The 56,843-nt window shown below is 64.0% G+C and carries 50 protein-coding genes and 2 tRNA genes (2 of these 52 only partly in view); 23 read left to right on the plus strand and 29 right to left on the minus strand.

The features are described 5' to 3' along the window. Positions 1-101: the start of a B12-binding domain-containing protein gene (locus A9K71_RS19945; RefSeq protein ID WP_066999684.1), read on the minus strand. It extends 598 nt beyond the left edge of the window; 101 of the gene's 699 nt are visible here — the first part of the coding sequence; its start codon is at positions 99-101; the stop codon falls past the left edge of the window. A 281-nt stretch (positions 102-382) separates the two neighbouring features. Between A9K71_RS19945 and A9K71_RS19950 the strand changes: the two genes are divergently transcribed. The 6 genes from A9K71_RS19950 (at position 383) to A9K71_RS19975 (ending at position 6,796) form a co-directional block, all read left to right on the plus strand. Further along, positions 383-1,957 carry a trimethylamine methyltransferase family protein gene (locus tag A9K71_RS19950; protein WP_066999687.1) on the plus strand — a complete coding sequence of 525 codons (1,575 nt, stop codon included), beginning with the start codon at positions 383-385 and terminating at the stop codon, positions 1,955-1,957. 89 nt (positions 1,958-2,046) lie between these two features. Then, positions 2,047-2,736 (plus strand): hypothetical protein, encoded by a 690-nt coding sequence (locus A9K71_RS19955; RefSeq protein WP_066999689.1) that lies wholly within the window; start codon positions 2,047-2,049, stop codon positions 2,734-2,736. A 104-nt stretch (positions 2,737-2,840) separates the two neighbouring features. Then, positions 2,841-3,572 carry a dienelactone hydrolase family protein gene (locus A9K71_RS19960; protein WP_066999696.1) on the plus strand — a complete coding sequence of 244 codons (732 nt, stop codon included), beginning with the start codon at positions 2,841-2,843 and terminating at the stop codon, positions 3,570-3,572. Positions 3,573-3,645: 73 nt separating this feature from the next. Beyond that, on the plus strand, positions 3,646-4,209 hold the full coding sequence (locus A9K71_RS19965) for an RNA polymerase sigma factor (protein WP_066999699.1): 564 nt from the start codon (positions 3,646-3,648) through the stop codon (positions 4,207-4,209). A 2-nt stretch (positions 4,210-4,211) separates the two neighbouring features. Then, positions 4,212-6,380, plus strand: coding sequence for a VWA domain-containing protein (locus A9K71_RS19970; RefSeq protein ID WP_066999702.1), 2,169 nt, complete (start codon positions 4,212-4,214; stop codon positions 6,378-6,380). Between the two features lie 14 nt (positions 6,381-6,394). Further along, the gene (locus A9K71_RS19975) at positions 6,395-6,796 is read left to right on the plus strand and encodes a hypothetical protein (RefSeq protein WP_245299688.1); all 402 of its coding nucleotides are present in this window, start codon (positions 6,395-6,397) and stop codon (positions 6,794-6,796) included. A 12-nt stretch (positions 6,797-6,808) separates the two neighbouring features. Here the strand turns inward: A9K71_RS19975 and bmt are convergent, their stop codons facing one another. Next, entirely contained in the window at positions 6,809-7,825 is a 1,017-nt protein-coding gene (gene bmt / locus A9K71_RS19980) for a betaine--homocysteine S-methyltransferase (RefSeq protein WP_066999705.1), read from the minus strand. A gap of 155 nt (positions 7,826-7,980) precedes the next feature. After that, positions 7,981-8,838 carry a helix-turn-helix transcriptional regulator gene (locus tag A9K71_RS19985; RefSeq protein ID WP_066999708.1) on the minus strand — a complete coding sequence of 286 codons (858 nt, stop codon included), beginning with the start codon at positions 8,836-8,838 and terminating at the stop codon, positions 7,981-7,983. A gap of 228 nt (positions 8,839-9,066) precedes the next feature. On the opposite strand from A9K71_RS19985, the gene A9K71_RS19990 reads away from it, so the two are divergent. Then, positions 9,067-10,077 (plus strand): fatty acid desaturase, encoded by a 1,011-nt coding sequence (locus A9K71_RS19990; protein WP_066999712.1) that lies wholly within the window; start codon positions 9,067-9,069, stop codon positions 10,075-10,077. Positions 10,078-10,152: 75 nt separating this feature from the next. Beyond that, the gene (locus A9K71_RS19995; RefSeq protein ID WP_066999715.1) at positions 10,153-10,998 is read left to right on the plus strand and encodes a PhnD/SsuA/transferrin family substrate-binding protein; all 846 of its coding nucleotides are present in this window, start codon (positions 10,153-10,155) and stop codon (positions 10,996-10,998) included. Here A9K71_RS19995 and A9K71_RS20000 read toward each other — a convergent pair. The 4 genes from A9K71_RS20000 to A9K71_RS20015 form a co-directional block, all read right to left on the minus strand. Beyond that, positions 10,960-12,306, minus strand: coding sequence for a Xaa-Pro peptidase family protein (locus A9K71_RS20000; RefSeq protein WP_066999717.1), 1,347 nt, complete (start codon positions 12,304-12,306; stop codon positions 10,960-10,962). The genes A9K71_RS19995 and A9K71_RS20000 overlap by 39 nt on opposite strands. 17 nt (positions 12,307-12,323) lie before the next feature. Next, a complete protein-coding gene (locus A9K71_RS20005; RefSeq protein WP_197504257.1) occupies positions 12,324-13,829 on the minus strand; it encodes a glycosyltransferase family 39 protein in 1,506 nt (501 codons plus the stop codon). 92 nt (positions 13,830-13,921) lie between these two features. Beyond that, the gene (locus A9K71_RS20010; RefSeq protein ID WP_066999723.1) at positions 13,922-16,492 is read right to left on the minus strand and encodes an FAD-dependent oxidoreductase; all 2,571 of its coding nucleotides are present in this window, start codon (positions 16,490-16,492) and stop codon (positions 13,922-13,924) included. Positions 16,493-16,545: 53 nt separating this feature from the next. Further along, positions 16,546-18,123: a trimethylamine methyltransferase family protein gene (locus tag A9K71_RS20015; RefSeq protein WP_066999726.1), complete on the minus strand. Its 1,578-nt coding sequence runs from the start codon at positions 18,121-18,123 to the stop codon at positions 16,546-16,548. 255 nt (positions 18,124-18,378) lie between these two features. On the opposite strand from A9K71_RS20015, the gene A9K71_RS20020 reads away from it, so the two are divergent. The 4 genes from A9K71_RS20020 to A9K71_RS20035 all read left to right on the plus strand — a co-directional run bounded on the left by A9K71_RS20020 (position 18,379) and on the right by A9K71_RS20035 (position 23,283). Continuing rightward, positions 18,379-19,539, plus strand: coding sequence for an MFS transporter (locus A9K71_RS20020; protein ID WP_067000857.1), 1,161 nt, complete (start codon positions 18,379-18,381; stop codon positions 19,537-19,539). Between the two features lie 89 nt (positions 19,540-19,628). Next, the gene (locus tag A9K71_RS20025; protein ID WP_066999728.1) at positions 19,629-21,698 is read left to right on the plus strand and encodes a prolyl oligopeptidase family protein; all 2,070 of its coding nucleotides are present in this window, start codon (positions 19,629-19,631) and stop codon (positions 21,696-21,698) included. 32 nt (positions 21,699-21,730) lie between these two features. Beyond that, on the plus strand, positions 21,731-21,853 hold the full coding sequence (locus A9K71_RS20030; protein ID WP_066999731.1) for a capsid protein: 123 nt from the start codon (positions 21,731-21,733) through the stop codon (positions 21,851-21,853). 50 nt (positions 21,854-21,903) lie between these two features. Further along, positions 21,904-23,283 carry an aspartate aminotransferase family protein gene (locus A9K71_RS20035; protein ID WP_066999742.1) on the plus strand — a complete coding sequence of 460 codons (1,380 nt, stop codon included), beginning with the start codon at positions 21,904-21,906 and terminating at the stop codon, positions 23,281-23,283. Positions 23,284-23,604: 321 nt separating this feature from the next. On the opposite strand, the gene mmsB is transcribed toward A9K71_RS20035, so the two are convergent. Continuing rightward, a complete protein-coding gene (mmsB, locus tag A9K71_RS20040; RefSeq protein ID WP_066999745.1) occupies positions 23,605-24,489 on the minus strand; it encodes a 3-hydroxyisobutyrate dehydrogenase in 885 nt (294 codons plus the stop codon). A 24-nt stretch (positions 24,490-24,513) separates the two neighbouring features. Further along, positions 24,514-25,680, minus strand: a complete 1,167-nt coding sequence (locus tag A9K71_RS20045; RefSeq protein ID WP_066999748.1) for an isobutyryl-CoA dehydrogenase — start codon at positions 25,678-25,680, stop codon at positions 24,514-24,516. A gap of 138 nt (positions 25,681-25,818) precedes the next feature. Here A9K71_RS20045 and A9K71_RS20050 point away from each other — a divergent pair, with 138 nt between their 5' ends. Both A9K71_RS20050 and A9K71_RS20055 read left to right on the plus strand, forming a co-directional pair. Next, positions 25,819-26,424 (plus strand): dimethylsulfonioproprionate lyase family protein, encoded by a 606-nt coding sequence (locus A9K71_RS20050; RefSeq protein WP_066999751.1) that lies wholly within the window; start codon positions 25,819-25,821, stop codon positions 26,422-26,424. Continuing rightward, complete coding sequence (locus tag A9K71_RS20055; RefSeq protein WP_066999755.1) at positions 26,424-27,899, plus strand: cobyric acid synthase; 1,476 nt, start codon at positions 26,424-26,426, stop codon at positions 27,897-27,899. Before A9K71_RS20050 ends, A9K71_RS20055 begins: the two co-directional genes overlap by 1 nt. Before the next feature lie 152 nt (positions 27,900-28,051). On the opposite strand, the gene A9K71_RS20060 is transcribed toward A9K71_RS20055, so the two are convergent. The 4 genes from A9K71_RS20060 to A9K71_RS20070 all read right to left on the minus strand — a co-directional run bounded on the left by A9K71_RS20060 (position 28,052) and on the right by A9K71_RS20070 (position 30,538). Next, entirely contained in the window at positions 28,052-28,471 is a 420-nt protein-coding gene (locus A9K71_RS20060) for a VOC family protein (protein ID WP_066999758.1), read from the minus strand. A gap of 86 nt (positions 28,472-28,557) precedes the next feature. Next, entirely contained in the window at positions 28,558-29,391 is an 834-nt protein-coding gene (locus A9K71_RS20065; protein ID WP_066999761.1) for a helix-turn-helix domain-containing protein, read from the minus strand. Between the two features lie 138 nt (positions 29,392-29,529). Continuing rightward, positions 29,530-29,700 carry a hypothetical protein gene (locus tag A9K71_RS30680; protein WP_082980616.1) on the minus strand — a complete coding sequence of 57 codons (171 nt, stop codon included), beginning with the start codon at positions 29,698-29,700 and terminating at the stop codon, positions 29,530-29,532. Positions 29,701-29,752: 52 nt separating this feature from the next. Beyond that, positions 29,753-30,538 carry a TSUP family transporter gene (locus A9K71_RS20070; protein WP_066999763.1) on the minus strand — a complete coding sequence of 262 codons (786 nt, stop codon included), beginning with the start codon at positions 30,536-30,538 and terminating at the stop codon, positions 29,753-29,755. A 112-nt stretch (positions 30,539-30,650) separates the two neighbouring features. Between A9K71_RS20070 and A9K71_RS20075 the strand changes: the two genes are divergently transcribed. Next, positions 30,651-31,076 (plus strand): TerB family tellurite resistance protein, encoded by a 426-nt coding sequence (locus A9K71_RS20075; protein WP_066999766.1) that lies wholly within the window; start codon positions 30,651-30,653, stop codon positions 31,074-31,076. A gap of 15 nt (positions 31,077-31,091) precedes the next feature. Here A9K71_RS20075 and A9K71_RS20080 read toward each other — a convergent pair whose 3' ends face one another. From A9K71_RS20080 to A9K71_RS20100, 5 genes are all read right to left on the minus strand, one after another. After that, the gene (locus A9K71_RS20080) at positions 31,092-32,714 is read right to left on the minus strand and encodes a dipeptide ABC transporter ATP-binding protein (RefSeq protein ID WP_066999769.1); all 1,623 of its coding nucleotides are present in this window, start codon (positions 32,712-32,714) and stop codon (positions 31,092-31,094) included. Further along, positions 32,711-33,580: an ABC transporter permease gene (locus A9K71_RS20085; protein ID WP_066999772.1), complete on the minus strand. Its 870-nt coding sequence runs from the start codon at positions 33,578-33,580 to the stop codon at positions 32,711-32,713. The genes A9K71_RS20080 and A9K71_RS20085 overlap by 4 nt, the downstream gene beginning before the upstream one ends. Then, positions 33,577-34,524, minus strand: coding sequence for an ABC transporter permease (locus tag A9K71_RS20090; RefSeq protein WP_066999775.1), 948 nt, complete (start codon positions 34,522-34,524; stop codon positions 33,577-33,579). Before A9K71_RS20090 ends, A9K71_RS20085 begins: the two co-directional genes overlap by 4 nt. A 29-nt stretch (positions 34,525-34,553) precedes the next feature. Next, positions 34,554-36,032 (minus strand): ABC transporter substrate-binding protein, encoded by a 1,479-nt coding sequence (locus A9K71_RS20095; RefSeq protein WP_066999778.1) that lies wholly within the window; start codon positions 36,030-36,032, stop codon positions 34,554-34,556. A 115-nt stretch (positions 36,033-36,147) separates the two neighbouring features. Then, the gene (locus A9K71_RS20100; RefSeq protein WP_066999780.1) at positions 36,148-37,425 is read right to left on the minus strand and encodes an acetylornithine deacetylase/succinyl-diaminopimelate desuccinylase family protein; all 1,278 of its coding nucleotides are present in this window, start codon (positions 37,423-37,425) and stop codon (positions 36,148-36,150) included. Positions 37,426-37,680: 255 nt separating this feature from the next. On the opposite strand from A9K71_RS20100, the gene A9K71_RS20105 reads away from it, so the two are divergent. Both A9K71_RS20105 and A9K71_RS20110 read left to right on the plus strand, forming a co-directional pair. Continuing rightward, complete coding sequence (locus A9K71_RS20105) at positions 37,681-38,112, plus strand: L,D-transpeptidase (protein ID WP_066999783.1); 432 nt, start codon at positions 37,681-37,683, stop codon at positions 38,110-38,112. A 193-nt stretch (positions 38,113-38,305) separates the two neighbouring features. Continuing rightward, positions 38,306-39,151, plus strand: coding sequence for a hypothetical protein (locus tag A9K71_RS20110; protein ID WP_156752725.1), 846 nt, complete (start codon positions 38,306-38,308; stop codon positions 39,149-39,151). A gap of 141 nt (positions 39,152-39,292) precedes the next feature. Here the strand turns inward: A9K71_RS20110 and A9K71_RS20115 are convergent, their stop codons facing one another. From A9K71_RS20115 to A9K71_RS20155, 9 genes are all read right to left on the minus strand, one after another. Continuing rightward, positions 39,293-40,279 carry a lipid A biosynthesis lauroyl acyltransferase gene (locus A9K71_RS20115; protein ID WP_066999789.1) on the minus strand — a complete coding sequence of 329 codons (987 nt, stop codon included), beginning with the start codon at positions 40,277-40,279 and terminating at the stop codon, positions 39,293-39,295. Between the two features lie 6 nt (positions 40,280-40,285). Further along, positions 40,286-41,314 carry a zinc-binding dehydrogenase gene (locus A9K71_RS20120; RefSeq protein WP_066999792.1) on the minus strand — a complete coding sequence of 343 codons (1,029 nt, stop codon included), beginning with the start codon at positions 41,312-41,314 and terminating at the stop codon, positions 40,286-40,288. Positions 41,315-41,352: 38 nt separating this feature from the next. Beyond that, complete coding sequence (locus tag A9K71_RS20125; RefSeq protein ID WP_066999795.1) at positions 41,353-42,624, minus strand: beta-ketoacyl-ACP synthase; 1,272 nt, start codon at positions 42,622-42,624, stop codon at positions 41,353-41,355. Positions 42,625-42,641: 17 nt separating this feature from the next. Next, positions 42,642-43,832: a beta-ketoacyl-ACP synthase gene (locus A9K71_RS20130; protein ID WP_066999798.1), complete on the minus strand. Its 1,191-nt coding sequence runs from the start codon at positions 43,830-43,832 to the stop codon at positions 42,642-42,644. Positions 43,833-43,878: 46 nt separating this feature from the next. Further along, positions 43,879-44,160: an acyl carrier protein gene (locus tag A9K71_RS20135; RefSeq protein ID WP_066999801.1), complete on the minus strand. Its 282-nt coding sequence runs from the start codon at positions 44,158-44,160 to the stop codon at positions 43,879-43,881. A gap of 175 nt (positions 44,161-44,335) precedes the next feature. Next, entirely contained in the window at positions 44,336-45,481 is a 1,146-nt protein-coding gene (locus A9K71_RS20140) for a slipin family protein (RefSeq protein ID WP_066999804.1), read from the minus strand. Between the two features lie 352 nt (positions 45,482-45,833). Beyond that, positions 45,834-45,902: transfer RNA gene (locus A9K71_RS20145), tRNA-Met, on the minus strand. Further along, a tRNA-OTHER gene (locus tag A9K71_RS20150) sits at positions 45,903-45,976 on the minus strand. It lies immediately after the preceding tRNA gene. Between the two features lie 221 nt (positions 45,977-46,197). Then, complete coding sequence (locus tag A9K71_RS20155) at positions 46,198-46,746, minus strand: histidine phosphatase family protein (protein ID WP_066999807.1); 549 nt, start codon at positions 46,744-46,746, stop codon at positions 46,198-46,200. Positions 46,747-46,910: 164 nt separating this feature from the next. Here A9K71_RS20155 and A9K71_RS20160 point away from each other — a divergent pair, with 164 nt between their 5' ends. The 3 genes from A9K71_RS20160 to A9K71_RS20170 all read left to right on the plus strand — a co-directional run bounded on the left by A9K71_RS20160 (position 46,911) and on the right by A9K71_RS20170 (position 50,590). Further along, positions 46,911-47,861, plus strand: coding sequence for an AEC family transporter (locus tag A9K71_RS20160; protein ID WP_066999816.1), 951 nt, complete (start codon positions 46,911-46,913; stop codon positions 47,859-47,861). A gap of 152 nt (positions 47,862-48,013) precedes the next feature. Further along, positions 48,014-49,471: an NAD-dependent succinate-semialdehyde dehydrogenase gene (locus A9K71_RS20165; RefSeq protein ID WP_066999819.1), complete on the plus strand. Its 1,458-nt coding sequence runs from the start codon at positions 48,014-48,016 to the stop codon at positions 49,469-49,471. 96 nt (positions 49,472-49,567) lie between these two features. Continuing rightward, positions 49,568-50,590, plus strand: a complete 1,023-nt coding sequence (locus tag A9K71_RS20170; RefSeq protein ID WP_066999822.1) for an aldose epimerase family protein — start codon at positions 49,568-49,570, stop codon at positions 50,588-50,590. Here the strand turns inward: A9K71_RS20170 and A9K71_RS20175 are convergent. Then, entirely contained in the window at positions 50,587-51,507 is a 921-nt protein-coding gene (locus tag A9K71_RS20175; protein ID WP_066999825.1) for a sugar kinase, read from the minus strand. The genes A9K71_RS20170 and A9K71_RS20175 overlap by 4 nt on opposite strands. 154 nt (positions 51,508-51,661) lie before the next feature. On the opposite strand from A9K71_RS20175, the gene A9K71_RS20180 reads away from it, so the two are divergent. Both A9K71_RS20180 and A9K71_RS20185 read left to right on the plus strand, forming a co-directional pair. Next, on the plus strand, positions 51,662-52,105 hold the full coding sequence (locus A9K71_RS20180) for a FixH family protein (RefSeq protein ID WP_066999827.1): 444 nt from the start codon (positions 51,662-51,664) through the stop codon (positions 52,103-52,105). 7 nt (positions 52,106-52,112) lie between these two features. After that, entirely contained in the window at positions 52,113-53,321 is a 1,209-nt protein-coding gene (locus tag A9K71_RS20185; RefSeq protein ID WP_066999830.1) for a cytochrome c peroxidase, read from the plus strand. 59 nt (positions 53,322-53,380) lie between these two features. On the opposite strand, the gene A9K71_RS20190 is transcribed toward A9K71_RS20185, so the two are convergent. Then, positions 53,381-53,833, minus strand: coding sequence for an Lrp/AsnC ligand binding domain-containing protein (locus tag A9K71_RS20190; RefSeq protein ID WP_066999833.1), 453 nt, complete (start codon positions 53,831-53,833; stop codon positions 53,381-53,383). Between the two features lie 164 nt (positions 53,834-53,997). Between A9K71_RS20190 and putA the strand changes: the two genes are divergently transcribed. Further along, positions 53,998-56,843, plus strand: the 5' portion of a protein-coding gene (gene putA, locus A9K71_RS20195) for a bifunctional proline dehydrogenase/L-glutamate gamma-semialdehyde dehydrogenase PutA (protein WP_066999836.1). The gene runs 763 nt beyond the window's last position; only the first 2,846 of its 3,609 coding nucleotides appear in the window; the start codon lies at positions 53,998-54,000; its stop codon lies off the right edge, out of view.

A 56,843-nucleotide genomic window follows, 5' to 3' on the forward strand; every position in this document is an offset into this window, starting at 1 on the left:
TCCTCGATCTCTTCCTTCAGCCCGTCATAAAGGTCGTCATGCATCTGCTGCACGAGTTCCTCGTCGGAAAGCTCGGAAAGGATGATCTCGTCGTCGGACATTTTTTCCTCGGGCTCCTTGCTGCTCGGAATGCTTGCTGCAGCTCAAAAATCGATGCGCCAATACCTAACCCGCGAGGGCAAGGTAGCCATAGCTGATTTGCGACTTCCCGCAAAAGGAAAGCGACTGAAAAGTTGGCGGTTTTCTTGTCGATTTTGCGACAGGCGTTGGCGCTGGCGGGCCGTTTCCAATAGGGTGCATGGCTACGATCCGGAAAGAAGCGGCGGCGAACCGGCCGCGAGCCAATTCAGGCCCAAATCTAAAATCTATAGGAAGAACGATCATGAGCGATAACGCGGCAGTCGAGCAGGAAGCGTCGGGCGGACGACGCGGACGCGGCGCCAGCGGCGGCGCGGCGGCCAGGCGTGCGGCGCGCGCAGGCGGCGGTCCGGGCACCCAGCTCACCTATATCAAGCGCAAGATCAACGTCTACGAGGTCCTCGACGAGGAAGGCCTGGCGTTGATCGAGAAAAACACAGACACGGTGCTGGAAGAGATCGGCATCATCTTCCGCGACGACGCCGAGGCGCTCGCGCTGTGGAAAGAGGCCGGCGCCGATGTGAAAGGCGAGCGCGTGCATTTTCCCAAGGGGCTTTGCCGCTCGCTGCTCAAGACCGCGCCTTCGATCTACACCCAGCATGCGCGCAATCCGGAGCGTTCGGTGCAGATCGGGGGCAAGGGAACGGTGTTCGCGCCGGTCTACGGCCCGCCCTTCGTGCGCGACCTCGACGGCAACCGCCGCTACGCAACGCTTGAGGATTTCCAGAATTTCGTGAAGCTCGCCTATATGGCGCCGTCGATCCACCATTCGGGCGGCACGGTATGCGAGCCGGTCGACGTGCCGGTCAATAAGCGCCATCTGGACATGGTCTATTCGCATATCCGCTATTCGGACAAACCGTTCATGGGCTCGGTGACGGCGCCGGAGCGGGCCGAGGATACGGTGGCGATGGCCAAGATCGTGTTCGGCGAGGATTTCGTCGAGAACAACACGGTGCTGACCAGCCTGATCAACGCCAACTCGCCGATGGTGTTCGACGAGACCATGCTCGGCGCGCTGAAAGTCTATTCGCGCCACAACCAGGCCTGCATTGTCACGCCGTTCATCCTGGCCGGCGCGATGAGCCCGGTGACGGTTGCCGGAACGCTGACGCAGATCCTGGCCGAGGTGCTTGCCGGCGCCTCTTTCACGCAGCTGATCAGGCCCGGCGCGCCGGTGCTGTTCGGCACTTTCGCCTCGTCGATCTCGATGCAGTCGGGCGCGCCGACTTTCGGCACGCCGGAACCGTCGCTGGTTTCCTATGGCGCAGCGCAGCTCGCGCGCCGGCTAGGCCTGCCGTTCCGCACCGGCGGCTCGCTCTGCGCCTCGAAGGTCCCGGATGCGCAGGCGGCCTATGAGAGCGCCAACACGCTGAACTCGACCATCCTTGCCGGCACCAACTTCGTGCTGCATTCGGCCGGCTGGCTCGAGGGCGGTCTCGCCTCCTGCTACGAGAAATTCATGATGGACATCGACCAGCTCGGCATGACGCAGAAATTCGCCGAGGGCGTCGACCTGTCGGAGAACGGCCAGGCGATGGACGCCATCCGCCAGGTCGGTCCGGGCAGCCACTATCTCGGCTGCGACCACACGCAGGCGAATTTCCAGACCGCCTTCTACCGCTCCAACATCGCCGACAACAATTCCTATGAGCAGTGGCTGGCCGAAGGCGAAAAGACAGCGCCGCAGCGCGCCAACGAGCTCGCTCGTCGCTGGCTGGAAAGCTACGAGGCACCGCATCTCGATCCGGCGATCGACGAGGCACTGAAGGATTTCATCGACAGGAAGAAGGCCTCGATGGCCGACGCCTTCACTTGAAAGGAGCCCGAGTCAGGCCGGGCTAAAGTCGCCAACATCATCCATAAGGAAGTCTGGCGGAGCGCGTTCTCCGACCCGGACAAGAAGGGATGACTTTTTCGCGCGGCACGATCGAAGGGACCGCGGCCGCGCTTGCCGCCGACGGCCTGATCCTTCGGGGCGGCTTTCGCTTCGCTAGTGATGAAGTGGCGCCTGCGGGGCTTTCAGGCGCGCCTGCGAAGTCCGCCCTCCTGGTCGGGCAGGCCGGCGCCGCACCCTGGCCGTACTTCCAGCGCTGGCTTGGGAAGCGGGCCAGCGGGATCATCAACCCGCTCGACACTTGGTCGCGGGAGGTGATCGGTGCGGTGGCGAAAGCGTTCGGCGCTCGCGCCGTGTCGCCCTCCGACAGGCCCTATCTGCCGTTCCAGCAATGGGCGATGCGGGCGGAAGGGTTGAAGCCGTCGCCGCTCGGCATCCTCATGCATCCGCAATATGGGTTGTGGCATGCCTATCGCGGCGCGCTGCTGTTCGAGGAAGAGATTTTCCTGCCCGAGCCTCGAGAAGCGATTCATCTCTGCGACACTTGCGTCGAAAAACCCTGCATGAAATCCTGTCCGGTCGATGCCTATTCCGAGCAGGGTTTTGCCCATGAAGCCTGTCTTGGGCATGTGCGCGGCCCCGGAGGTGGCTTGTGCCGCACGAGCGGCTGCGTCGACCGCAATGCATGTCCCTACGGGGCGGACTATCGCTATCCGCCAGAGGTGCAGGCCTTTCATATGGCGGCCTTTGCTCGGCTGTAAAATGAAGGCCAACCGCACGAAATCTTGAACGCCAGGCTCCGGGATTGTCTTGCCGGGCCGCTCCAGCCGGATATCTATCGCGCGGACAGACGACGGAGAGCAGCATGGCCAAGCAAGAGATCGAGATTGAAACCCGGGACGGGAAGGCCAAGGCCGGGCTGTTCCGACCGGCGGCGGCGGCCAGGGCCGGCGTCATCCTCTACATGGACATTTTCGGCCCGCGGCCGACGCTCGACCAGATGGCCGAACGCCTCGCAGGGCATGGCTATGCCGTGCTGGTGCCCGATCTGTTCTATCGCAGCGTGCCCTATGGACCGTTCGACCCTAAGACTGCGTTTGCTGAGAATAAGACCAGGGCTCAACTGACGGCGCTGAGCGGTGGCACCACGCAAGAGATGACCATCCGCGACAGCGTGGCCTTCCTCGATGCGCTCACTGCCGAAGGCCTAGACGGGCCGGTCGGCGTCGTCGGCTATTGCATGGGCGGCGCACGGGCTCTTAATGCCGCCGCGGCCTATCCCGACCGCATTGCTGCCGCCGCCAGCTTCCACGGCGGCAATCTGGCAAGCGACGCGCCCGACAGCCCGCACCGGAAGGCGGCGTCGATCAAGGCACGCATCTACGTCGGGGTCGCCGGCGTGGACCGTAGCTTTCCGCCGGAGCAATCGGCCCGGCTGGCAGAGGCGCTCAGGGTCGCCGAAGTCGACCACACGATCGAGAACTATGTCGGCGTCGGTCATGGCTGGTGCGTCAAGGACCACAGCGTCTATGACGAAGCGGGCGCCGAGCGCCACTGGAAGCGGCTCATCACGCTGTTCGCCGAAACCTTGGGGTAGGGTGCGGAGGCTGCCGCAAAAAAATCTTTCCATCGCCCCAAGGAATCGCCATTAGCCTTCGTCCAACAGGCAAATGACGGCGATGATGCTGGACGACAGCGAAGCCTCCGATGCCGAATTGATCGGGCGGGCGAGGGGCGGAGACCGGGGGGCTTTCGGCAAACTGCTCGAAAGGCACTATGGCTTCGTCTATCGCGCCGCCTATCGCTGGTGCGGCCGCAAGGCCGATGCCGAAGATATCGCCCAGGATGTCTGCGTGCGGCTCGGCCGGGCAATCCGCGACTATCAGGGCAATGGCGCGTTCACGACCTGGCTCTACGCCATGACACTGAACGCTTCGCGCGACATGATTCGCAAGCGCGCCCGCGACAGCGCCAAGACCGAGGCCTTCGGCACGTATGCGCTGATCGCGGGGGAGGGCTCGGCGGGAGCCCAGGACCCGGCCGAGGCGCTGTGGGCGGCGGTGCGCATGCTGCCGGACAAGCAGCGCGACGCGGTGCTGCTCGTCTATGGCGAAGGGTTGAGCCACGCGGCTGCGGCCGAGGTGATGGCGATCTCGGAGGCGACGGTTTCCTGGCACATCCATGAAGCGAAGAAACGGCTGAAGCTGCTCATGCGCTCAGCCGGGGAAGTGTGACCATGGTCGACGACAACGAACTCGAAAGGCTGCGCAATCTGGCAGTTCCGGCGCCGGACAGCGAAGCGCAAACGCGTGCGTTGGCCGCCGCGATGCAGGCCTTCGACTTGAACGAAAAAATTTCGACCGCCCCCCAAGGATCGCCGGCAGGTCTTCGTCTCACGGAGCGAGCACAAAGGCTCTGGAGAGAGATCATGCAACGGAAACTCATTGCCACCCCGGCCCTGACCGCGCTGGTCGCGCTGCCTATCGCCGGCTATGCCGCTTTTGAGATGCTGAGGGAGCAGCCGCCCGTTATTTCAAACGGGAAGGTCACCGAAACGGTGGCCGACAAGCCGGTTGCGCAGAAGCCGATACCGAACCAGCCCGCGATCAGCGAGCCGCTGGCGGCCGCGCCTGCCAAGGAGAAGAAGACCGGCGCCGACAGCGAGAGGCGTGTCGAAGACGAGGCGCAGGTCGCACCGGCATCGCCGCCGAAAACTGAATTGAGCCGATCCGATGATCGGACCAGGCAGGAATACGGGGCGTTGAAGGACTTTGCCAAGCAAGCACCACAGGCGCTGCCTGTGCCGCCGCCTGCACCTGCGGAGGTTGACCAGCTGGCCGCCGGCGGACGCGCGGATGCCCAGGCGCCGGCAACCGCCATGCAACCTGCAGAGATGCCGGCTGGCGCCGTCGCTGGTTCCAGGCCGATGGTTCAGCCGGCGCCCATGCCGGCCGATCAAATGCAGCCGCAAGAGCAAAACCGCGACCGCATCGAGACCTTCAAGACCAATCCGGTGCACCAAGCTGCCCAGGATCCGGTGTCGACCTTCTCGATCGATGTCGACACGGCGTCCTATTCCTTCGTCCGCCGCTCGCTGAAGGAAGGTATTCTGCCCGACCCGGGTACGGTGCGGGTCGAAGAGATGATCAACTACTTCCCTTATGACTGGAAGGGGCCAGACTCGGCCGCGACGCCGTTCAATTCGACCGTCACCGTCATGCCGACGCCCTGGAACGAGCGCACCAAGCTGATGCATGTTGCGATCAAGGGTTTTGACGTGAAGCCGGTCGAGGCGCCGAAGGCAAACCTGGTGTTCCTGATCGATGTTTCGGGTTCGATGGACGAGCCGGACAAGCTGCCGCTCTTGAAGTCGGCGTTCCGGTTGCTGGTCAGCAAGCTCAAGGCCGACGACACCGTCTCCATCGTCACCTATGCCGGCAATGCCGGCACGGTGCTGATGCCGACAAAGGCCGCGGAAAGGCAGAAGATTCTTGCAGCGATAGACAATCTGGAGCCGGGCGGTTCGACCGCCGGCGAGGCAGGCATCAAGGAAGCCTACAAACTTGCGCAGCAGTCTTTCGTCAAGGACGGCATCAACCGCGTGATGCTTGCCACCGACGGCGATTTCAACGTCGGCCAGACCGATGACGACGACCTCAAACGGTTGATCGAGAAGGAGCGCAAGACCGGCGTGTTTCTCTCGGTGTTCGGCTTCGGCCGCGGCAATCTCAACGACCAGATGATGCAGACCATCGCCCAGAACGGCAATGGCACGGCCGCCTATATCGACACGCTTGCCGAGGCCGAGAAGGTGCTGGTCGAGGACGCGTCCTCGACGCTGTTCACGATTGCCAAGGATGTGAAAATCCAAGTCGAGTTCAACCCGGCCAAGGTCTCGGAATACCGGCTGGTCGGCTATGAGACGCGGGCGCTCAAGCGCGAGGATTTCAATAATGACCGCGTCGACGCCGGCGATATCGGTTCCGGCCATTCGGTGACGGCGATCTACGAGGTCACGCCCAAGGGAAGCGGCGCCGAACAGGTCGATCCGCTGCGCTATGGCGAGGCGAAGGTCGACAATGGCGGCGTTGCCAATGCGGGCGAATATGCCTTCGTAAAAATCCGCTACAAGCTGCCGAACGAGAATGTCTCGAAACTGATCACGACACCGGTGACCGCGGCCAACGAGGTGCCGTCCTTCGATGAAGCCGGCGTCGACCAGCGCTTTTCGGTCGCGGTCGCGGCTTTCGGGCAGAAGCTGCGCGACGCGGATCAGACGGCGAATTTCGGCTACGACCGGATCCTGGAGATCGCCAACCCCGCGCGCGGCGCTGATCCGTTCGGCTACAGGGCGGAATTCCTGTCGCTGGTGCGGCTAGCCTCGTCGCTGGGCACCAACAGATAGGGCGGGTGCCGTCCATGGAACAAAAAGCCGGCGGAGGACCTGCCGGCTTTTGCCGATCGTTAAATTGCGCGGCTTTTCCGGAACTTGATCGCAATGCCCTCCTGTTAGTCAAAGCTGATAGAAGTGAGGGGCTGGAATTGCATATCACCGGGAACGTGACGCCGACTGCGGGCAATCTTCAGACGCGAGCACCGTCCGCTCCGTCGGCGGAATCCGCGCGGATCAGGAATAATGTCGATGCGGCCCGCGACACGGCGCTCTCTGCGCTCAACAACGACCGCTTTCGCGTGATGCTGGAACAGATCAGCGACCCGCGCGCGTCCGGCGCGTTGATGACGATGGGCGCCGACGGCAAGAACAGCGCCGCCACCGATCTCGGTACGGCGCTGTCGCGCTACGCTGAAAACAGCGAATAGAGCAGGCCAACTTCAGGCGCGGCTGCGCCGGCGTTCGCGACGGCCTTCGCCTGCCTCGGCAGCGCTCGCTATCTTGTTGCGCATCGGCCCGATGCGCTCGACGATGGACTCGACTGTCGGACGCGCCGACTTGGTGTGCGCGTCGAGCGCCTTGCGCATCGCGGCAAGGTGAGCGAACGAGGTGCCGCAGCAGCCGCCGACGATCTTGGCGCCCGCATCGACTGCCAGCCGGACATAGTCGGCCATCAGTTCCGGCGTGCCGGAATAGTGGATCTCGCTGCCGCGGAATTCCGGAATGCCGCAATTGCCCTTGACGATCACGGTGGCTTCCGGCTTCGCGTCGGTCATGTCGAGCAGCGAGGCCAGGATGTCGGCTGCGCCGACGCCGCAATTGGCGCCCACCCCAAGCGGAGCCTGCGATAGTCCGTCCGCAACGCCGTGGATATCCTTGGGCAACAGCCCCATCATGGTGCGGCCGGCCGTATCGAAGGAACCGGTATAGGTGTAGGGCAGGCCGACACGGATCGCGGCTTCGGCCGCGGCGCGGATCTCATCCGGCGCCGACATGGTCTCGATCCAGGCGACTTCGGCTCCGCCGGCCTTCAAGCCCTCGATCTGCTCGGCGAAGGCATCCACCGCTTCCTCATAGGACATAGCGCCGAGCGGCACCAAAAGCTCGCCGGTCGGGCCGACGGAGCCGGCAACGATCACCTTGCGGCCTGCCTTGTCGGACACCGAACGGGCGATTTCGGCGGCGCGCTTGTTCAAGTCATGCACGCGGTCCTGAGCGTGATGCAGCTTCAGCCGATGACGGGTGCCGCCGAAGGAATTGGTCAGGATGATGTCAGCGCCGGCATCGACGAAATTCTGATGCAGCGCGGCGATGGTGTCGGGCGCCGTCTCGTTGAGCAGCTCGGGGGCTTCGCCGGCCTCAAGTCCCATCGCGAATAAATTGGTGCCGGTGGCGCCGTCGGCCAGCAGCACGCCTTTTTCGGCAAGCAATGCGTCGATCGGATTGGTGGCGGTCATGGCTCTGGCTTTCGCATCTTGAATTCAAATAACGATATAAAGAAGTCTTTATATCTAGTCAATGAATTTGCGCCCCCGCTCTTGCATGAGTTTCCTAAAACGGACGGGTCGGCCAGGTTGGTCGCCGCATGCCAGCATGGCGATGATGGTCACGTTCAGACAGAGCCTGAGGGGAAAGAGATGCCGGCCAGCTTCTGCGTGAAGCTCGCCGCCTCATGCGCGTTGATGTCGGCGGCTCGGATCAGATTGTCGAAGTGGCTGGTCAGGGTACGGACCGGCTGGGTGGCGTTCAGCACCAGATACATGTCGCCGACATAGATTGCGGCGCGGTACGGCCCGAAGATCGTATAAGGGATCGAATAGCGCATGCGGCCGTCATAGAGGAACAGGCGGAAGGTCGGGTAAAGGTCGTCGAGGAGCGTTGCCATGTGCAGCAATTGCCGGCGGCGCTCGGCTTCCGGGAACCGGTCCCAGACGCCGAGCCCGCGTGCGAAAATCTCCAGCGTATGGCGCGGCATGCAGACCTCCATGTCGGTCTCGGGCCGCCTGTTGTAGTCGATGCGGTATTGCGTTTCGCCGGCCTGCGCCTCGCGGCTCTTGTTGGTAATGCCGGCCTCGTATTCGACAAGGGCCTCGGTGCGCAGGAGGTCCGGAATGCCCGCCGGCACGTAGCGGATCTTGGTGCCGACCGCCTCGGCGTGCCATTTGGCAAGTAGCGTGCGGTCAAAGCCGTCCGGCGCCTCCTCGATCTCGAGGCTTTCGCGAATCTCGCCGGTGACGCCTTCGTCCTGGCTAAGGCCCAGCAGCCAGTCGAGCGATACCTTGAACTCGGCGGCAATGTTGAGAAGCGTCTCGGCGCGGGGCAGGCGCGTCGAGGCGCCCGACAGGAGTTGCGACAGCGCCGAACGATCGATGCCGACGGCGCTCGCGAAGGCCGACTGGTTCAAGTCCGAGCGTGTCAAGAGCAATTTCAGGCGCTCTCGGAAGACCGTCGACAGATCACGCTTGTCCATCACGCCGCTCCTTTCCAGTGGAGGAAAAATTTGCGCCCAGGCCTGCTGGGTAGGTGCTCAGGCGCAAATGAATCCCCAAATCTGTTTACAATATATAACATCTGCAGCCAAAAATGCGCATTCGCAACAGGTTGTTCACTTTGTCGCGTTGCGACAACGACAGGCTCCTGACACAATGCTGTCAGGAATCAAAGTGGTTCCGGCGACTGGAAGGCAGTGGTCGATAGCATGACTGGCATACGAAAGAGACACAGCAGCACACCGGCCGTGGAATGGCCGACAGTATTCCTCACACTGTTCTGTTATGGCGCCTGGCTTGCCACCGGCTTCCTGCTTTGGCCTTCCTATTCGCTGCTGGCCCTTGTCGCCTTGGCCTTGATACTGGCCCTGCAATCCTCGCTGATGCACGAAGTGCTGCATGGCCATCCGACCCGCAACGCCAGCATCAACGAAGCCTTCGTCGTCCTGCCGATCGGGCTGGTCTGGCCGTTCCGCCGTTTCAAGGCGATCCATCTTCGCCACCACGCCGACGAGCGGCTGACCGACCCGCTCGACGATCCGGAAAGCTATTACCAGGCGCTCTGGATGCATGCGGAAATGCCGCCGGCGATGAAGTTCCTGCTCAAGATCAACAACACAATGGTCGGCCGCTTCGTTCTCGGACCTTGGCTGTCGTCGATCGGCTTCTTCCTCGACGACGCCAGACAGATGGCCGCCGGCGACAAGGCGATCCGCAAAGCCTGGCTGCTGCATGCCGTCGGACTTGCAGTGGTCGTGCCGATCGTGACCTTCGGCTTCGGCATCCCGCTCTGGCTCTACATCCTGGGGCCGGTGTGGCTTGGCCAGTCCCTGATTTCGGTGCGCACCTATGCCGAGCATCAGTGGTCGGAACACCCGGAGGGCCGCACGATCATCGTCGAGCGGTCGCCGCTCTCCTTCCTGTTCCTCAACAACAACCTGCATTTCGTGCACCACAAGAGCCCGACCGTCGCCTGGTACAGACTGCCGAAGATGTTTCGCGATCGCCGCGAAGAATGGCTGCGGATGAACAACGGCTACGTCTATCCGAACTATTTCGCGCTGATCAAATCATTTGCCTTCAAAGCCAAGGAGCCAGTGGTGCATCCGGTGCTGCGCCGCGCGCCCGAACCCGGCCGCGCCTTCAAACCGCGTATCAGAGCGCGTAATGTGAGTGGACTTGGCACGGCTCCGGTGCCGGCTGAGCCGCCCAAAGAGTAATTTCGAACTTTCGCGACTGCTTTATCGCCGCGGAATTCAGGCGCCGATGACCGCCTGTTTTGAAAGCTGTTCGTCATGAGCAAGTTGATTGCGGCTCTGCCGATGTATGACTGGCCGGAAGTTCGTGGCGAGATCGACGCGCAATGGGCGCAGCTCCGCGACGCTTTTCGACGGAGGGGTATCGACGCGCCGGAAAGAATGGCGCGCAGCAATCGCGACCTGCCGCCGGTGTCCGGCGGCATCCAAGACGGCGCCGGAAAGCTGATAGCGCCCGACCCCGCGACATTGCCCCCGGACGAGTTCGATTTTCACCAGCTCTGGCTGAGCCCGGCGCTGCTTTTCGGCCAGACCTGCTGGGGGCCGATGGAGCTCGGCCTGGCCAGGCATGTGCAGGTGGTCGCTCAGCCAAGCTATGACGCGTTCGAGGGCGGGCAGGGCGAGCTCTATTCCAGCGCGCTGGTGATGCCGGCTGATGGCGGGCGGTCGGTTGGCTCGCCCGAGGATGGCAAGGCCGTCATCCCGCTCGATCTCATCCGCGGCAAGCGCTTCATCTTCAACAATCCGGATTCGATGTCCGGGCTGCTCGGGCTGACGCGCGACCTGGAGGCGATCGGCGAAAGTCTGGGCGTCTTCGCCTCGTGCGGCGAAAGCGGCGGCCACCGGTCGTCGATCGTCGCCATCGCCGAGGGCAGGGCCGATATCGCCGCCATCGACTGCCAGAGCTGGGCATTGGCGCAGCGATTCGAGCCGGCGGCGCGGCGCGTGAAAGTCGTCGGCTGGACGACTAGGCGGAAGGGATTGCCATTTATTTCGGCCAGGGCCACATCGGCGGACGTCGTTGCGTCCATGCGCGAGGCCATCGCCGAGTTTGGCTTGGACGGGTCAGCTGCCAAGCAGCTTTTCGTCGAGCGGGTAGGCTGAGAGTTTTTCGTTGCCGGTCTCGGTGATGAGGATCTGCTCCTCGATCTTGACGCCCTCGCGGCCGCCGAGCCTGCCGATATAGCTTTCCACGCACAGCACCATGCCGGGTTCCAGGACGCCATCCGGCGTGTCGTCCGTCCAGTCGCTGGCATGCGGCAGGGTCGGATATTCGTCCGCCAGACCGACGCCGTGGTAGAGCACGCCGTAGCGCGCCGGGAAGCAGTCTCCAGGCGGCACGGCGGAGCGTTCGACGAGATCGCGGAAGGAAATGCCCGGCCGCATCAATGCCGTGTTGTGGGCGATCTGGTCGGCGGCGATGCGGAACAGGTCACGCTGCTCGTCGGACGGCCGGCCATCGCCGCAGAGCCAGGTGCGCGATAGGTCGGCGCAAAATCCATAGGGACCGATGAGGTCGGTGTCGAAGGCGACGAGATCGCCGTCCTCGACGATGCGCGACGAGCATTCCTGGAACCAGGGGTTGGTGCGCGGCCCGGACGACAGAAGCCGGGTCTCGATCCATTCGCCGCCGCGCGCGATGTTGCCGCGATGCAGTTCCGCCCAGAGTTCGTTCTCGGAAATGCCCGGCTTCAGCCCCGCTTCCATCTCGCCCATCGCCGCCTCGCAGGCGACAATGGCGCGGCGCATGGCGAGGATCTCGTCGGGCGACTTTATGAGGCGCGCATTCTCCATCACCGCCTCGCCATTGCCGACCGTGATGCCGCGGCGGGCAAGCTCTTCGACGCCTTCCGGGTTGATGTGGTCGACGGCGATCCGCCGATTGCCGCCGCCGTGCTCGGCAAGGAGCTCGGCGATGCCGGCTGCCCAGCGGCGGACCTTCTTGTCGGTCAGCTCGCCGCTATAAAGGTACATCCACGACACCGCCGGCCGCACCTCGTCGACGACGCCGGCGTGATCCGACAAATGCTCGCAGGAGAAATAGTCGAACAGCACCACAGGACCTTCTGTGGCGACGAAACAGTGGCGGGTCGGATTGTGCGCGACCCAGAGCTGCATGTTGGTCGAATCCGTCGCGTAGCGGATGTTGACCGGGTCGTAGAGCAGGGCGCCGGCATAGTCGCGGCGCCTGAGCTCAGCGCGGATGCGCTCGAGCCGATAGCTTCGCATGGCAGGCAGGTCTGGAGCGGCGATGCCTGCCGCCGCCCATTCGGCTTCGGCTACCGCGCCATAGCCCAGAGCGTGCTGGTTGAGCGCGGCAGCCTTCTCGCGGGAGGCGGCGCGCAGCGCCTCGACGGAGCCGGGTTCGAACGGCATGATCTTGCGGTGGCGGCCGAAACGTTGTGTGTCCATGCGGTCCCCCTGGCTGTCTATTGCGTCATCTTGTGCAGCCTGGTGATCGTGACCTGGCGCGGTGCGCTCCCCAACTGCGGCACGGCGATGCGCCGATGAACGGTGTCCATCACATAGCCGGCCTCGGTGATCCTCTTGAAGATGACGGAAGCCGGTTCCTCGTCATCCGCGAGCACAAGCACCGCGGGCTCGCGGATCGATTTGGCGAAATCGGGTATCTCGTCGTCGAGCACGATGAGATCGGGATCGACGAGGCGGAGATTGCCGATCCAGAACCAACTCGAGACCACAGTGCCGACCGGTCCGTCGGCTGTCAGCTGACGATGGAGCGAAGCGTAGTCCATGCGCACGATGCTGCCGCGGTTATCGCCGCCGTGGACCTGCATGTACCAGCTTACCGGAAGCACCAGGATGGCCATCACGGCGCCGACGAAGACGATTGTAGCCTGCGTCTTCCTGCCCCTTTCCCCCATCGCGTCCAGCCGCATGGCAATGGCGACCGGCAACAGCACGAATACGGGCAGCATCCAGCGATCGCGAAACTGTGTGATGCCTCCCGCCAGCACCACCACGAGCGTGATCAGCAAGGCGAAGCCTATCGCCCGCCAGACCAGCGTCTCTGGCCACGGTGCGGCCTCGGGCGGTGGTGCGGATTGCTTGCGCGCCAGGAAAAACGCGACGGCAAAGATCGCGGCCGGCAGCCCGGCGAAATTGAGGATCGCATTGCCCAAGCCGCGGATGCCGCGAGACAGGGTCTTTGCCGCGCTGCCCCCCTCGGCGACGCCCAGGCCACCGCTGTGCGCCAGCAGGTCTCCCAGATGCGTGAGGCTCCAGTAGAATGTGGGGAGGCAGGCAAGGACCGCCACAACCACACTGATCAGGAAACGGCGATCGAAGATCGCCTCACGTGTTTCGCGGACGGACAGCGCCGCAAGGAACAGCGCAGCGAGAAAGATGACCTCATTGTATTTCGACAGCATTGCGGCGGCCGTCGCCAAGCCAAGCAGCACATACGCGGTAGTCGAGCGCCGTTTCTGCAACTCGGCGACCGCCAGGAGCAGCAGCGATGAAAAGCAAAAAACCGCGACCGAGTGGGTGAGGGCATGCTGCATCTCCCATACGATCTGTGGAAACAGCAGGAGGCCGAACATGGCGGTGGTCGCCGCGCGGGCTGAATAGCCCAGGCGGCGCACTGTGGCGAAGGACGCGACCAATCCACCGGCCAGCATCGTGTATTTGACGATCTTGAGCGCGAGAATGCTGGTTCCAACCAGCGAGGCCGTGAGGATGCCGAACCAGGTGTATAAAGGCGGCTGCGAGCCGCCATAGCCGGCCGCGAGGAAGCGCGTCGCCATCAACTGTTCGGAGTCGTCGACGCCGACGCCGGTGCCCACGAAATGGGACGAAAGCGGCATCACCACGATCTGGACCAGGCAATAGGCAAGTGCAAACGCGATTGCGGCACTGAAAGGGCCGACCCGTTCATCGCAGAGCCAGTCGGTCCATTTCTCCAGCTGCCGCAAGGGTCGTCTTCTCATCTGATGCGTTGGTGGCCGGTTGCTATATAGCCGGCCACCAACACGATCCTAAAGCGGTACATTGCGGCTTCCTGGAATCAGGTGCGCATCTTCTCGCCGCTCGGGTCGAAGGGCGGTTCGACGTTGATGCGGGCCGGGCGGCGGTGGCCGAGGATCTCGATCTCGAACAGGCCGGCGCTCTCGTCCTGGGCAAGGGCCGCCGGCACATAGCCCTGCGCCATCGACTTTTGCACGTAATGCGCATAGCCGCCCGAAGTCACCCAGCCGACAACGCGCCACTCGCCATCGACGATGCCGCGCACGGCCGAAGCGCCTTCGGCGGCTTCGGAGCCGCGCACTTCCTTGCCCGTCTCGTCGAAGCGCGGCGCGCCGTAGCCATGCGGCTTCTCCACCGTGCCATAATCCTTGCTGACCTTGGCCCAGATCGGCTCGTCGCCCATCACGTCGGCGTCGGCAGCATCGACGATGAAGGAGACGCGGCGCAGCTTCGGCCCTTGCGCCTGCTCCCTGGCAGCCGCCTCGCGGCCAATGAAGTCGTTCTTCTCCAGCTTGATGAAGCGGTCCATCGAGCCTTCGAACGGCCCGTAGATCGGACGCAACTCGCGGAACCAGGTTGGGAAGTTCTTTTCGAGACGCATCGACAGCAGCGCGCGCATGCCGAAATCGACGAGGCCGAATTCCTCGCCTGCTTCCTTGATCGCCTTGTAGACGAGGCGCTGATAGGCGGGGGCCATCCAGATCTCGTAGCCGAGGTCGCCGGTATAGGTGATGCGGTTGACCATGCAGGGCGCGCCGCCGACCGCCATCTCGCGGAAGTCCATGAAGCGGAAGGCCTTGGTCGAGACGTCGACGTCCACGAGTTTCTGCAGCAAATTCCGCGAGCTCGGTCCGGCGATGGACAGGCCGACCAGCGTCTGGTCGAAGCGGTGGATGCGCACAGAACCATCCTTGGGCAGGTGCTTCTCGAACCAGCGCATATGGTATTTCTGCGCGGCCGAAGAGCCCCAGATCATGAAACGGTCCTCACCGGTCTTGGCGATGGTGAAGTCGCCGATCAGCCTGCCGAACTCGTTGACCATCGGGGTGAGCACAATGCGGCCGGTCTTCGGCATCCGGTTGGTCATCAGCCGGTTGAGGAAATCCTCGGCGCCCGGCCCGGAAACTTCGTACTTGGCAAAGTTGGCGATCTCGGTGACGCCGACCCGTTCGCGCGTCGCGCGAACTTCCTCGCCGATCGGGCCGAAATCGTTGGAGCGGTGGAAGGAGACGATGTCCTTTGGCTCGGTGCCCTTGGGCGCGAACCAGAGCGGGGTTTCCAGTCCCCACGAGTCGCCCATGACCGCATTGTTGGCGAGCATCGTGTCGTAGAGCGGCGTCGTCTGCGCCGGCCGGGCGGCCGGCAGTTCCTCGTTCGGGAAGCGGATCGAGAAGCGCCGCGAATAATTCTCGCGCACCTTGGCGTTGGTGTAGCGCAGCGTCGCCCATTCGCCGAAGCGGGCGACATCCATGCCCCAGACGTCGAAGCCCGGATCGCCGTGCACCATCCAGTTGGACAGCGCCAGGCCAACGCCGCCGCCCTGGCTGAAGCCGGCCATGACGGCGCAGGCACACCAGAAGTTGGTCAGGCCCTGGACCGGGCCGACCAGCGGGTTGCCGTCGAGCGCGAAGGTGAAGGGGCCGTTGATGATCTGTTTGATGCCGGCCTTCTCGATGCCGGGGAAATGCTTGAAGCCGATCTCCAGCGACGGCGCGATGCGGTCGATGTCGGGTGGCAAGAGTTCATGCCCGAAATCCCAGGGCGTGTTGACCGGCGACCATGGCTTGCAGGCTTTTTCATAGGTGCCGAGCAGGATGCCGTTGCGCTCCTGGCGGGTGTAAATCTCGCCCTTGAAGTCGAGCACGCCGATCATCTCGCGGCCGGTCGATCTGTTGAATTCCTCGACCTCCGGCATCGGCTCGGTGAGCAGGTACATGTGCTCCATCGCCAGCACCGGCAGCTCGACGCCGACCATGCGGCCGATCTCGCGCGCCCACAGCCCGCCGCAATTGACGACATGCTCGGCTTTCACCGTGCCTTGCTCGGTGACGACGTTCCAGGTGCCGTCGGCTTCCTGCGTCAGCTCGACGACGCGGTTGCGCAGCACGATCTCAGCGCCGAGTTTTCGCGCGGCCTTGGCGTAGGCGTGGGTCGTGCCGGAGGGGTCGAGATGGCCTTCGACGGGATCCCACATGGCGCCGACGAAATTCTTCTCGTCCATCAGCGGGAACATCGCCTTGGCTTCTGACGGCGTGATCAGCTCGGTATCCATGCCGAGATAGCGGCCCTTGGCGTGGGCGAGCCGCAGGAAGTCCATGCGCTCGGGCGTGTCGGCCATCATCACGCCGCCGGTCAGATGCAGCGAGCAGGACTGGCCGGAAAGCTCCTCGATCTCCTTGTAGAGCTGGACCGTATAGGCCTGCAGCTTGGCGACGTTCGGGTCGCCGTTCAGCGTGTGGAAGCCGCCCGCCGCGTGCCAGGACGAGCCGGAGGTCAGCTCCGAACGCTCGATCAGCATGATGTCGGTCCAGCCGGCCTTGGCGAGGTGGTAGAGCACCGAGCAGCCGACGACACCGCCGCCGATGACAACCGCTTTAACGTGGGATTTCATGAAGATAGGTCCGTTTTTCCAGAGACTGAATCGAGTGAGCGGGGCGTGAAAGATCAAAAATCGGTCGGCGCGCCGCCTTCGGCGCGACGCTTCTCGACGAAGTCGTTGAGCTCCTCGCGGATGGCCGGGTCCATATAAGGCTCTTCGTAGGCCGCGAGGCGCTCCTTCCACACCTTGTTGGTGCGTTCCAGCGCCGTCGGCGAGCCCGCCTCGGTCCAGGTCTCGAAATTGCGCCAGTCGGAGACGATCGGCGAGTAGAAGGCGGTCTTGTAGCGCTCCTGCGTGTGCTGGGTGCCGAAGAAATGGCCGCCCGGGCCGACCGACTGGATGGCGTCGAAGCCGAGCGCGTCTTCGGAGAGATCAAGCGGGGTGAGAAATTCGGCCACCATCTGCAGGAGGTCGATGTCGAGGATGGTCTTTTCGTAGGAGCAGCGCAGGCCGCCTTCCAGCCAGCCGGCGCCGTGCATCATCAGATTGCCGCCGCCCTGGATGGCGCCCCAGAGCGAAAAGACGCTTTCATAGGCGGCCTGAGCGTCGACCGTGTTGGCGGCGCAGGTGTTGGAGGTCCGGTAAGGGATATTGTAACGGCGGGCGAGCTGGCCGCCGGCGAGCTGCGCCTTCATGTATTCGGGCGTGCCGAAGGCCGGTGCGCCCGACTTCATGTCGACATTGGAGGTGAAGCCGCCATAGCCGACCGGCGCGCCTTTCTTCACCATCTGGGCAAAGGCGATGCCGGAAAGCGCCTCGGCATTCTGCTGCACCAGCGCGCCGGCGATGGTGACGGGCGCCATGGCGCCGGAGAGTGTGAACGGCGTGACGATCACCGCCTGGCCCATGCTGGCCATTTGGATGATGCCTTCCATCATCGGCACGTCGAGCTTGAGCGGCGAATTGGTGTTGATGATGGTGAAGACCGACGGCTCCTCCATCAGCTGCTCGCGGCTGACGCCGCGCGCGATGCGGGCGATCTCGATGCCGTCGACATTGCGTTCCTTGCCGAGCGAATAGATGTGGAAGACCTTGTCGGTCAGCGTGGCGAGGTCGCGGATGCATTCGAGATGCCGGACCGAGGGATGGATGTCAATCGGCTCGACCGGATAGCCGCCGGTGCACTGCAGGATGTTGTGCATCTGCGCCAGGCGCAGGAAATTGCGGTAGTCGACCTGGTTGCCGGGGCGGCGGCCGCGGTCGAGGTCGGAGCAGTTCGGCGCCGAGGCCATCATCGACAGGATGACGTTGTTGCCGCCGAAGCGCAGATTGTGCGCCGGGTTGCGGGCGTGCAGCGTGAACTCCGGCGGACAGTACGCGATGAGCTCGAGGATCATGTCGCTGTCGAAGCGAACGCGCTCGCTGCCTTCGCGAACGTCGGCGCCATGCGCCTTCATGATGCGGCGGGCTTCGTCATGCAGCACGTCGACGCCGATCTCCTTCAAAACGCGCAGCGAGGCGAGGTGGATCGATTCCAGTTCGTCGTCGGACACCAGCCTGGTGGGCACCAGCGGGTTCTTAAGCTGCCGGAACGGCGGCTGCTCGAAGGCTGCCGATCCGCCGGCACGTTTGCCAGCACGGCCGCCGCGGCGGGCGCGATCTGTTGCCAAGGCCGGTTCGGCGGGATGAAGGGCGGCGGTCATGAGAGGCCTCGTGGGGATGCGAAAGTGGTCGGCATAATGGACCGGCGGCAATGCTGCCGGTAAGGAGGCGGCGACCACTAGGGCGAGGGAAGCGACATGACGGAAGGGCAGATTGGCCCGCCGAATTGCCGCCGCCAAAGCATTCCCTGCCGGCGTTCCTGACAAGGATTGGCTGGAACATGCGCCCTTGCCGTCGGTTGGCCCTTACGGCTGTCGCGGGCAGCGGCTAAGCCTCCGTTGAATGGAGCAGGAATGATGGCTCTGGCGAAATCAGAGACCGGCGAGACGGTGCAGTGGGCCGCGATCACCGGCGTGATCGCGACCGTGTCGGTGTTCGCCATCGCGCAGGGGCTTTCTTATCCGCTGCTGAGCTTCATCCTGCAGCGTCAGGGCGTGTCGCCGGCGGTGATCGGCCTGTCGGCGGCAATGACGCCGGTCGGCTTCATCCTGTCCTCGCCACTGATCCCGGGGCTGGCGCGCCGGTTCGGAGCAGGGCGCACTGCGCTCACCTGCGCCGGGCTCTCGGCACTGGTGCTGGCGCTGATCGGCTGGACGCAGGACGTCTATTTGTGGTTCCCACTGCGCTTCCTGGTCGGCGTGGTCACCAATCCGCTTTATGTGCTCAGCGAAATCTGGGTGATCGCGCTGGCGCCGCCGTCGCGGCGCGGGCGCGTCATGGGCATCTATTCGACCATCATCTCGGCTGGGTTCGCGGCCGGACCGCTCTGCCTGCTGGCGGTCGGCACGGAGGGTTGGCCGCCTTTTCTGGTCGGCATCTTTGCTTTTCTTTTCTGCGGCGCCTGCCTGGCGGTCGTGGTGAAACGTCTGCCCAGGGTCGACGAGGCAGGTGAAAAAGTTTCGGTGCTGGGCTTCATGCCGCTCGCCTGGCTGCTCCTGTCGGCGGTCGTCGCTGCCGCCGGTTTCGAGCAGTCGGTGCTGGCGCTGCTTCCCGTCTATGGCACCCACTTCGACATTCCCGAGACGCGCATGTCGGCGCTGCTGTCGACGATGATCGCCGGCAACATCGCCATGCAGGTGCCGCTCGGCCTGCTCGCCGAAAGACTGACAGCGCGCCTCGTGCGCTTCGGCTGTGTCTCGGTGACGGTTCTTGGCTGCGCGCTCTTGCCGGCGCTCATCGAGACGCCGCTGATCTGGCCTTGCGTCTTCATCTGGGGCGCGGTGTCCTACGGGATCTACACGATGTCGATCATCGAGCTCGGCGAGCGTTTTACCGGCTCGGCGCTGGTCGCGGGCAATGCCGCCTTCTCCTTGATGTGGGGCGTCGGTGGCATCCTCGTGCCGCCGCTGACCGGCGGCGTGATGGACCTGATCGGCGCCGCGGGGCTTCCGGTGACGCTCGGCACGATCTGCGCGGCGCTGGCTGTCGCCACCATCATTCGCCGGCAGGTGGTGTAGGGCCGGCTGGCTGAGCGCAGGCAGCGCTGCCCTTGAATGTTGGCGCGGCGAACGCGATGTAGGCAGGACCGCGAGACCCGGAGACCCGCATGACCAGCCCGATGACCCAAACCCAGCCTGAATTGCCGGTCGAGGATCCTTTCCTGTGGCTGGAGGATCGCAACGGCAAGGAAGCGCTCGACTGGGTCCATCGCCAGAATGCGACGACTGTCGCCGAACTGCAGGGCGATTCATCCTATCAGGCGGCATTCGAGACCGCGCTCGACCTGATGACGGCCGAGGACAATATCCCGGTCGGTTCGGCGCTCGCCGGTTACGTCTACAATTTTTGGCAGGACAAGACCAACGCGCTGGGCTTGTGGCGCCGCACGACAGTCGCCTCCTACAAGACCGACAAGCCGGAATGGGAAACGATTCTCGATTTCGATCAGCTCTCGGCCAAGGAAGGCGTGAAATGGGTGTTCGGCGGCGCGAGCCGGCTCTATCCCGATTTCGACCGCTGCCTGCTGTTCATGTCGCCGGACGGCGGCGACGCCAGCGAGATGCGCGAGTTCGACATTGCGACCAAATCCTTCGTCGAGGACGGGTTTCGGGCACCGGCTTCGAAGTCGGGCTTTTCCTGGCTGGACAGGGATACGGTGATCGTCTCGGCGGCTTTCGAGGACGAGGACAAAACTCAGTCAGGCTATCCGCGGGTGATCAAGCTCTGGCGGCGCGGCACGAAGCTGGAGAAGGCAACGTCGATCTTCGAGGGCGAAAAAAATCATCTCGCGGTCGGCGGCGGCGTGGAGTTCGATGGCGACAAGAAACATGTCATGCTCGGCAAGACCATCGACTTCTTCACCTCGCACAGTTTTCTGCGGATGGCTTCGGGCGAGAACCGGCGCATCCCGCTGCCCGACGACGCGACCGACACGGCGATCTTCAAGGGACAGCTCGTCTTTGGCGTCCGCAGTCCGTGGACGGCGCCGGACGGCACGCGCTGCCTGCCGGATGGGCTCTATTCCGTGGATTTCGACCGCTGGATTGAAACCGGTTCGTTCGAACCGGTCGAGACGCTGCTCAAACCGGAGCCCCGCGTTTCAATCGCAGGTCTCGCGAGGACGCAGGACCGGCTGTTCATCAACCTGATGGACAATGTGCGCGGCAAGGTCGTCGTTTGCGACCGCACCGGCAATGGCTGGTCGGTGAAGCCGGTCGACCTGCCCGACAACGGCAATGTCGGCATCAGCCATGCCGAGCATTTCGGCTCCAGCGTCTCCTTCTCCTTCACCGATTTCCTGACGCCGAGCTCGATCATTTGGTCAGACGACAATGGCGACTCGCTTCAAACCGTGAAATCGCAGCCGCCGCGCTTCGATGCATCGCCCTATGTTTCGGAGCAGTTCGAGGCGCGCTCGAAGGACGGCACGATGATCCCGTATTTCGTCGTCAGGCGGCGCGACCAGACGGGACCGGTGCCGGCTCTGCTCTATGGCTATGGCGGCTTCGAAGTGCCGCTCTTGCCCGGCTATGCCGGGATCCGCGGCAGGCTCTGGCTGGACAAGGGCAATGCCTATGTGCAGGCCAATATCCGCGGCGGCGGCGAGTTCGGCCCGGCGTGGCATCAGGCGGCGCTCAAGGGTAAGCGCCAGAAGGCGTTCGATGATTTTGCCGCGGTCGCCGAGGATGTGGTCAGGCGCGGCATCACCACGGCGGCACAACTCGGCATTCAGGGCGGCTCGAATGGCGGCCTGCTGACCGGCGTCTCGCTGACGCAGCGTCCGGAGCTGTTCGGCGCCGTCCTCATCGACGTGCCGCTGCTCGACATGCTGCGCTACACCGAACTGCCGCCCGGTGCCTCGTGGATGGCGGAATATGGCGATCCGTCAAAGCCGGAGGAGGCGGCATGGCTCGCCGCCTATTCGCCCTATCAGCGTGTGGCGACCGGTGCCGTCTATCCGCCGGTGCTGCTGATGACCTCGACCGCGGACGACCGCGTCCATCCGGGGCATGCGCGCAAGATGGCGGCGCGGCTGCAGGCCGCCGGTCACGGCAAGACGCTGTTCTTCGAAGAGACCGAAGGCGGCCATGGCGGGCGCGGCGATCGCCGGCCCCAGGCCGCGCAGACGGCGATGCGCTACGTCTTTCTGCAGCGCACGCTTGCCGGTCCAGCTTGAATTGGTGGCCGTTGGCGGCTTAATGTGCCGCCATGGTCCGCATCAGCACATCAGGCGCCTTCGGGGTCGCGGTGACGCCGTCACCGCGCACGCTGCGCGCCGAGCTTTTGCGGCTGTGCGCCCGCATCGGCTATTCGCCGCCCCGTTTCCTCTGACGAATCCGCCCCGGCCACCGCCGGATTGATTCAAGAGGAAAGACAAACCCATGACTTATCAGAACTATTCGCTGAAGCAGCTTCAGCAGATCGATGCCGCGCATCACCTCCATCCCTTCACCGACCATAAGGAACTGCGTGAAGCGGGCTCTCGCATCATCACCCACGCCAAAGGGCCGTTCATCTATGATTCCGACGGAACGGAAATCCTCGACGGCATGGCGGGCCTCTGGTGCGTCAATGTCGGCTACGGCCGCGACGAACTGGCGGAGGCCGCCTACGCCCAGATGAAGGAGCTGCCCTACTACAACTCCTTCTTCAAGTGTTCGACGCCTACACCGGTGCTGCTGTCGCAGAAGCTGGCGGAACTGGCGCCGGAGCATGTCGGTCAGGTCTTCTACGGCTCGTCCGGCTCCGAGGCCAACGACACAGCGCTGCGGCTCGTGCGCCACTATTGGGCGCTCGAAGGCAAGCCTGAGAAGAACCGGATCATCTCGCGCAAGATGGCCTATCACGGCTCGACGATCGCCGGCACCTCGCTCGGCGGCATGGAGCCGATGCACAAGCAACTCGGCGGCGCGGTGCCGAACATCGTCCATGTGATGATGCCCTATGCCTATGAGGTCGCGCTGCCCGGCGAAAGCGACCATGATTTCGGCCTGCGCGCCGCCAAGGCCGTCGAGGACGCCATCCTCGAAGCCGGCGCCGACAAGGTCGCCGCCTTTATCGGCGAGCCGGTGATGGGTGCGGGCGGTGTGAAAATCCCGCCGATCAGCTACTGGCCGGAGGTGCAGCGCATCTGCCGCAAATACGACGTGCTCTTGATGCTCGACGAGGTGATTACCGGCTATGGCCGCACCGGCGAATGGTTCGCGGCGCAGACCTTCGACGTTGAGCCCGACACCATCACCACCGCCAAGGCGCTGACCTCCGGCTACCAGCCGCTGTCGGCGCTCCTGGTCGGCGACCGCATCAGCAGGACGCTCGTCGAAAAGGGCGGCGAGTTCTACCACGGCTACACCTATTCCGGTCACCCGGTCGCGTGCGCGGTGGCCCTGAAGAACCTCGAGATCATTGAACGGGAAGGTCTGGTCGAGCGCGTCAGGACCGACACCGGTCCCTATTTCGCGCAGGCGCTGCAGGAGCGCATCGCCGGCCACAGGCTGGTCGGCGAGGTGCGCTCGATCGGTCTTATGGGTGCGATAGAGATCGTCAAGGACAAGGCGACCAAGGAACGATACCTGCCGTCGGGAAGTGCGGCGGTCGTCGTGCGCGATCACGCGATCTCGCAGGGCATGATGCTGCGCGCCACCGGCGACACGATGATACTGTCGCCGCCGCTGATCTGGACGCGCGACACCATCGACATGGCCTGCGAGCGCATCGCCAAGGCGCTCGACCTTGCGGAGGCGGATTTGCGGAAGCGCTGAGAAAACACAGCCGGGCGCCCTTGCTGGAGGGTGCCCGGCGACCCGAATCTGCAGCGAAGCCTTGCCCAGACGCAAAAACCGCGTCCCAGAAGGGAACGCGGCTTTGCCAGATACGCATGGCGTTTCGCTACTCGAGACCTGCGAAACTTACGGGCTCCGGTACGCGAGACCTGATCCGGAGCGCCGGGCGGTTGCGATGTCCGCCTCGCAGTCCGTTTTAAAGGCACATCGTTACCGGTGAGTTAGCGAGACCTTAAGCAAATCTAAATTTGCCGGATTTCTGTCGAAAAATTTGGCTAATAACCCTTTGCAAGCAGCTGCTTAGGTTTGATCGCCGCGCAGGAAATTTATGATGCCGGAAAAGTCGGCGCCTGCGTTGCCCTGCGCATTGAACAGCGCGTAGAGCTGCGTCGCCTCGGCGCCCAGAGGCGTCACGGCGCCGGCGCTTTGCGCGGCTTCCTGCGACAATTTCAGGTCCTTGAGCATGAGGGCGGCAGCAAAACCCGGCCTGTAGTCGCGGTTGGCGGGCGACGCCGGAACAGGGCCGGGCACCGGGCAGTAAGTGGTCAGTGACCAGCACTGGCCGGAGGAGGTGGAGGCGACGTCGAACAGCGCCTGGTGCGACAGGCCGAGTTTCTCGGCGAGCACAAAGGCTTCGGCGACGCCGATCATCGAAATGCCGAGAATCATGTTGTTGCAGATCTTGGCGGCCTGGCCGGCGCCGTCACCGCCGCAATGAACGATGCGGCCGGCCATCGGCTTCAGGATCGGTTCGGCAGAGGCGAATGCTGCATCCGACCCGCCGGCCATGAAAGTGAGCGTGCCGGCGGTGGCGCCGCCGGTGCCGCCGGACACAGGCGCGTCGATCGAAGGCAAGCCGTGCCTGGCGGCAATGGCGTGAGCCTTGCGTGCCGATTCGACATCGATGGTCGAGGAATCGATCAGCAAGGCGCCTTTCTTCGCCTTGGGCGCGATGTCCTCGTAGACCGACAACACATGCTTGCCGGCGGGAAGCATGGTGATCACCACGTCGGCGTCCTTCACCGCGGCGACGGCATTGGCCATGACGGTGACGCCATGCTCTTTTGCGATCGTGAGGTTCTCCGGCACGAGGTCGAAGCCTTGCACCGCATACCCCGCCTTTACGAGGTTGGCAGCCATTGGGTTGCCCATATTGCCAAGGCCGATGAAGGCGATCGTTGCCATCGTTGTCTCCCGAAATTTGCTGCTTCAGCGGCCGATCAGCGTACGCGCGATGATGACGCGCATGATCTCGTTGGTGCCTTCGAGGATCTGGTGGACGCGCAGATCACGCACCAGCTTCTCGATGCCGTAATCGTGCAGATAGCCGTAGCCGCCATGCAACTGCAGCGCCTCGTTGGCGACGTCGAAGCCGATGTCGGTGACGAAGCGCTTGGCCATCGCCGACCATTTGCCGGCATCCGACGCCTTGAGATCGAGCTTCGAGGCGGCGGCATAGAGGAAGATGCGGGCCGCCTGCAGCTCCGTCTCCATGTCGGCCAGCCTGAACTGCAGGGCTTGGAACTGGTTGATCTTCGATCCGAAGGCCTTGCGCTCGCTCGTGTAGGCGAGCGCCTTGTCGAGCGCCGACTGCGCGCCGCCCAGCGAGCAGGCGGCGATGTTGAGCCGGCCGCCGTCGAGCCCGGCCATGGCGATGCCGAAGCCCGCGCCTTCGGTGGCAAGCAGGTTCTCGACCGGCACCTTGCAATCCTCGAAGATGACCTGGCGGGTCGACTGCATATGCCAACCCATCTTATGCTCATTGGCGCCGAAGGAGAGGCCGGGCGCATCCTTGGGCACCACCAGGGTCGAAATGCCTTTGGGCCCGTCGCCGCCGGTGCGCGCCATGACGACATAGAGGTCGCTGTCGCCAGCCCCCGAGATGAACTGCTTGGCGCCGTTCAAGATATAGTCGCCGCCGCTCCTCACCGCTCTCGTCTTCAAGGCGGCGGCATCCGAGCCGGAGCCGGGCTCGGTCAGGCAATAGCTCGCCAGCCATTCCATCGTGGTCAACTTCGGCAGGAAGCGCCGGCGCTGCTCGTCGCTGCCGAAGCGGTCAATCATCGAGGCCGCCATATTGTGGATGGAGATGAAGGAGGAGAAGGCCGGATCGGCATGCGCCAGCGCCTCGAAGATCAGCACCGCATCGAGCCGACCGAGCGCCGAGCCGCCGACATCGTCGCGGACATAGATGCCGCCCAGGCCGAGCGGCCCTGTCTCGCGGATCACGTCGGCCGGAAAGTGCTTTGCCCGGTCCCAGTCGAGCGCGTTCGGCGCGACCCGATCGGCCGCGAAGGCCTCAGCCATCTCCTTTATGGCGCGCTGTTGCTCGGTGAGTTCGAATTGGCCAGTGCCCGCATCGACTGCCGCGTCCATGGCGTGCTCCCTGTCGTTTCAGGCCTTGTGGCCTGTCGTTTTTGGCTTTGCGCAGCGATCAATCTAGACCAATGATGCCGCCGCGCAACCCAGCCCGCCGCGGACCGGCTGTGCATGGATTGATCAACGGAGTCTTGCGTGCCGACAATTTTCGATCAGCTGCTGGACCGGTTCCACTTCTATCTCGCCGGCATCGACAGCGATCTGGTTGCGGACGCCGTCGCGCGCATCGATTGGCACATGCCCTCTCGTTCGCGCGAACCACGTGCGCTTCGTTGCCTTCGCCATCTCGATCGGATTGCGGAGCTTGCGCCGCGGGACGCCGGGCCGCTGACGCGGTTCATCGCGGACCATCGCAACGAGCTGTGCTGGGGGCAGACTTATACCGCTGCCGATTTCGGACAGCTCTTCATCGACAATTACGGCTGGCTGGAGGTGTTCGGCACGCGGGGGCATTTCGTCAATGACGAGGTCGCCGGCGGCCTGCTGATCCTCGGGCCCGACAGTGTCTACCCAGACCATCACCACACCGCCGAGGAGATCTACATTCCGCTGACCGGCGGCACCGAGTGGCGCATGGGCGAGGCCGGCTTTCGGGTTCGAGCGGCGGGCGAAATCATCCACCATGCGTCCAACGTCAATCACGCCATGCGTACCGGCAAGGAGCCATTGATGGCGCTCTATATCTGGCGAGGTGGACCGCTCGCGCAGAAATCGATCATCGGCTCGGAGGGCAGGGGCTGATGGCGAGGGCGATCATGCTGCAAGGCACTGGCTCGGATGTCGGCAAGACGGTGCTGGTGGCGGGGCTCTGCCGGGCAGCAAAAAAACGCGGACTGAAGGTCAGGCCGTTCAAGCCGCAGAACATGTCCAACAACGCCGCCGTCGCCGACATCCCCGGCAACAACAAGACCGGCGGCGGCGAGATCGGCCGCGGGCAGTGGCTGCAGGCGCTGGCCTGCGGGGTGAGGCCGACCGTGCACATGAACCCGGTGCTGCTCAAGCCGCAAAGCGACATCGGCTCGCAAGTGGTGGTGCAGGGCAAGGTTTTTGGCGAGGCGCGGGCGCGCGACTATCAGGCGATGAAGGCAAGGCTGATGGATGCGGTGCTCGATTCCTGGGCGAAGGTCGGCGAGGACGCCGACCTCGTCATCGTCGAGGGCGCCGGCTCGCCGGCCGAGATCAACCTTAGAAGCCGCGACATCGCCAATATGGGCTTTGCCACGCGTACCAACGTCCCGGTGGTGCTTATCGGCGACATCGACCGCGGCGGCGTCATTGCTTCCGTCGCCGGCACGCATCTGATCCTGCCGGAGGAAGACCGGCGCATGATCGCTGGCTATCTCATCAACAAGTTCCGCGGCGATGTCTCGCTATTCGACGATGGGGTCAGTGCCATCCGCAAGTTTACCGGCTGGCGCTGTTTCGGCGTCGTGCCCTGGCTGAAGTCCGCGGCAAGGCTGCCGTCCGAAGATTCGGTTGTGCTCGAGCGCCTTGCCTCGGGCGAAAGGCGGGCACTGAAGGTGGCGGTGCCGATGCTGGCGCGGATCGCCAATTTCGACGATCTCGATCCGCTCAAGGCCGAGCCGCAGGTCGAGGTGGTGTTCGTGCCGCCGGGAAAGCCGCTGCCGGAAGATGCCGGGCTGGTGGTCATTCCGGGCTCGAAATCGACCATCGGCGATCTGATAAAATTCCGCGAGAATGGCTGGGATCGCGACCTTGCCGCGCACCGCAAACGCGGCGGCCATGTCGTCGGCATCTGCGGCGGATATCAGATGATCGGCCGCAAGGTTCGCGACCCCAATGGCATCGAAGGCAGCGTCATCGAGACGGAGGGCCTTGGCCTGCTCGACATCGAGACGGTGATGGAACCGGAAAAAACGGTGCGCAACTCGAGCGCTCATTCGGTGCAGTTCGGCCTGCCGCTCGAAGGCTACGAGATCCATCTCGGCCGCACCACCGGCCCGGACACGGCGCGGCCTTCGGCGATCATCAACGGCTTCGAGGACGGCGCGGTCTCCGCCGATGGCAAGGTTATCGGCACCTATCTGCATGGGCTGTTTGCAGCGGACGCTTTTCGCGCGGCCTACCTTGCGAGCCTCGGGGTCAAGGATGGGGGCATCGACTATCGCGCCGAGGTCGAGAAGGCGCTGGACGAGGTCGCGGCCGAGCTGGAGAAGCATCTCGACTGCGATGCGCTTTTCGGGCTGGCGCGGTAGGTCCTCCCGTCGATGCGCATACGCTTGCCATTAGCGAAAGCTTCCGTCGCATCGTCATCCTCGGGTCTTCGCGTCCGCTTCGCTCCCGCTCCGCCCGTGGATGACGAAGTTCAGGCGTTTTCGCCAGCCGCAAATGCCGGCGCGGATAGCAACTACGCCTTCTCGCCCGCCTTCGGCCAGTAGGTGCCGAAGGACCAGACATTGCCTTCGGGGTCGAGGCAGATGAACTCGCGACTGCCATAGTCGCGGTCGACCAGTTCCTGGGTGATCCTGGCGCCGGCCTTCTTCGCCTTGGCATAGGCGGCATCGGCGTCATCGACGGCGATGTAGATGGACTTGCCGCCGCCACCGCCGGGCTCGCCGACCATCTTGCCGTAATCGTCGTCGCGCGCGGTGCCCAGCATGATCATCGAGGACCCAAAGGTCAGTTCCGCGTGGTGAACGATGTCGCCATCGCCATAACGGGAGCGCAGTTCGAAGCCGAAGGCCTCGCTGAGCCAGTCGATCATCGTAGCGGCGTTCCTGTATCGCAGGGCTGGATAGAGACGGGGTGCTTCGTTTGTTGTTGGCATGACAATATCCCTGTGGCGGTTGAATGAATGCCAGTCTGTGCGAAGGCGGTTTCCACGTCTTGAAGAAATGTTACCTCGCCTGAGGCTTAGATCAGTGCGGCGAGCCCGGACGGCGTTTCGCCGGCAAGCTGACGGAATTCGCGCACCAGATGCGCCTGGTCGGCGTAGCCGCAATCGGCGGCAATGCCGGCCCAGTTGTCGTCCTGCCGCTTCGACAGCGACAGCGCGCGGTTGAAGCGCAGGATGCGTGACAATGTCTTCGGGCCGATGCCGATCGCGTCGGTGAATTTCGCCGCCAGATGCTTGCGGCTCCAGCCGATCTCGCTGGCGAGCGCCGAAATGCGGGTGCGGCCGCCCGATGCGATGACCGTCCGGTAGGCCCAGGCGATTTCGGGCGAAAGCGCATGCGCGTCCGCGAGGCGGCCTGCGATGAAACCCTCGGCAATGTCGAAGCGCTTGTCCCAATCCGACGCTTCGCCGAGTTGTTCGCGCAGCGCGATGCCATCAAAGCCCATCGCATCGTCCAACCCGACCAAGCGGTCTCGCAACTCACTCATCGGCAGGCCGAAGAATTGCCTGGCGCCGAGCGGCGTGAAATTGACCTGGACACAGCAGGCGGCGCCGAAGGATTCGATCATGACCGGGCCGGCATAGAGACCGGCGGCGAAGCTGGCATAGCGATCGTTGTCGCCCGGGCTGCGGCCGAGCCCGATGGCGAAGGCTCCGGCGAAGCTGATCACCAGCGGTACGGTCAGCGAGGCATATTCGACCATGCGGAAATGGCCTGGCCGTATTTCCCGGTAGCCGCAGATATCCGTGACGATGCCTGCGAGAGAAGCGGCGGGTTTGCGCCGCACCATCTCGAAATGGAGGGCGGGAGAGCGAGTATCCTGCCGATGGCGCTCCGTCTCGTCGGACATGCCGCGAGCCTAGCAGAACACGCTCGCAAAAATCAAAAGCGCCCGGCAAGGCCGGGCGCCCCGAGTTGCCTGAGATTGGTGTTGGCGGTTAACGCAATTCCGGACGGAAAACCGCTGCACACTTTTCCTGGAATTGCGTCAAGCGCCGCGCATCAGACAGCCGCCGGCGAGCACGACATAGGCGATGAGCATGATCCACACCGACGCGAGAGGAATGAACGCAAGAAGGCCGAGAGCGGCGAGAAGGCCAATGACGGCGATGACCAACGAAATAATGAACACGATCTGCGTGGGCGCACTAAGATTCATGTCTGGTCCCTCCAACATGATTCGCAACACCCGAATTCTACCAGCAGGACAGTCACACACCAATGAGTTGGCGTAGGGGATTGGCCGGGTCGGCAAGCAGCTTCACCGCCAGCGCTACACACACGATCACCAGCAGCGGCTTGATCAGTCTTGCGCCGATTTTGATGGCGAGGCCTGCGCCGAGGCGGGCGCCCAGAAACTGGGCGACACCCATCATCAGACCGATCTTCCAGTCGATGACGCCGACGGCGGCGAAGACGACGAAGCCGCCGATGTTGGAGGCGAAATTGAGCAGCTTGGTGTGCGCGGTCGCCTTGAGCAGACCATAGCCGGCAAGGCTGACGAAGGCGAGCATAAGGAACGAGCCCGTGCCTGGGCCGAACAGACCGTCGTACAAGCCAATGGCAGGCACAACCGTTAGGCCGAATAGGAGCGGCGACAGACGTTCTGCGCGGTCAACGTCGTTCATGTTGGGTTTGAACGCGAAGTATAGAGCGATCGCGATCAGGAGAACCGGCAAAAGGGCGCGCAGGAAGTCGCCGGGCACGATCGTCGCCAGCAGGGCGCCGATGGCGCCGCCAACCAGCGCCAGCAGCGCGGGAGGCAGTTGTCGGCGCAGATCGACCTGGCCATTGGCGGCATAATGGATCGTGGCCGAGCCGGACCCGAACATGCCCTGCAGCTTGTTGGTGCCGAGCGCTGCCACCGGAGAGAAGCCCGCCAGGAGCAGCGCCGGGATGGTGATCAGGCCGCCACCGCCGGCGATCGAGTCGACGAAGCCCGCCGCGAAAGCGGCTGCGGTGAGCATGAAGACAGTCTGCAAGGTAAGGTCGATCATCGGGCTGTGGGTCAAGGCGGGGGACGGCTGCTTCCATCATGCTTAGACAGTTTGCGCAAGACCGATTCCACGCTAACAATTTCAACGGAATCGCAAAGGGAGGCTTACGGCGATGGCGCTGCTCGACCAGATACGCTCGATCTTCGACGGCGACCCGGGCGTACGCAAGGTAGCGGACGATCCGGTGCTGTCGGCCGAGCTTCTGATGCTGTTCCGGATGATCCTGGCCGACGGCGCGGTGTCGGAGAGCGAGATGGTCGCCTTCCGGCACATCTGCAAGGAAGCCTTTGGCATTCCCGAAGCCTCGATCGACAGCGTCGTCGAATATCTCAACGACTACGGCTACGAGACCAACGGTTCACAAGCGATCGCGCTGTTCCGCGACCTCGATGTCGAGCGGCGAAAGCTGCTTGCGCGCCACATGGCCGAGATCGCGAAGGCGGATTCCAAGCTTGCCGAGAGCGAGGTGAAGCTGCTGCGTCGCACGCTCGACCTGCTCGACATCAGCCCGGTGGATTTGGTCAAACCGGAGGGCTGAGCGCGGGCTCGCCGCTTACCCTTGTTCCTGCATGCGTCGCGCTATGGCACGGTGAAGGTCCGGCGCCGCCGCGACCAGCGCCTGCGCGGCTTCCGAGCGCGGGCTGTCGAGCACATCGGCCGTCCTGCCGCGCTCGACGATCTTGCCCTCATGCATGACCAGCACCTCGTCCGACATGGCGCGGGCAACCGTCAGGTCATGGGTGATGAACAGATAGGCGATGCCGAGCTTCTGGTTAAGCTCGGCGAAGAGGTCGAGGATCTGGGCGCGGATCGACACATCCAACGCCGAGACCGGCTCGTCGGCGACGACCAGTTTCGGGCGGGTGATGATGGCGCGGGCGATCGATAGGCGCTGGCGCTGGCCGCCCGAGAATTCATGCGGATATTTGTCCATGTCGCGCGGGCCGAGTCCGACCTCATGCAGCGCATGCGCGACCAACTCGCGCCGCTCGGCTTTCGACGGCTGGGTCTCGAGAAGATGCAACGGCTCGGCGACCAGCTTCTCGACCTTCTGGCGTGGATCGAAGGAGCCGTAAGGGTCCTGGAAGACAACCTGCATGTCGCGCCTGGCCGGCTTCAGCTCGGCCTCTGATTTGCCGGTGATGGTCTCGCCGCGAAAGCGGATTGAGCCCGCCGTCGACTTGTCCAGTGCCAGGATCATGCGGGCGAGCGTGGATTTGCCGCAGCCGGAACGGCCAACGAGGGCTACCGACTGGGCCGGCTCGATGGTTAGCGATACATCGTCGACGGCGCGGATCGGCTCTGCCGCCCGGAACAGGGATTTGCGCCGACCCGGATAGTCGCGGCTCAGGCCTTCGACTTCGAGCAGCGGCTTTGCCGAACCGGCAAGGTGTTTTTTGGGCCGCGCCGGCACATGCATGGAAGCCAGCGCCAGCTCGCGCGTGTAGGGGTGGTGTTGTGCCGACAGCGTGCGCGCGGTGTCGCCGGCTTCCATCACTTCGCCATGGCGCAGGATGGTCAGACGGTCGGCCATCTCGGTCACCACCGCGAGATCGTGCGAGATGAGCAGCAGGCCCATGCGGCTCTCGCTGACGAGGTCGCGCAGCAGGTCGAGGATCTGCGCCTGCAGCACCACATCGAGCGCCGTGGTCGGCTCGTCGGCGATCAGCAGTTTTGGCTTCAGCGCGCAGGCGATGGCGATGACGACGCGCTGGCGCTGTCCGCCGGAGAGCTCATGCGGGTAGCGCGACAGCGGGAACTTGGCTTCCGGCAGGCCGACACGGTCGAGCATTTTTCGCGCTCGATCCTCGGCCTCGGCGCGGCCCGCCCTGGTGTGCCAGCGAATGCCCTCGGCCACCTGCTCGCCGATGGTCTTGACTGGATTGAGCGCCGTCATCGGCTCCTGGAAAACCATGCCGATGTCGTCGCCGCGCAGCGCACACATCTGGTCCTCGCTCGCTGCAAGGAGGTCGATGCCGTCGAAAGTGACGCGTCCGCTGGCTTGAGCTAGATGCGGCAGCAGGCTCATGATCGTCAGCGCCGTCATCGATTTGCCGGAACCGGATTCGCCGACCAGGCCGACCACCTCGCCAGGCGCAATCGCAAGCTCGACCTGCTTCAGGATCGGCGTTCCGCCGATGACAAGCGACAGGTTCTCGATCTGGAGCAGGCTCATCGCCGCCGCCGCGATTTCGGATCGAGGATGTCGGCGATGCCGTCGCCGAGCAGGTTGAGCCCAAGCACGGTCACGATGATCGCCATGCCGGGAAAGATCGCCATCCACGGCGCCGTCACCATCCGCGTCTGCGCGTCGAACAGCATGCGGCCCCAGCTCGGCATTGGCGGCTGCGCGCCCAGTCCCACATAGGAAAGCCCCGCTTCGGCGAGGATGCCCAGCGCAAACTGGATCGTGCCCTGTACCAGCAGCAGTGTCGCGATGTTGGGCAGGATGTGCTCGATAGAAATCTGCGTCATGCCCTTGCCGGCAGCCCGTGCGGCGAGGATGAATTCGCGCGGCCAGATCGCCAAGGCGCCGGCGCGGGCCACGCGCGCAAAGACCGGGATGTTGAATATGCCGATGGCGATGATGGCGTTGACGGCGCCCGGGCCGAAAATGGCCGTGATCATGATCGCCGACAGCAGCGCCGGGAAGGCGAAGACGAGATCGTTGATGCGCATCAGCGCCTCGTCCGCAAGGCCGCCCCGCGCCGCCGCGAAGGCGCCGAGCGGCACGCCGATGCCCATGCCGATACCGACCGCCACCAGCGCCACCGCGATCGAGTTGCGTGCGCCGACCATGATCATCGAAAGGATGTCGCGACCGAAATAGTCGGTGCCGAACCAATGCGTCCACGAGGGCGCCTGCGTCTTGTCTGCGATCACCAGCTTGGTGACGTCGTAGGGCGTCCATACAAAGGAGAGCAGCGCAATCGCGGCCACCAGCAGCGTGATGGCGAAGCCGATCAGAAAAGAGCGGTTGCCGAAGGCTTTGGCCAGAACCCCGGCAAGCGTTTCCTCGGGCAGGTCGACGCGCACCGTCATTGCCGGCCCCTGAGCCGCGGATCGACAACGGCGTAGGAGAAGTCGACCAGCAGATTGACGGCGATCACGGCGGCGACCAGCAGCATGACGACGCTCTCGACGACGATCAGGTCGCGCTGGGTGATGGCCTGGAACACCAGCCGTCCAAGCCCCGGCAGATAGAAGACATTCTCGATGATAATGGTGCCGGCAAGCAGGAACGCGAATTGCAGGCCGAGAATGGTGAGCACCGGGATCATGCCGTTGCGCAGCGCGTGGCGCCAGAGCACGGCGCGGTAGGGCAGACCCTTGGCGCGGGCGGTGCGGATATAGTCTTCGTTGAGCACCTCGATCAGCGCCGAGCGGGCGACGCGCGCCAGGATCGCCGCCTGCGGCAGCGCCAGCGCCACCGCCGGCAGCAGCAGCGATTTTACCGCCGGCCAGATCCCGGCGCCCCAGCCAGGAAACCCACCCGCCGGCACCAGCCGCAGCCAGACGGCGAAGAGATAGATCAGCATCAGCGCGAACCAGAAATTCGGCACGGCAACGCCGAGTTGGGCAGCACCCATGGCGACTGTGTCGCCGGCCCGGCCCTGGCGGCCGGCGGAAAACACCCCGACCGGAATGGCTATGACGGTCGACAGCGCCAGCGCGATTAGCGCCAGCGGCAGAGAAACGACGACGCGCTCACCCACGAGGTCGATGACGGGAACCGAATAGGTGTAGGAGCGACCGAAATCGAGGCTGAGCAACCCGCCCGCCCAGTGCAGGTAGCGCAGGACAAGCGGCGCGTTCAGGCCCATCTGGTTGCGCAACAGCTCGACCTGGTCGGCGCTGGCGTTGAAGCCCAGCATCAGGCGCGCCGGGTCGCCAGGCAGGATTTCCATGACCGCAAACACCACCATCGAGGCCAGCACCAGCGTGATGGCCGCGATGATGAGGCGCTTGAGGAGATAGGTGGCCATGGGAGGCGATCAGGCGACCGCGCCGGCCGTCAATCCGTCCACTTCACCTTGGTAAGGTCATTGGCCTGAATCGGTGCATTCTCCCACAGGCCCTGCAGCTTCGCGTCCCAGACCCCGACCTTCGGCAGCTCGTAAAGGAAGCCGACCACGGCGTCGTCGGCCAGGATCTTCTGCGCCTCTGCCAGCAGCTCTTTCCGCTTCGCCTCGTCCGAGGTCAGGTTGAGCTTGGCGATGATGGCGTCGAAGGCCGGGTTGTCGTAGTTGAAGTAATAGTCCTTGCGCGAATAGATATCGATGTCGTTCGGCTCGGTGTGGGAGACGATGGTGAGGTCGTAGTCCTTCTTGGTGAAGACCTGATCCAGCCATTGCGCCCATTCGACGGGGATGATCTCCAGATCGATGCCGACATCGCGCAGCTCGGACGCGATGATCTCGCCGCCAAGCCGCGCATAGGACGGCGGCGGAAGCTTCAGCGTCGCCTTGAAGCCTTTTTCTAGGCCGGCTTCCTTCAGCAGTTCCTTGGCCTTGTCGACATTGTGCGGATAGAGGCCGGTGAGGTCGACATAGTCTTTGTTGGCGGGCGACATATGCGAGCCGATCGGCACGCCGAGGCCCGCCGAGGCGCCGTCGATGATCGCCTTGCGGTCGAGCGCGAAGGAGATGGCCTGGCGCACCTGGAGGTTGTCGAAGGGCGGCTTCTTGTTGTTGATCGAAAGAATCGTCTCGCCTTCGGTGGAGCCGATCACCACCTTGAAACGCGGATCGTCCTTGACCTGAGCGACGCTGTCGGGATCGAAGAAGGGGAAGGCCTGGATGTCGCCGGAAAGCAGCGCCGGCACGGCCGCGGCGGCATCGGGTACGATGCGGAACTCGACCTTGTCGAGCGCAACCGGGGCACCCCAGTAATTATCCGACTTCACAAGCGTGATCGACGAGCCCTTGGCCCAGCTCTGGAACTTGAAGGGGCCGGTGCCGACCGGCTTTTCCTTGTTGGTGTCGGCCGATTTCGGTGACACGATCACCGCGTCGCCCCAGCCCATATTGTACAGGAAGGAGCCTTGCGGGTTTTTCAGCGTGACCTTCACCGTCGCCGGATCGACGACATCGACCTTGTCGATCTGCGCGAACAGCCCCTTTTGGGCGTTGACCGAATTGTCGGCCCGGGCACGGTCGAGAGAGAATTTCACGTCATCGGCGCTGAAATCGCTGCCGTCGTGGAATTTCACGCCGGTGTGCAGCTTGAAAGTGTAGATCTTGCCGTCATCCGAGATGGTCCAGCTTTCGGCAAGGTCGGGGATCACCTCGCCGTTCGGACCGATGCGGGTGAGACCTTCGAAGACATTGGCGTAGAGCACCTCGTCGATGGCGGCGGCGGCGCCCGCGGTCGGATCGAGATGCGGGGGTTCGAGCGGAATGCCGATGACGAGGTCGGTGCGGGCCGAAAATGCCGACGTGGCGGCAGCGAAAATAAGCACAGCGGCGGCCAAAATGGTCTTCCACAGTTTCATTGCCGAACTCCCATGCGGTCAAACGGACAAGCCCAGCGGATAGAAGCGTGATTTGGCCTGTGAGTAAATTGCGTTTCGTGCTGCCGGGTGGCGCCAAGGGAAATGTTTTTCCCGATCAGCCGGTTGTACCGCGCAGCAGCACGTCGAGGCCGATCGCCATCACCTTGGCCGCGTCCACCATGTCGGCGATGCCCACCCATTCGTCCGGCCGATGCGCGAGATCGAGGATGCCGGGGCCATAAGCGATGCAGTCATAGATCTGGCCAATGCGGGCAACATGCTTCTGGTCGTAGGTACCGGGCGAGATGACGTATTCCGGCTCGCGGTCGAAGATTTCCATGATGCCCTTGGCGACGGCTTTCACCACCGGCGCGTCGCGCTCGGTCATCAGCGGCAGCACCTCCATCAGGTCGCGGATCTCGTAGTCGAACTTTTCTCGCTCGCGCTTCAGCCGGTCGAGGATGCCGGTGACTTCACCCTTGACGGTGGCGAGGTCTTCCTCGAGCAGAAAGCGGCGGTCGATGGTCAGCCGGCAGGAATCCGGCACGTTGGGCGAGGGCAGTCCCGGCCGGAAATCCTCGGTCTGGCCGCCATGCACGGAATTGATGTTCATGGTCGAGCGCCGGGCGCCCTCGGGCACCACCGGCATGCGCGTCACCTTGCGGTCGAGCGCCGGGAAAAGCTCGTCCTCGAAGGCCTGCACGACGGCGCCCATATGGCGCACCGCGTTGTCACCGAGGAACGGCATCGAGCCATGCGCGATCTCGCCCTTGGTCTCGATCTCGGCCCACCAGACGCCGCGATGGCCCAGGCAGATGCGGTCCTTGTTCAGCGGCTCGGGGATGATGACGTGGTCGACCTTCGGCTTCGAGAAATAGCCGAGCTTCGCCAGATGGGCGACGCCGCCGAACCCGCCGGATTCCTCGTCGACCGTGCCGGATATCTCTATGGCGCCGCGAAAGTCGGGGTAGACCTCCATGAAGGCTTCGGCGGCAATGACAGAAGCCGCCAGCCCGCCTTTCATGTCGCAGGCGCCGCGGCCGTAGACCCTACCTTCCTTCACCAGGCCGGCGAAAGGATCGACGGTCCAGCCTTCGCCGGCCTCGACCACGTCGATATGCGAGTTGAAATGGACGCAGGCACCGGGCGAGCGGCCGTCGAAGCGGGCGACGACATTGACGCGCGGGTAGCGGTCGGTGTCGCCGGGCGTGCCTTCTGCGCGAATGAATTCGGTTTCGAAGCCGAGCTTCTTGAGGCGTGCGCCAAGATATTCGGCACATGGCCGGTAGGCCTCGCCGGGCGGATTGACGGTCGGAAAGCGGATGAGCTCGGCGGTCAGCGCGATCAGGTCGTCGACCCGGTCATCGACGGCCCGGAGGAGTCGTTCATTCATCCTGCCGATTGAAGAAGCAACGCGGCGCTTTTGCAAGCTGCCTTTCGCGGTTGCCGGACAATGATTGAGGGCAGGCTCGCGCTTAAACCGTTGAGAGTGGGTGGCGGCCCAGCAACTATGACGGGAAATCATTCAAATTCGCGAAATCGAATTGGCGAATTTGTCAAGGAGTGTGTGGTACTTAACGCACCTGCCGGCAAAAATGATGGAAAAGAGACCACGTGATGGCAGGGGGCAATCGAAGGGGTTCATCGCATGAAAAAATCCAGCCTCATGGCGGCCGTGCTGGCAACCACGTTGCTCGGCACGTCGATCGCAAGCCGGGCGGCTTCGCTGGTCGCCAATATCGACGTCTCGACGCAGACGATGACCGTCAGCAGATACGGCCAGGTGCTGTATCGCTGGAATGTATCGACGGCCCGCAGGGGCTACTTCACACCGCGCGGCAGCTACCGGCCGCAATGGACCGCGCGGATGTGGTACTCGCGCAAGTATGACAATTCGCCGATGCCGTATTCGGTGTTCTTCCGCGGCGGCTACGCCATTCACGGCACCGGCGCCGTGAAGTATCTCGGGCGTCCGGCCTCGCATGGCTGCGTGCGCCTGCATACGGCCAATGCCGCGACTTTTTATTCGATGGTGAAGGAAGCCGGCTACGGCAACACGCGAATCGTCGTCACCGATTGAAACGGGCCGGAGAGGGCTGACTACGCCGCAGGCAGCATCTGATGGCTGCGCCTGCTCCTTTCGGAGCGTTGCAGCAATGCCGCACATGCTTCGAAAACAAACAGCTTATACTAGCGCGAGCATCGCCGAAGCTGGTTTGCATGACTGCGCAGTTATAAGTACGAAGCGTTGTTCTGGCTGCTTGGGGACTTTAATGTATCGATTTCTATTGAGCGCTGCGATCGCGGCAACCGCAACCTCGGCTTTTGCTGCCGATGCACCCGTTGTTCTGGACCAGGAACTCGCGCAGCCGCATATATCAGGTTATGGCGAAATCTATCTCGGAGGTCTCTATTTCGCGACCCCCGGGGACGACTCGGATGGCACGACTGCCGGCGGCGCTGTTCGGGTGAATTTCCCGATCGACGCCCGCTGGAACATCCAGACTGACGGGGTGATCGATTCGCTTTGGGTCGAAGGCACGAACATCTACAGCTACGGCGGTGCGATCCACGGTTACTGGCGCGATCCGAGCTCATATGCGCTGGGTGGATTTGCGACGATAAACGGATTTGGCGGCGATAACGGCATCGGTGACTTAGACCTTTATACCTTCACTGTCGGTCCAGAGGCTCAGGCCTATTTCGGCAACGTGACGACCTACGGGCAGGCCTACTACGGGCAGTTGCGGGCCAGCGGCGAGTCCGAACATTTCGACAATTGGGGCGGCCGGGGTGTCGTGCGGTATTTCGCGCAAGACAATCTCCGCTTCGACGGTGAACTCGGCTTCTCGCGGCTGTCCGGTGTTGGCGGACATTTCGATACGGTCACGGCGGCATTGCAGGCTACTTATCGGTTCTCGGGGACCCCTTGGTCGGTATTTGGCCGCTATCAGCTGGATCACCTGACCTTCTCGGAGGCTTCAGGCAGCGTGAACATCCACAAATACGTGGTCGGCCTGCGGGCAAGCTTCGGCTCGGACACACTGCTTTCCGAGGATCGCAACGGTGCCACGATGGATACGTTCCGGCCGAACTTCACCATCCCCGCTCCGCTTTGAGACAGCTGAACCTGGAGCCGCGTGGACTTAGTCCTCGCGGCTTTGCGTTGCGCATGGGTCGCAACAGGGCTAGGGGAAAGCTATTTCCAAGCGGTTCAGCGTTTGATCCAGACGAAAGCGATCTGAACGTTCTCGGCCGCTTTAGCTGACCTTGGCCTGCTCACGCCGCTTACGTCGGCGGCCGCTCATCTCCCAGCGCTTGTGGAACCACATCCACTGTCCGGGATCCTCGCGCACCCAGCGCTCGACGACGTCGGCGAGCAGCTGCGTGGTGGCGTGAACATCGACGCTGCCGGTTTCGGTGCGCGGCAAGTCGAGCTTGTCTTCGATTTCCAATCGGAAACGGTTTCCCGGCAGCCTGACGCAGCGCGCCGGATAGACATCGCAGTCATAGTGGCGGGCGAGCATGCCCAGCACGGGATTGCTCTGGGAGGGGCGACCAAAGAAGGTCGTCTCGACGCCGTTCGTGAATTTCTGATCGACCAGCACGCCGATATTGCCGCCGTTTTCCAGGATGGCGGCAAGGGCGAACGATGCGCCGGTCGAGGACGGCAGCAGGCCTCCCATGCTCGAGCGGCGTGTCGAGTGGATGTAGTCGGCAAGGTAGGGATTGTTGGGCGGGCGGAACAGCGCCGTGATGTTCATGCCGAAGGTGGCGGCGGCGACCGGCAAAAGCTCGAAATTGCCGAGATGGCCGGTGAACAGGATATGCGGCTTCTTTTCGCCTGCGATTTCGACGAAATGCTCGATACCGCTGACCTCGACCCGGCCCGGCTTGGCGGCATTCGGGTCAAAATCGAAGAGGGCATCGAGGAAGATGTATTCGGCGGCAAGCCGGGCCATGTTGCCCCACATGTCGGACGCGATGGCCTCGATTTCGGCATCGCTCTTTTGCGGATAGGCAAGGCGCAGATTGTTGACGGCTACCCTGTGCCGTCCGACCATCGGCCCGATGCGGCGGGCGACGCGGTCGGCGAAGTTGAGCGCGCTGTCAGGCGGCAAAAGGCGCAGCAGGCCGATGATCGCCATGGCAAGCCGCGCCACCAGCCAGTGCTCCATTTGGCGTAGCCGCCGGCCATAGCGGAACATGAAGTCCCGGCGGGCTTTCTTGAGCACCTTGCCGACCATCTTGTCTTAGGAAACGCGAAGAATGATCTTGCCGAAGACGTCGCGGCCTTCCATGCGCTTCAGCGCGGCGTCGATGTCGTCGAAGCCGACTTCGGTGTCGATCACGGGCGCGACGAGACCGGCCGCCATCTTCTGCATGGCATCGGCCATGTTCTCCATGCGGCAGCCGAAGGAGCCGAGCAGCTTCAGCTGTTGCTGGAAAAGCTGCATCAGATTGACCTGCGTCGAGACGCCGGAGGTCGAGCCGCAGGTGACGAGGCGGCCGCCGCGCTTCAGGCACAGCATCGAGCCGGCAAAGGTGTCGGCGCCGACATGCTCGAACACGACATCGACGCCCTTCTTCTTCGTCAGCTTGCGCACCACGCCTTCGAAGCGATCCTCGCGATAGTTGATGACATGGTCGGCGCCAAGCGCCTTCGCCTTGTCGATCTTGTCGTTCGAGCCGACCGTAGTGATGACCGTGCAGCCCATGCGCTTCGCCAATTGGATGGCTGCGGAGCCGATGCCGGAGCCACCGGCATGGACGAGGATGGTCTCACCGGGCTCCAGTTTCGCGTTGTCGAACAGCATATGCTCGACCGTGCCGAAGGTGACGGGTGCGACGGCAGCGCCGATCTCGGAGACACCGGGCGGCGCAGGCACCAGGAGACGGGCAGGCAGGTTGATCTTTTCCTGCGCGAAGCCGTCGAGATGAAAACCGTGGACGCCGGAGACGTGCTCGCAAAGATTGTCGCGGCCCTCGCGGCAGGCACGGCAGAGCCCGCAGGTTCGCGCGCCGTAGATCGACACCAGTTGCCCGGGCAGGAGGGTGGAGACGCCGGGTCCGACCGCCTCGACCTCGCCCGAGGCTTCGGCGCCGACGACCAGCGGCAGCTTGCGCTTGGCGAAGGCCATGCCGCGCCAGCCCCAGACGTCGATATGGTTGAGCGCCACCGCCTTGATGCGGAGCGTCACTTCACCTTGCGAAGGCGGCGGGGGAGGCGGAAGGTCCACCGTTTCAAGGCGGCGGTCCTCGATAAGTTGCAATGCGCGCATTTGGCCTGTCGGTACTTTGGAAGCGGGAAAACGTCCGCTTAGACCGGTTCCCGCGCCATGACAAGGCAGGTGTTCTGGCCGCCGAAACCGAAGGAATTCGACAGAACCGTGCCGACCTCGGCGTTGCGCTTCTTGTTTGGCACCACGTCGAGCACGATTGCCGGATCAGGATTGTCGTAATTAATGGTCGGCGGGATAACGCTTTCGCGCATGGTCATCAGCGAGAACGCGGCCTCGACCGCGCCGGCAGCGGACAGCGTGTGGCCGATCATCGACTTGTTCGACGAGATCGGCATCGAGCCGATCCGCTCGCCGAACACGGTCGACAGCGACAGATGCTCCATCTTGTCGTTTTCCGGCGTCGAGGTGCCGTGCGCGTTGACGTAGTCGATCTCGTCCTCGCTCAAGCCGGCATCCGCAAGGGCGGCGCGTACCGCGGCGATGGCCGGCGAACCGTCAGGCTTGGAGCGGGTGCGGTGGAAGTCGTCGGCGCGCTCGCCGCAGCCGCGCATGATGCCGAGGATGGTGGCTCCCCGGGTAAGTGCCGCCTCCAGCGATTCCAGCACCAGAGCGCCGGAACCTTCGGCAAGGACAAAACCGTCGCGGTCCTTGGAGAAGGGTTTCGAGGCCTTTTCGGGAATGTCGTTGTGGGTGGAAAGCGCCGAGAGCAGCGAGAAGCGGATCAGGGCTTCGGCCGTGGCGGAGCCGTCGGCGCCGATCGACAGCGCCTTGTCGCATTCGCCGCGGCGGATCGCCTCGACACCGAGCTGGATGGCGGTGGCGCCTGACGCGCAGGCTGTCGACAGCGTGATCGGCAGGCCGCGCGTGCCAAAACGATCGGCCAGGCGATCGGCGATCGAGCCGAACTGGGTGGTCTCGAAAATGCCGAGCTCCTTCAGTCCGCGCGCCACGCGCAGCAATCTCTCGGAACCGCTTTCCTTCTTGTCGGAATTGTAGAGCGAGAAGCGGTCGGCCCAATCGAGCTCGACCGGCGGCGAGGCGAGAAAGAGCGGGCCGCCGAAATCGCCGGAATCGAGGCCGGCCTCCGACACCGCTTCCTGGGCGGCCGTCTCGGCCAGCTCGTAGGTGAGGGGGCTGGCACCCTTGGAGCTCGACGGCAGGAAATCGACCATGCCGGAGATGCGGGTGTTCAGATGATCGACGGGAAAGCGGGTGATCGGATGGATGCCGGACTTTCCCGAGGTCAGCGCCGCCCAGTTGTCGGCCTTGCCGACGCCAAGCGAAGTCACCACGCCGATGCCGGTCACGGCAACGATCGGCCTGCCCATGTGATCGCGGAGATTGGCCATGTTCTGTCTGTCTCGCTCTAAGCGGCCTTGATCAGCCCCAGGCCCTCGAATTGGTGATAGCCGATAGCCGTTGCAAGGACGGAGCTGGGGGCGCCTTCGAATGGCTGCTCCACTGTGGCATCGAAGACAGGGTAGGGAGCCTTGCGGTCGACGGCGAGCGCGGCAAGCGCCACGGCGAAGGGGAACTGCGCTTCCTTCATGTGGCCGGTGAGCGTCGAGAAGGCGCGCACTGCAAGCGCCGGGTCGGCATCGAGTGCCGCCTTTTCGGCCGCCGTGGCGGCATGGGCGCCGGAGGCACCGGAAATCGTCAGCAATTGGCCGGCGGGCAGCCCCGCCTGCTTCAGCAAAGCGGCGATGTCGGCATTCAGCTCGCCGCGCCGGCGCCGGGCCCGGCCGGAAACCACAGGACCGAGCTCAGCATAGATCCTGCGACCGCGGCTCTCCGCATGCTCGCGCTGTTCGAGCACCAAGAAAGCGCCGCCCGAGCCCGTCACCACGCCGCCGCCTTCCGCGCCCTGTCTTTGCCAGACCGGCCTCCACGGGCCGCGATGCAGATAGCCGGCGAGTTCATAGCCGAGCAGCATGTCTGAGTGCTCGGTCTGGAACGCGCCGCCGACCAGCACATGGGTCGACTGGCCCGAGCGGATGCGCGCGGCGGCCGTCTCAACCGCCGAGACGCCGGCGCCTTCCTCGCCCATGAAGGTGCGAGACGAGCCGGTGACCTTGTGCACGATGGAGATGTTGCCGGCGAGCAGATTGGAAAGCTGGGCGAGGAAAAGCGTCGGCCGCAACTCCGTGGTCAGCTTCTCGTTGAGCAGCACGTCGCGGTCGTTGCGGCTCTCGGATGCTGCGAGTATCGCGCTGTCCACGGCCTCGTCGCGCTCGCCGCCGCCGGCCGCCACAACCATGTCCATGGTCGCGCAAAGCTCGTCATTGCCCTTGATCCCGGCGTCGTCCAGCGCCAGGCCGGCGACATAGGTGCCGAGCCGCTGCCAGGTTTCCATCTGGCGCTGGTCGCCGCGCTTGGCGATCTGCAGGTTCCAGTCGATCTCGGGCAGGGGATGAATTGTGTAGGGCGCAAAGCGCGTCGCATCGAGCACCGGCTCAACGCCCGGCCGGGTCAGCTTCTGCCAATGCGCGTCCGGCCCTTCTCCCAGCGAAGAGACAAGGCCGATACCGGTGATGACGACGTCGCGCGGGCTGCTCATGAGCGGCTTTGCTGGTCAGGCTGGAGGCGGGGCAAGGTCGCGCTCGTCAGGCGGCCTTGGCCGCGACCAGCGCGTCGATCTTGGCGCACAGGTTCTGCATGACGAAGTAGTCGTCGGTCGAAGCCTTGCCGTCATTGACCTCTTGCGTCCACTTCTCGAGCGGCACCTTGATGCCGAATTCCTTGTCGATGGCAAAGACGATGTCGAGGAAATCGAGGCTGTCGATGCCGAGATCGTCGATGGTATGGCTTTCGGGGGTGATGGTGTCGATATCGATCTCGCTGGTGTCGGCAATGATCTTGGCGACTTTCTCGAACGTGGTGGACAAGGGCTCTTCCTTCGGTTGCGGGCGGAATCTGTCCGCATCTTGTTTGGGCGCTGTCTAATCGGTTTTTCCGGGCAGGAAAAGGCCTGACACGCCGCGCGCAGATGGGATGCCGGCTTTCTGCACGCAAGAAGGGCCGCCGGGTTGCTGGCGGCCCTTCCCATTTTACTGCATAAGCTCAGCCTTCGCGGAGCTTGACCAGATCGTTGAGCAGCCCGCCCGTCCCGTTGTGGACGGTCAGGCGCTCGACCTTGCCGGCGATAGCCTCGAGAGCCTCAAGCTCCTTCAGCCGCAGCATCACCGGATTCTCGGCCATCACCTTGGCCGTGTTGAGCAGCGAACGCGTGGCGTTCGTCTCCTCGCGGCGGCGGATGACGTTGGCTTCGGCCTGCTTCTCGGCCGAAACCACCTGGTTGAGGATCTCGCGCATCTCGCCCGGCAGGATCACATCCTTAAGCGCGATATCGCTGACCTCGAGGCCGATCGCGGCCATGTCGGAACGCACCTTGGCGGCTGCCTCCTCATCGACCGTGATCTTCTTGTCGAGGATCTGGTCGAGGGTGAGCGCCCCGAGCGTCTTGCGGAAGGCGTACTGCAGGGCGCGGTAGAGGGCTTCCGAGAAGTCCTTCACCGTGCTCACCGCCGTCACCGGATCGACGACCCGGTATTCGGCGGCGATGTTGACGCGGATCGTCACGCGATCCTTGGTCAGCACTTCCTGCCCGGCGACATCAAGCGACTGCCGCTTGAGGTCGACGACCTTCACCTGGACCATGCGCCCGACATTCCAGAAGGCGTGCACACCCGCGGCAAGCGTGCGGGTGTAGACGCCGTCCACGAACAGCAGACCGACCTGCCCGTCCACGACCGGATGCAGGAACATGTGTTCCGTCTTTCGGTCCTGGCCGATCCGGCGCATCAAGGCCGGATCGACGGCCAGATCGGCCGCCGTGTCGACGGAGGTCACCGTCCACGGGCCGGCATCCGTCCACAGCACGAGCTTGCGATCCGGAGCGAGAACGGCATGAAGGGCGCCGTCGCGCTCGATCACGGCAATGTCGGTGCGCCCGGTGCGAACCACGGTGAAGTGACGCGCGGCCGCATCCGGGAGCTTGTCGAACAATGCCTTCTCGTAGGCCGAAACGAATTCCGGGTTCTTCAGGTCGTGCCTGGAGATTTCCAGGTTTCCGCGCCGGTTGTCGAGCCAATGTTCGCCCGGCATCAGGACAGCCTGGATCTCGCCCTTGTAGAGGGCGACGGCACGTTCATTTTCCTTCACGAGGACGCGCTGGCGTCCCAGAACCTTTTCGAGAATGGTCTTCATTGTCTTACTCCTGTCGGGCATGGCCCCATGCGAGGCGTCACGTCATGCGTCGATCGTCCTTTCGTTTCTCGTTTCGTTTCCCGGCACGGATGATCCGGAGACCGGTGGCATCGCCAGAGGCGGGCCTTCGGGAGCGGATCGCGGGGCGGCAAGGCGGGCGCCGGCGCCCGAAGGCTCCTTTGCCGGCATTGCCGCGCCTTGATCGTCGCCGCGAGCCTGGCCGCGAGCCGATGGCATCGGACCGTTCGATACGGCATCGGCCCGAAGGCTTAGCCGTCCGTCAGGTCTTCTGCATTCCGGTCCCCGGACCGTTTTGGATAACACCACCCAAAGGTGTCGGCTTAACAGGCCGTTGGAGAAGGAATCGAACCTTCGACAATCAGATTATGAGTCTGACGCTCTAACCAAACTGAGCTATCCGTGGTGCTGATGAAGGGACTCGAACCCCTGACCTCCGGACCCAAATCCGGCGCTCTTCCTCTGAGCTACATCGGCGATCCCAACACTCCGAAACGGCGCCGTACACAGCGCGGCAAAGCCGGCTGCGCGGGCGGAGACGAAAGCTCCAACCGTTGTGCTCGCTTCGGTTTTCGTGACCGGGAGCGCGCCTATAGACCCTGCGACGGCTTGTCGCAAGCGGCATTATCGCGGGGGCTTGCGGCTTCTTGCGGCTGTGGCATTTCGGCCACAGTGCTGAGCTGGGCAGACCTATGCCGTCAGAAGGTGACGCGGCCGAGCACTTTGAGGCCGTCTCCATTAGGCGCCACGACCACGGCCTCGCCCTCGCGCGGCGAGACGCCGGTGAGCGCCTGGATGTTTTCCAGATGCGTGACCAGCACCAGATTGTCAGAGCCGGAATAGCCCCGGATCTCCTTCATCACCGCCTCCATCTGAGCGGCCTTCTCAGCCGAATCGGTCTTGAGCAAGTCGAGCGGCGCAAATGGTTTCGGTTCGGCCTCGAAAGCGATGCGGGCGGTGTCAAGGCAGCGGCAGTAGCGGCTGGAGAGCACACGCTCGATGGGCGCCGCGCGCGCCGCAAACAGCGCCCCGATGCGGCTTGACTGCTGCTTGCCGCGCTCGGACAGGTTGAGCTGGGTGGCGCAATTGCCGATGTCGAAATTCGCCGGATCGGTGGTCCCGGTGACGAAGGCATGCCTAAGCAGGACGATATGGCCGCCATCGCGCAGCAGCGCCCAGCCGGCGTCGGTTGCGTGGGCGAGGGTGGGAACGGCAAGCAGGAAAAGCGCCAGGGCAAGTCGCAGCATGTGAAGTCCTTATGGCGGCCGGGAGAGGCCGGGGCCATGATCGGCATATAGGGACCGCAAAGCCGGCTGAAAAACAAGCAGAGGACCAACGGTCGGCCGGAGAACGGCCGATTGCACAGCGCTCGGGGCTTGCCTATCACGGGAAAGATGTCTCCGCCCGAACAATGACGCCGCTCACCGAAACCGTCCTCTTCGTCTTCAGTCTCGTTGCGCTCGGCTATTTCGCCGGCCGTACCGGCTATCTGAAGCCGGTGAGTGGTGAGGGCATATCCGAGTTCGCCGTCAACGTGGCTATGCCGCTGCTCTTGTTCCAGACGATGGTGCAGTCCGATTTCCATGGCGTGGCGCCATGGTCGCTGTGGAGCGCCTATTTTGCGGCGGTTGCCATCACCTGGTCCGCCGGGCACCTGGTCATGACGCGGCTCTTCGGCCGCGATGCCCGTGCCGGCATCGTCGGCGGCGTGTCCTCGGCCTATTCCAATGTCGTGCTGCTTGGCGCGCCCTTCATCCTCGGCATATTCGGCACCAGCGGCTTCGAGGTGCTGTCGCTGCTGGTCTCGATCCACCTGCCTGTCATGATGATGGCGTCAATCGTGCTGTTCGAGATGTTCGGCCGTCGCGGCGAGGAGTCCGTGCATCCGTTGCGCGTCATCCGGAATTTCCTCAGGCGGCTGTTCGTCAACCCGCTTATCGTTGGCATTCTCGCGGGGCTCGCCTGGCGCTTCACCGGCGCGCCGATGCCGCCGCTGATCGGGCGGCTGGTCGACGCTCTGGCCGATACGGCCGGGCCGGTGGCGCTGTTTGCGATGGGGCTCAGCCTGTGCCGCTTCGGCATATCCGGCAACATCCGCCCGGCGCTCGCGCTGTCGGCGCTGAAACTCTTCCTGATGCCGGCCTTGGTGCTGCTCGCGGTCTGGCTGCTCGGCCTGCCGCCGCTGACGGCAAAGGTCGCCGTCGTCGTGGCGGCACTGCCTTCCGGCATCAATTCCTATCTCATCGCCGTCCAATTCAACACCGGCCAGGCGCTGGCGTCCAACCAGATGACGATCGCCACGGCCAGCGCGGTGCTCACCACATCCTTCTGGCTGACGGTGGTCCTGCACGTGTTCGGCTAGCGCTCGTTTTTGCTGGCCCAACCCCCATATGCCATCTTGTGATTGCTTGCCGGGCTTTCCCTAGGTAAGAGCAATGCGCCGGCGTGCAGCCTTGCACGCCCCCGAATATCCAGAAAAACGGCCGATCAGCGCGCCGAAACGGAGGCCAGACCATGCTTCAGAAAACCAGTCATTTCATGCGCCAGGCCAATCTCATCAACGGCGAATGGGTGCAGGCCGACAGCGGGCAGACCATCGACGTCAACAATCCGGCGACCGGCCTGAAGATCGGCACCGTGCCGAAGGCCGGCAAGGCCGAAACCCGCCGCGCCATCGAGGCCGCCGATGAAGCATTCAAGAGCTGGCGCAAGACCACCGCGCTCGAGCGCTCGAAACTTCTGCGCAAGCTGCACGACGCAATGATGGACAATCAGGACGTGCTGGCCGAGTTGCTCACCATCGAGCAGGGCAAGTCGCTGTTCGAATCCAAGGGCGAGATCGGCTCGGCCGCGAGCTATATCCTGTGGTTCGCCGAGGAAGGCCGCCGCACCTATGGCGACATCGTGCCGTCGCCCTGGGGCGACCGCCGCATCCTGGTGACGAAGGAGCCGGTCGGCGTCATTGCCGCCATCACGCCATGGAACTTCCCGTCCTCGATGCTCGCCCGCAAGCTCGGACCGGCGCTGGCCGCGGGCTGCACGGCCGTGGTCAAACCGGCCTCGCAGACGCCTTATTCGGGCCTCGCCTGGGGCGCGCTCGCCGAAGAGGTCGGCTTCCCCAAGGGCGTCATCAACATCCTGACCGGTTCGGCAGGCGAGATCGGCGACGAGATCTGCGCCAACCCGCTGGTCAAGAAGATCACCTTCACCGGCTCGACCGAGGTCGGCAAGATCCTGATTCAGAAGTCGTCGACGACGGTCAAGAAAGTGTCAATGGAACTCGGCGGCAATGCTCCGTTCCTGGTCTTCGACGATGCCGACATCGATCGCGCCGTCACCGGCGCCATCACCGCGAAGTACCGCAATTCCGGCCAGACCTGCGTCTGCACCAACCGCTTCCTCGTCCAGGCGGGTATCTATGACAAGTTCGTCGAGAAGCTGGCCGCTGCCAGCAACAGTCTGAAGGTCGGCTCCGGCCTGGAAGAAGGCGTGCAGCAGGGGCCGCTGATCGACGAGAAAGCGGTCGAGAAGGTCGAGGAACTGATCGCCGATGCCACCTCGAAGGGCGGCAAGGTCGTTGCCGGCGGCAATCGCCATGCGCTCGGCGGCTCGTTCTTCCAGCCGACGGTCATCGCCGACGCCACGCCCAAGATGCGCTTCATGAAGGAAGAGATCTTCGGGCCGGTCGCCCCGGTGTTCAAGTTCGAGACCGAGGAAGAAGCGATCGCATTGGCCAACGACACCGAGTTCGGCCTCGCCTGCTATTTCTACACCGGCGATCTCGGCCGCGCCTTCCGCGTCATGGAAGGGCTGAAATACGGCATGGTCGGCGTCAATGAAGGCCTGATCACCACGCCCGAGGCGCCGTTCGGCGGCGTCAAGGAATCGGGCCTCGGCAAGGAAGGCGGACATCAGGGCATCGAGGACTATCTCGACACCAAATATGTCTGCCTCGGCGGCCTCGGCCTCTGACGACGCTCGACTGGTGGGGCAGGCATCAGGCCTGCCCTTGCCGGAGACGGCCGGCGTAGCCCACAGATCAATGAACTGACGTTTTCGGGCACAGCGATGAAGGACGGCGAGGTCTTCGGCACGACGCATGCGGGCGAGGCCGTTCGCCGCTTCACCATCCGTGGCGGTGGTCTCACGGCCAACATCATCGGGCTCGGCGCGATCATCCAGGATCTGCGGCTCGCCGGCCATGATGCGCCGCTGGTGTTGGGCTACGACCAGTTCGAGCCCTATGAGACCGACCGCGCCTATTTCGGCGCCGTCGTCGGCCGCTTCGCCAACCGCATTCGCGATGGTCGCTTCACCATCGCCGGCAAGCGCTACCAGACCGAGCGCAATTTTCTAGGGAAACACACGCTGCATGGCGGCTCGGAGGGCTATTTCCACCGGCCATGGTCGGTCTCGCTGCACGGGCGCGATTTCGTGACGCTGACACTGCACGATCCCGACGGGACGATGGGCTTTCCAGGCGCGCTGGACGTCACATGCACCTACCGGCTGAAGATCCCCGGCACGCTGAGCATGGAACTGACCGCCACATGCGAGGAGCCGACGCTTTGTAATCTTGCGCAGCACTCCTACTTCAATCTCGACGACGGGGGCGCGGGCGACATTCTCGACCACCGACTGATGGTCAATGCCGGCGCTTATACGCCCGTCGACGCAGAGATGATCCCGACCGGCGCGGTGAAGCCCGTCGACGGCACGGCCTATGACTTCCGCCAGGCGCGGCCGCTGCGCATGGAATCGGAAGGCGAGCAGCTTCCCTACGATCTGAATTACTGCCTCGCCTCCGGCCGTGGACCGCTGCATCAGGCAGCCTGGGTGCAGGGGGCCAGTTCCGGCGTCGAAATGGAGGTCTGGACCACCGAGCCCGGCCTGCAGCTCTATATCGGCCAGTATGTCGCGCCGTCCTCCCCTGGGCTGGACGGGCGCGGCTACAAAGCCTTTTCAGGCTTCTGCCTCGAAGCGCAGACCTGGCCCGACGCGCCGAACCGGCCCTATTTCCCACAGGCCACGCTTTGGCCGGGCCAGATCTACCATCAGGTGACGGAATACAGGTTCCGGCTCCCTAGCTAGGTTTCAAAGGCTGTTCTTAGAATCTCGAACGGCGCGAGCGCGCCGCGTACCTGTACGACGGCCGCAGCTACCCGATGCGCGCGCCGAACCGCGTCGACTGGGGCGTGACCGGCAAGCCGGGCGGCGAGATAGCCGCCGTTGAAGGAATCGCCGGCGCCGGTGGTATCGACAGGCGAGGCGACATGCACTGCCTCGATTGTTTCCGAGGCGCCGTCCACGGCAATCAATGCCGGCTGCTCGCCGTTCTTGACGACAACCTCGCCGACCAACGTCCCAAGTCGCTCCGCCGTCGCATGCGGCGTCTCATCGCCAAACAGCATCTGCTCATCCGGAAAAGTGGGCAATGCGATATCCGCGACGGCGAGCGCTTCCAAGATCGCAGCCTCAGCGGTTTCACGGCTCGGCCACAGCCGGGGACGGTAATTCGGGTCAAAGGCGACCAGCGAACCCGCCGCGCGTGCTGTCGCGACGGCCGAAAGCAGGGTTTTGCGCGCGGCATCATCCAGAATTGCCAAGGTGATTCCGGAAAAATAGACAAGCGCCTGGTTCTCAAGGCTTTTTGCCAGTGCCGCTGCATCGGAGGCAAGCTGGCGCGCGGCAGCATCGCTTCGCCAATAAGTGAATGCGCGCTCGGCTCCGGTGAGCGTGATGGCGTAAAGGCCCGGCCTTGCGCCGGCAATGACAGGGCTGCTGCCGATACCGATGCCGTTCTGGGCTAAGAACGCGATCTGATCGCGGGAAAAAGGGTCGTCGCCAAAGGCCGAGACATAGGTCGCGGGCCGGCCGGGGCTGAGCGCATGCAGCGCCCATAGCGTATTGAAGGTGTCGCCGGCAAAGCCCATACGCCAGTTCGGTCCTGCCTGGCCCGACAGTTCGAGCATGCATTCGCCGATCGACGTGACACCATTGGCTTCCATATGACTTGTCCTCCTAAAGCTTTGGTGCTGTAGCTTTTTGCAGCCGGCAGCGCCATGCTTGGCGCAGGCCGATTTTTGCGCCAGAAGCGATTTCCCACAGGCGGACGGGATGCTGCGCGCAGCCTGTGACGTTATCAGCCGAAGAGGAGCCGGTTTGGCATCGATATGGCGTTACATTCTTGCGGGTCTCGGTCTTGCTGCCCTGCTGGTCGGCATCCTGACAGTCGTCTATCTGACGGCGCCGCATTCGGCACCAGGCCCCGATACGTCGCGTTCGAAAAAGACGGCGAGCGGCCTGTTCGTTGCGAGCTTCGAGCCGGAGCGCGGCGTCATTCGGCAGGGCGAGCTGCAATCCTGGTTGCTGACGCTGAAGACCGCCGCCGGCGCTCCGGTGGAGGGCGCCGCGATCACCGTTTCCGGCGGCATGCCGCAGCACAATCACGGCCTGCCGACCAGCCCGCAGGCGACCGACTATATGGGGTCGGGACGCTACCGCATCGACGGCGTGAAATTCACCATGAGCGGCTGGTGGCAATTGCGCTTCGCGATCTCCGCGGCGGCGGGTTCCGATTCAGTCGTCTTCAACATTCTGTTGTGAGCGGCCGATGAAGCGTCTTCTCCGCCTCGCAAGCCTGTCCGCTCTGGTCGCGCTCGCTTTGCTTGGCGGTTGCGGCGAGCCCGAGTTCAGCGACGCCGAGAAGAAGACCATCGCCTCGCTGGCGTTGAACACGCTGCCGGCGCTCAAAGCGGACACGACGAACCAGTATGCCGATGTGCCGGCCGCTGCAGCGCTCGGATCGACGCTGTTCTTCGATGTCGGCATGAGCCGCGGCGGCACCGTGTCCTGCTCGACCTGCCACAAGATCGACCGTCAGTTCCAGGACGACCTGCCGCGGGCGGTCGGCGTCGGCCACACCAATCGCCGAACCATGCCGCTGGCCGGCGTGGCGCGCGATCCTTGGTTCTTCTGGGACGGACGCCGCGACAGTTTGTGGGCGCAAGCGCTGACGCCGCTCGAAAACCCGCTGGAGCAGGCCGGCAACCGCGCGGCCTTCGCGCATTACATCAAGGAGCGGTTCGGCGAGCGCTATGAGCGCATTTTCGGGCCGCTGCCCGATCTTTCCACCGTGCCGGCCAATGCCAGCCCGCTCGGCACCGAGGCCGAAAAGGCGGCATGGAACGCCATGCCCGCCAGGCAGGCCGAAGACGTCAACCGCGTCTTTGCCAATATCGGCAAGGCAATCGCGGCCTTCGAGCGCTCGATCGAACCTGGGCAGACGCGTTTCGACCGCTTCGCGATCGACCTCGCGACCGGCACCAAGCCGCAAGGCGATGCTGCCTTCTCGCCGGAAGAGATCCTCGGGCTGAAGCTGTTCATCGGCAAAGCCAATTGCGTGACCTGCCATAACGGGCCGCGCTTCACCGACAGTTCGTTCCACAACACCGGCGTGCCGCCGGTCAAGGATCTGCCGCCCGACCGCGGCCGGGTCGATGCCGTGGCTCAAGTGCAGGCGGACCCGTTCAACTGCTTCGGCAAGTTCCGCGACGGCGATGAAAGCGCCTGCCGCGAATTGCGCTTCATGGTGAAGGACGGGCAGCAACTCGTGCGCGCCTACAAGACGCCGTCGCTCAGGGGGGCAGCTACGCGTGCGCCCTACATGCATGCCGGGCAGTTCTCGGCCCTCGACGAGGTGGTGGCGCATTATTCGAAAGCGGCGCCCAGCGTTGACGGCGTTTCGGAGATCCACCCGCTCGAGCTTTCCGATCGCGAGCGCGCGGCTCTGGTGGCGTTTCTGAAGACTCTGTCGGAGTAGAGCCTTAATTTTGCGCGATCCCGGACGGAAAACCGCTAGGCATCTTTCCTGGAGTTGCGCTAGCGATCCTTCACCGTCTCCATCGCAACGAAGGTCGAAGTCTGTGCCACGTGGGGAAGGCCCGAAATGCGCTCGCCGAGCACGCGGCGGTAGGCGGCGATATCGGTGGTGCGGACTTTCAGGAGATAGTCGAAGCTCGACGCCATCATGTGGCATTGCTCGATCTCCGGCACGCCCTGCACCGCGCGGTTGAACGCGTCGAGCGCCGCCGAGCGCGTATCCGACAGCTTCACCTGGACGAAGGCGACATGGCCTTCGCCCATGCGCTCCCGGTCGATGATCGCGCGATAGCCTCTGATGTAGCCCTCCTTCTCAAGACGCTTCACACGGGCCTGCACCGGGGTCTTCGACAGCCCGACCTTCAAAGCCAGCTCGGACATTGAAAGCCGGCCGTCGCGCCCGAGCGCGGCCAGGATGTTGCGGTCAATGCGGTCCAATTGGTCTTCGTACATCGATCTTATGGTCAAAATGACGGGAGTTGAGCGGCTACGATAGCTCGAATGGACTATCTTGTCGATTTCTTTGGACCGACCTGGGCTCCCAGCTGTGCTAGCTTGCGCCAATCGGTCCGGCGACCGCCAGACCCGCTCGCTAACGCTTGCTCTCAGGATCCGACATGCCGCTCGATGCCATCCGCCAGCAGATCCGCGCCAACTATTTGCCCGACGAAGACGAGGCGGTGAGGCGACTGTCCGCGGCTGCCGGGCTTTCGGCGGAAGAGCGCAAGGCGATCTCGGCGCGTGCGGCCGATCTGGTGCGCGCGGTGCGCGGCTCGAGCGACCCTCGGCTGATGGAGGTTTTTCTTTCGGCCTATGGCCTGTCGACCAAGGAAGGCGTGGCGCTGATGTGTCTCGCCGAGGCGCTGCTGCGCGTTCCCGATGCCGAGACGATGGACGATCTCATCGCCGACAAGATCGCGCCCCATGACTGGTCGGCGCATTCGGGCAGCTCGAGTTCCATTTTCGTCAACGCCTCGACCTGGGCGCTGATGCTGACGGGCCGCGTGCTCGATGAAGGCGAGGGCGGTATCGAAGGCACGCTGCGCGCCATGGTGCGCAGGCTCGGCGAGCCGGTCATCCGCAAGGCCGTGGCGGCGGCGATGCGCGAAATGGGCGAGCAGTTCGTGCTCGGCCGCACCATCGCCGAAGCGGTCAAGCGCGGCCGTCCGATGACGCAGAAGGGCTATCTCTATTCCTTCGACATGCTGGGTGAGGCGGCCCGCACCGAGGCTGATGCGCTGCGCTATCACCGCGCCTATGCGGATGCGATTTCCTCGCTCGACGCGGGGTCCAATGGCCCGGACATTCGCTACAACCACGGCATTTCGGTCAAGCTTTCGGCACTGCATCCACGCTATGAGGTGGCGCAGAAGGAGAAGATGCTGCCGGTAATGGCCGAGCGGCTGTTGTCGCTGGCGCTTGCCGCGCGGCATTCGCGCATGGGCCTCAACATCGATGCCGAAGAGGCCGACCGGCTCGATCTGTCGCTCGACGTCATCGAACGCGTGCTCGCCGAACCGGAGCTTGCCGGTTGGGATGGTTTCGGCGTCGTCGTCCAGGCCTATGGCCCGCGCGCGGCATTCGTCATCGACTGGCTCTATGCGCTTGCCAAAAAATACGACCGCAAGATCATGGTGCGGCTGGTGAAGGGCGCCTATTGGGACACCGAGATCAAGCGGGCACAGACGCTTGGGCTTGCCGGCTATCCGGTCTTCACCCGCAAGACCAACACCGACGTCTCGTATGTGGCCTGCGCGCGAAAACTGCTGTCGATGACCGACCGCATCTACCCGCAATTCGCCACCCACAACGCGCACACGGTGGCTGCCATCCTGTCGATGGCGAAGGATCGCGACTCCTTCGAATTCCAGCGTCTGCACGGCATGGGCGAATCGCTGCACGAGACGGTGCGCAAGGCCGAAAGGACGCGCTGCCGCATCTACGCGCCGGTCGGTGCGCATTCCGACCTGCTCGCCTATCTGGTGCGGCGGCTCTTGGAAAACGGCGCCAACTCCTCTTTCGTCCACCAGTTGACTGACGAGGAGGTCGAGCCGGAAGAAATCGCCCGCGACCCGCTGGAAGCTGTAGAGAAACAAGGCCCCGCCGCCAATCCGGCGATCGCGCGGCCCGCCGCGATCTTCGGCGCCCACCGGCGCAATTCAAAAGGGTTCGACATCAGTGATGCGGTGACTCTTGCAGCCATCGACAGGGCACGGGCGGAATTCGCGGGAGCGGATCGCTGGCATGCCAAGCCGATCACGCGTGCCGCCGGCTACGGCAAGCCGCGCCAGATCGTCAACCCGGCCAAGCCCGATGAGGTCGTCGGCACAGTGCATGAGGCGGCGGCCAAGCAGGTCGCGACCGCCGTGCGTATCGCTGTGGAGGCGCAGCCGGCCTGGGCAAAACGCCCGGTTGCCGAGCGCGCCGCGATCCTCAACCGCGCCGCCGACCTCTACGAGGCCAATGCCGCCGAGTTCTTCGCTTTGGCCACTCGAGAGGCCGGCAAGTCGTTGGCCGACGGCGTCGCCGAAGTGCGCGAGGCGGTGGATTTCCTGCGTTACTATGCGGCCGAGGCGGCGAATGCCGAAGCGGGCACTGAAGCCCGTGGCGCGATCGTCTGCATCTCGCCGTGGAATTTCCCGCTGGCCATCTTCACCGGCCAGATCGCCGCGGCGCTCGTCACCGGCAATTCGGTGATCGCCAAGCCCGCCGAGCAGACGCCGCTGATCGCCTTCCGCGCCGTCGAGATACTGCGCGAGGCCGGCGTGCCGGAGGATATCATCCAGCTCCTGCCGGGTGACGGTGCGTCGGTCGGAGCGCCGCTCACCGCCGACCCGCGCATCGCAGGTGTCTGCTTTACCGGCTCGACCGAGGTCGCCAAGCTGATCGAAAAACAGCTGGCCGAAACGGCGGCGCCCGATGCCATGCTGATTGCCGAGACGGGTGGGCTGAACGCCATGATCGTCGATTCCACGGCGCTTCCCGAGCAGGCGGTTCGCGACATCCTCGCCTCCGCCTTCCAGAGCGCCGGGCAGCGCTGCTCGGCGCTGCGCGTGCTCTACGTGCAGAAGGATGTCGAGAAGAAGATGCTGGCCATGCTGAAGGGCGCGATGGAGGCCCTCAATGTCGGCGATCCGTGGCTGATCTCGACCGATGTCGGCCCGGTCATCGACGATGAGGCGCAGGCCTCGATCAGCGACTACTGCAAGAAAAAGGGGCTGGAGGGGCGCCTCATCGCCAAGCTCGAAGCGCCGGCTGCCGGCCGCTTCGTCGCGCCGCATGTCTTTCGGGTCAAAGGCATCGAGGAGATGGAGCGCGAAGTGTTCGGCCCGGTGCTGCATGTCGCCACCTTCGACGCCGACGACATCGACGCGGTGATTGCCGGCATCAACCGCAAGGGCTACGGCCTGACCTTCGGCCTGCACACCCGCATCGAGGGCCGCGTCCAGCATTTCGTCGACGG

The organism is Mesorhizobium sp. WSM3873, assembly GCF_001672445.1.
Lineage (GTDB): Bacteria > Pseudomonadota > Alphaproteobacteria > Rhizobiales > Rhizobiaceae > Mesorhizobium.

Excerpts from the sequence above, each read along its gene's own strand:
- A9K71_RS19950 (WP_066999687.1), top strand. The coding sequence starts at position 383 with ATGAGCGATAACGCGGCAGTCGAGCAGGAAGCGTCGGGCGGACGACGC.
- A9K71_RS19955 (WP_066999689.1), top strand. The coding sequence starts at position 2,047 with ATGACTTTTTCGCGCGGCACGATCGAAGGGACCGCGGCCGCGCTTGCC.
- A9K71_RS19960 (WP_066999696.1), top strand. The coding sequence starts at position 2,841 with ATGGCCAAGCAAGAGATCGAGATTGAAACCCGGGACGGGAAGGCCAAG.
- A9K71_RS19965 (WP_066999699.1), top strand. The coding sequence starts at position 3,646 with ATGACGGCGATGATGCTGGACGACAGCGAAGCCTCCGATGCCGAATTG.
- A9K71_RS19970 (WP_066999702.1), top strand. The coding sequence starts at position 4,212 with ATGGTCGACGACAACGAACTCGAAAGGCTGCGCAATCTGGCAGTTCCG.
- A9K71_RS19975 (WP_245299688.1), top strand. The coding sequence starts at position 6,395 with ATGGAACAAAAAGCCGGCGGAGGACCTGCCGGCTTTTGCCGATCGTTA.
- bmt (WP_066999705.1), bottom strand. The coding sequence starts at position 7,825 with ATGACCGCCACCAATCCGATCGACGCATTGCTTGCCGAAAAAGGCGTG.
- A9K71_RS19985 (WP_066999708.1), bottom strand. The coding sequence starts at position 8,838 with ATGGACAAGCGTGATCTGTCGACGGTCTTCCGAGAGCGCCTGAAATTG.
- A9K71_RS19990 (WP_066999712.1), top strand. The coding sequence starts at position 9,067 with ATGACTGGCATACGAAAGAGACACAGCAGCACACCGGCCGTGGAATGG.
- A9K71_RS19995 (WP_066999715.1), top strand. The coding sequence starts at position 10,153 with ATGAGCAAGTTGATTGCGGCTCTGCCGATGTATGACTGGCCGGAAGTT.
- A9K71_RS20000 (WP_066999717.1), bottom strand. The coding sequence starts at position 12,306 with ATGGACACACAACGTTTCGGCCGCCACCGCAAGATCATGCCGTTCGAA.
- A9K71_RS20010 (WP_066999723.1), bottom strand. The coding sequence starts at position 16,492 with ATGAAATCCCACGTTAAAGCGGTTGTCATCGGCGGCGGTGTCGTCGGC.
- A9K71_RS20015 (WP_066999726.1), bottom strand. The coding sequence starts at position 18,123 with ATGACCGCCGCCCTTCATCCCGCCGAACCGGCCTTGGCAACAGATCGC.
- A9K71_RS20020 (WP_067000857.1), top strand. The coding sequence starts at position 18,379 with ATGGCTCTGGCGAAATCAGAGACCGGCGAGACGGTGCAGTGGGCCGCG.
- A9K71_RS20025 (WP_066999728.1), top strand. The coding sequence starts at position 19,629 with ATGACCAGCCCGATGACCCAAACCCAGCCTGAATTGCCGGTCGAGGAT.
- A9K71_RS20030 (WP_066999731.1), top strand. The coding sequence starts at position 21,731 with ATGGTCCGCATCAGCACATCAGGCGCCTTCGGGGTCGCGGTGACGCCG.
- A9K71_RS20035 (WP_066999742.1), top strand. The coding sequence starts at position 21,904 with ATGACTTATCAGAACTATTCGCTGAAGCAGCTTCAGCAGATCGATGCC.
- mmsB (WP_066999745.1), bottom strand. The coding sequence starts at position 24,489 with ATGGCAACGATCGCCTTCATCGGCCTTGGCAATATGGGCAACCCAATG.
- A9K71_RS20045 (WP_066999748.1), bottom strand. The coding sequence starts at position 25,680 with ATGGACGCGGCAGTCGATGCGGGCACTGGCCAATTCGAACTCACCGAG.
- A9K71_RS20055 (WP_066999755.1), top strand. The coding sequence starts at position 26,424 with ATGGCGAGGGCGATCATGCTGCAAGGCACTGGCTCGGATGTCGGCAAG.
- A9K71_RS20060 (WP_066999758.1), bottom strand. The coding sequence starts at position 28,471 with ATGCCAACAACAAACGAAGCACCCCGTCTCTATCCAGCCCTGCGATAC.
- A9K71_RS20065 (WP_066999761.1), bottom strand. The coding sequence starts at position 29,391 with ATGTCCGACGAGACGGAGCGCCATCGGCAGGATACTCGCTCTCCCGCC.
- A9K71_RS30680 (WP_082980616.1), bottom strand. The coding sequence starts at position 29,700 with ATGAATCTTAGTGCGCCCACGCAGATCGTGTTCATTATTTCGTTGGTC.
- A9K71_RS20070 (WP_066999763.1), bottom strand. The coding sequence starts at position 30,538 with ATGATCGACCTTACCTTGCAGACTGTCTTCATGCTCACCGCAGCCGCT.
- A9K71_RS20075 (WP_066999766.1), top strand. The coding sequence starts at position 30,651 with ATGGCGCTGCTCGACCAGATACGCTCGATCTTCGACGGCGACCCGGGC.
- A9K71_RS20080 (WP_066999769.1), bottom strand. The coding sequence starts at position 32,714 with ATGAGCCTGCTCCAGATCGAGAACCTGTCGCTTGTCATCGGCGGAACG.
- A9K71_RS20085 (WP_066999772.1), bottom strand. The coding sequence starts at position 33,580 with ATGACGGTGCGCGTCGACCTGCCCGAGGAAACGCTTGCCGGGGTTCTG.
- A9K71_RS20090 (WP_066999775.1), bottom strand. The coding sequence starts at position 34,524 with ATGGCCACCTATCTCCTCAAGCGCCTCATCATCGCGGCCATCACGCTG.
- A9K71_RS20095 (WP_066999778.1), bottom strand. The coding sequence starts at position 36,032 with ATGAAACTGTGGAAGACCATTTTGGCCGCCGCTGTGCTTATTTTCGCT.
- A9K71_RS20100 (WP_066999780.1), bottom strand. The coding sequence starts at position 37,425 with ATGAATGAACGACTCCTCCGGGCCGTCGATGACCGGGTCGACGACCTG.
- A9K71_RS20105 (WP_066999783.1), top strand. The coding sequence starts at position 37,681 with ATGAAAAAATCCAGCCTCATGGCGGCCGTGCTGGCAACCACGTTGCTC.
- A9K71_RS20110 (WP_156752725.1), top strand. The coding sequence starts at position 38,306 with ATGTATCGATTTCTATTGAGCGCTGCGATCGCGGCAACCGCAACCTCG.
- A9K71_RS20115 (WP_066999789.1), bottom strand. The coding sequence starts at position 40,279 with ATGGTCGGCAAGGTGCTCAAGAAAGCCCGCCGGGACTTCATGTTCCGC.
- A9K71_RS20120 (WP_066999792.1), bottom strand. The coding sequence starts at position 41,314 with ATGCGCGCATTGCAACTTATCGAGGACCGCCGCCTTGAAACGGTGGAC.
- A9K71_RS20125 (WP_066999795.1), bottom strand. The coding sequence starts at position 42,624 with ATGGCCAATCTCCGCGATCACATGGGCAGGCCGATCGTTGCCGTGACC.
- A9K71_RS20130 (WP_066999798.1), bottom strand. The coding sequence starts at position 43,832 with ATGAGCAGCCCGCGCGACGTCGTCATCACCGGTATCGGCCTTGTCTCT.
- A9K71_RS20140 (WP_066999804.1), bottom strand. The coding sequence starts at position 45,481 with ATGAAGACCATTCTCGAAAAGGTTCTGGGACGCCAGCGCGTCCTCGTG.
- A9K71_RS20155 (WP_066999807.1), bottom strand. The coding sequence starts at position 46,746 with ATGCTGCGACTTGCCCTGGCGCTTTTCCTGCTTGCCGTTCCCACCCTC.
- A9K71_RS20160 (WP_066999816.1), top strand. The coding sequence starts at position 46,911 with ATGACGCCGCTCACCGAAACCGTCCTCTTCGTCTTCAGTCTCGTTGCG.
- A9K71_RS20165 (WP_066999819.1), top strand. The coding sequence starts at position 48,014 with ATGCTTCAGAAAACCAGTCATTTCATGCGCCAGGCCAATCTCATCAAC.
- A9K71_RS20170 (WP_066999822.1), top strand. The coding sequence starts at position 49,568 with ATGAAGGACGGCGAGGTCTTCGGCACGACGCATGCGGGCGAGGCCGTT.
- A9K71_RS20175 (WP_066999825.1), bottom strand. The coding sequence starts at position 51,507 with ATGGAAGCCAATGGTGTCACGTCGATCGGCGAATGCATGCTCGAACTG.
- A9K71_RS20185 (WP_066999830.1), top strand. The coding sequence starts at position 52,113 with ATGAAGCGTCTTCTCCGCCTCGCAAGCCTGTCCGCTCTGGTCGCGCTC.
- A9K71_RS20190 (WP_066999833.1), bottom strand. The coding sequence starts at position 53,833 with ATGTACGAAGACCAATTGGACCGCATTGACCGCAACATCCTGGCCGCG.